We start from the raw sequence: 57,671 nt of genomic DNA on the forward strand, positions 1-57,671 counted from the left end.
TTAGTAAATATGTAATGCTAACTAATGCTAATGTGACGGGGGTTAGCGGTAAAAAAAGTTGAAATAATTTATCCAAAAGTTTAAGTGTGTTTCTTGCTATAAGCATGTCTTTTATCTCGGCAAAAATATTGGACTAGATTAATCACTAGTTAAATATTGAAGCGAGTACTATTTTTTTGGCAGTCTAGACCCCAAACGATATTCTTTTTCTAACAAATAGCGATATATTAGCATTTCTAGGGATATTACTTTTTAGTACTGTTTATTACTCACATCACTATTGAACACATTAGGTAAATACTGTTAACGTTTTACTAAAAAGTAGATAGTAAAACGATTTAAATATGCAAACCATTAGTGAATAATTGTTGTTTATTTATCAATTGATACAACAATTATATGGATATATCATTGATATCAAAGAATCCAAAATATAATTTAAATAGTGAATGCTAAGAATCAGCTTTAGGTTAAACCGTTTTAAATTAATAACTTCTATCAGTAGTTTCATCGACAACTATCTTATTAACTCAATTTAACACCTATAAATGAATTTAATAGACTATTTGTGCAATAAATGTTAATTAAACATGCTATAAATGCCCATTGATGAAGTTGCTTCTTAGTGCATAGTCATGCATCAATTGCCGATATATTAGCTTTTATCCACGTTTGCTGCATAATGCTACTAACCGTAGCAAAACAAAAAGAAGGGATATACCCGAGCTAACTACGCGGATATATCCCTTCTAATTTTTCTGTTTCTACTATATATAAGGTTGTTATTAACGATCTTGGTGATTAAGGCTCTTAGCTAAGAAGTCCCCAACCACTTGGATAATCAGAACAAAGAGTAGTACTAACAGAGTAGCTACTAAAGTAACATCATTGTTAAAACGGTCATAGCCGTAGGAAATAGCGGTGTTACCTAAGCCACCCGCACCGATGGCACCAGCCATAGCAGTCAAACCCACCAAGCTAATCAACGTCACAGTAGAAACCCGGGCCAGTTCTGAACGTGCTTCCTTTAAGTAGACGTTCTTAATAATATCCCAGTTAGTAGCACCAATAGCTTCTGCGGCTTCAACTTTGCCATGGTCTACACTTTCAAGTGCCACTTGGACCTGCCGAGCGTAGAAACCAAAGCATCCAATCGTCAACGGTACTAATGCTGCAGTCGTCCCAATTTGGGTCCCCACGATCAACTGTGTCAGTGGTGCAATGAAAGCCAGCAAGATAATAAATGGAATTGCCCGGAAGATAGATACTACTTTGTCGCATAAGTTAAACCAGAAGCTGTTTTCCAAAATGCCACCTGGTTTAGTGATCACCAATGCCACTCCGAAGATCAAACCCAGGATGCCACCGAAGATGGCTGGCCAAAAGGTCATGTAAATCGTCTGAACAATGGAAGTTCCCCAACCATTGTCACCGCCCCAACCTAATTGGACTACGTTTGGTAAAAGATTACTCATTCCAAATCCTCCTATCATCAATCTTCGTTACAGTAACATTGTTATCATTCAAGAATTTCACAGCGGCTTGACGTTGTTTCTCTTCACCCTTAACAATGACAAAGAGTGTCCCGACTGGCTGTTCGCTCAGCACTTCGACGTTCCCGTAAAGGATACTTGCTTCAACATTCAGTTGCTTATACAACTCAACGATAATCGACTGGGTCACGTTATTGCCGTTGTAAACCAACTGGAATAGCTCTTCGTCATCTTGCAAGTGGTCAAGATCAAAGGCTTTCAATGTATCAACCGCAGCCAATGAGCCACCGACAAATTGACGCGTCAACTCTTGCTTTGGCCGCAGGAAGACTTCCTGAAGGTTACCTTTTTCAATGATGTGACCATGTTCCATAACGGCAATCTTGTTGGCAACCCGCTTAACGGCGTCCATTTCGTGAGTAATCAAGACAACGGTCAGTCCCGTCTCACGGTTGAGCTTCTTCAGTAGATCCAAAATCTGATTAGTGTTTTGCGGGTCCAAAGCAGACGTCGCTTCATCTGAAATCAGAATCTTAGGATCATTGGCCAAAGCCCGTGCAATGGAAACCCGCTGCTGTTCACCACCAGACAGTTGTACTGGATAGAAGTCAGCTTTATCCTTCAGTCCAACTAAATCCAGCAATTCCAAGGCTTTCTTTTCCTGAGCATCTTCATCTAAATCGCTGTGCTTTAAGGCAAAGAGCACGTTTTCGATCACTGAAGTTTCGTTCAGTAGGTTAAAGTGTTGAAAAATCATGCCGATGTTGCGCCGCTTCGTTTGCAAATCTTTTTTGCTGACTTGTTGCTGGTGATCCTTGAAAAATACATCCCCATCAATCGTGACGGTTCCTTCACTCGGCTTTTGCAAAAGATTAATCGTGCGTACAAGGGTGGATTTGCCGGCACCGGAATAACCAACGATCCCGTAGACGTCGCCCTGCTCGATCTGCAAGTTTACGTTTTGCACCGCGTGGACGACTTCTTTCCCTTGCTTAAAGGTAACACTAATATTATTTAAATCGATGATTGGCTGTGCCATGCAAATTCCTCCTATTACTTATTAAAGTTCAAGTTCCAAGCGGTCAGTTCCTTGTTGCCGTAGTACTTCTTTACAAGGTGTTGGGTGTGCTTTGTCTGGAAAGCCTTGACAACGTCTTTGTATGCCTGCTTGTTACGTTCGCTCTTCTTAGCAGCGATGATGTTAACCCATTGCTTGGAGTCGTGGTTGATTGGTTCAACGAAGATCACTGACTTGTCAGTCAGGCCAGCAGCCTGAGCGTAGTTGGTGTTGATTACAGCGGCATCCACGTCCTTCAGCGAACGAGCAGTTTGGTCAGCAGCTAATTCCTTAAACTTCAGGTTCTTGCGGTTGTGGGCAACTGAATTGGCAGTAGCTAACTTGGTACCCTTCTTCAACGTGATCAAACCGGCATTCTTCAAAGCAATCAGAGCACGTGATTCGTTGGTAGCATCATTTGGAATAGCGATTGTTGCGCCATTCGGCAGAGATTTAATGCTGTTGTACTTCCGTGAGTAAACACGAATTGGTGTGATGTAAGTATCCCCGATAGATACGATGTTGGTCTTGTGTGCTTGGTTCCAGTTCTTCAAGAACAGCTTGTGTTGGAAGGCGTTCAGATCAATATCACCGTTTTGCAAAGCCTTGTTTGGCTGGTTGTAATCGGTGAACTCCTTGGTCTTCACAGTAACGTGGTACTTGTCCTTGGCCGTCTTAGCAACGGACTTCCAAATCTGTTCGTTGTGTTTGTCACCTGACATGATTCCGACAGTAACCGTTCGCTGACTTTGCTGGCGTGGACGAATAAAACTAAAGTAACCGACGATGAGGACCAAAATTACAACAATAGCCCAAATAATTGCATTTCTCTTCTTCCGACTCTTCCGCATATCAATAACTCCCTTTCTGAATTATGCATTTAAATAATTGCTAACAATTAACCGAACCAGCCAACAAAAAAAGCACCCGTCCTTTAAGTATTTAAAGGACGAGTGCTCGTGTTACCACCTTTATTCGTCAGGTTGTCGCCAACCTGACCTCAGTAGGTTACTCCAATGAAGTCAGAATTACCTAGCACTAATAACGTGTGCTAACCCGTCACCGGCTAAATATCGCCGGCACCATTCCAAGCCCATTTTCAGCACCTACACTTGCTTCTTTTCACCAGCCAGAAGCTCTCTAAAAAGCTTTGATACTTACTCTGCTTTTCGATATGTTTCCTGTTCGATTAATTGATTATGTGTTTATTATAATAAATCTCTAATCTATGTCAACACTTTTTCTAAAAAAATTCTTAGATTAACATAATTGGTTGCTGCCTATTCTCGCAAATCCCGTCGTAACAAGGATCTCAGTCACCACGGTTGCCAAGCAAAAGCAGCTACACAATAAGCAATTATAAGAATGATGGCAAATATCCATTGCCAAGCTGGTAATGGATCCCTTGCTAGTTCAGTACGATCAGCACCCTCGGTAAAGCCTTGCGAAGTCATTGCAATTGCCAGATCATTCGACCAATTCAGTGCAGTGATAATGAGGCGCAAATAAAAATGCGGTTGCCAAAAATGATAAGCCGAGTCACGAAGCATTGCCGAATACTTAATCTTGCGGTACTGGTCTTTCAAATTTTTCATCATGTTGAATGAAGCTAGCAAACCATACACAAAGGTATTAGAAAGATGCAGGTGGTGGTGCAAGCTGAGTAAAATCTCCTGAACAGAACTCGTCATCGTGAGGATCATCGCTAGTAAAAGGTAGGCGTAAACACGGCTACCATAGATCCAGGCGGTGTGCATCCGATCGCCAACACCGAAGAACATAAAAGAAGCCCAGGAACCAAAGGCCAGCGGCAAGGCAATTAGTAAGGCCAGCAGTGCCGTTCTGGCATTCACACGTGCCCAACACAAATATAGTGCCGTGACGATAATGATCACCACATTTAGTAGAACGGAATGGGAAAAACTGAGTGGTAGGCCGATACCCAGCATAATGATAAAAAGGATGGTCGGATTAAAAATCCGGTGTTTACTTTTTGGCATACTCATCCCTCCCCATCAATTTGATCCGGTGATCCTCTAACCGCAATTCATAATCCATCGCATCAGTAATCCCGTAGCGTTGGTGTGAAATGACTAGGATAGCCGTATGAAGGTCACGTTTAACATTTTGCAACAGTGCCAGAATTTGCTTTACTGAATCAATATCCAGGCCGGCAAAGGGCTCATCCAGCAGTAAAACTGGTTGGGCCATGATTAACATGCTCAGCAATTGCAGCTTTTTCTGTTGACCCCCGGACAAGCGATAACAGACGTGATTAATAACATGGCTCAAATTCAGCTGTTCGACAATCTGATCAACTCGCTGTTTTGTCCAATACTGTGGTTGCCGGCTATGTTTCATGGAAATTGCTAATTCTGTGCTACCTTCCATGCTGATGAATTGATCTTCACTCGTTTGGAAAACCTGGCCAACCTGCAGTGCCCATTTTTTTAGGCGAAATTGTTTGGCCGGGCGCTGATCAAAATCAATTTGGCCAACATAAGAATGCTGCTGGGATAAAACATTAAATAGTGTCGACTTTCCAGCACCATTTTTCCCAGACAAGAGCCCCATCTTACCAGCCGGTAAACTAAAAGAGCTCTCTGTAACCAATTGACGATTCCCATTGCCATAACCGAGTCCTTGCCATGATAAACGTCCAGTTGTCAAATGTTTGGGTGCTGCAACCGGTGTTACTGGTTCCTGACCTGCAGGTAATTCATCTAAATCACTAGCCTGAACCGTCTTTTTTCCTGGGTCAACCCGAAACAGCCGGGTTGCGATGCCCCGGTAGCCGGTTGGGTCATGATCAGCGAGAAGAATGGTTTTGCCATTTTGTTGCATTTTCTTTAGTGCCCGCAGCAAAGCTCGTCGGCCATCGACATCGACGTTGGCAAAGGGCTCGTCAAGCAAAATAATTTCACTATCCATCGCTAATACGCTGGCCAAGGCAACTCGTTGTTGCTCGCCACCAGATAGTGTCATCACAATACGAGAGCCAAAATCTTGAAGGACCATCTCCGACAACACGGTTTGACGTCGATGGGCAATTTCCTCACTTGGTAGTTGGAGATTAGCTAAGGCAAAATCAATCTGTTGGTTGACCGTCCGCATAGCAAACTGCCGGGCCGGATGTTGAAATAACATGGCAACTTTCGTAGCTCGCTGAAAAGGAACGATTTCTGCCGCATCCTGACCGTTCAGCAAGACCTGACCAGATGTCACCTGCCCACCGTATTGGGGATAAAGACCAGCCAATAATTTCAATAAAGATGATTTACCGCTACCGGATGGCCCCGTCAATAAGGTGAATTCGCCCATCGGCACGGTAAAATCAAGCTGCCGAAAAATCACTTGGTCGTCATATTGGAACGACAGCTGCTTAGCTATTAGTGATGTCATCATTTCATCAATCCAGACTTCTGGACCAATTTAGCGATCCAGTAAACTAAAATGCCGGCGAAGAAGCCAATTGAGATAAAGCGAATGATAAAGAGGCCACAGTTCATCCCCAAAGAATACTTGCTGTAGCCACTCTTGAACCAGTCCCAGATAAAAGTAATGACGGTGGTCCACAGCGTTGCCCAGAATAAACCAAGCTTGGACCAATTCTTGTAACCAGTCGTGGCAAAACCGAGGTCACTGCCAACACCCTGAACAAAGCCACTCAATAAGTCAGCAGCGCCCCAGCTGGAGAACAGTAGCATTTCCACCGCCGCCGCCAAAATTTCGCCAATGGTCGAAATGCCTGGTCGTTTCAGTAAAACACCTGCCAGTGGTCCCGCCATAATCCAAACGCCCAGCGTCATGTCATTGGCAAAGGGCTTCAGTGGGGTTGCAGCCAGCAAATAATAAACGTAACTCCAACCTTGATAAATCAAGCCAAAGAAGATGGCAATAATTGCTAGAAAAATGACGTCGCGCAACGAAAAATGATGTTCATTATGATTAACAGTTTGCATAATGAAAAACTCCTCTCAAATTATTAGAGAGACCGGAAAAGAAAAACCAGTGCACCAAAAAAGTACACTGGCTTGATATTTCAAATCCAGTTGGAAGCTCCCTTCGCTGGTATTAACCAGATCAGGTTCCATGGGTAGTATCTCAGCCACAGCTGTGGCGCCCCAGCCCCTCTTTGATTGTCATCATGGTAACAAACGTTTGTCTTACTGTCAAACTGCCAGTTTCTTGAAGAAATCCGCCAGCAATCGCACGGCTTCTTTGCGCTTTGGCAATACCAGGTAAGAGTGATCACAGCCTGGCAACAGGTGTAGCTGGTCGTTGTCATAAATAGCATCATAGCGGCGACTTGCTTCCGGATCAACAACGGTGTCGGCAAGGCCGTGGATCAAACAAACTGGCCCCTGGAAATGAGCAGCCGTCTCATAAATAGGCAGCTGCTGAGCAGTTCTAAAGTAAAAGCCACCGATATCGTACCCTGCTACCCGGACAGTCTCTGGAATATGGTGGGGATCATAACTCGTTCCCTGGCACTGTCCCTTTAAAGCATCATCCTTTAGTGTTGCCGCTGGAGACATCAGCGCTAAGCCATCGACGAGGTCGGGATAAAAACCAGCTAACATGCTTGCAACCACCCCACCCTGGGAATGGCCCAACAAAAAGATATGGCGTACATTTGGCAAGTGGCAAGCATAATTTAGGACTGCTTTGGCATCAGCAATTTCGTTCCAAACCGTCATCTGACTCAAATCACCATCGCTCTTGCCGTGACCGTTGAAGTCAAAACGCAGGGTAGCCAACCCTTCCTGGTTAAGTTTAGCGGCCAATTGATAGAATAGCGAGATGGCCGAGTAACCAAGATCACTGGTGAAGCCATGCATCATGATGACCAAGTCAAAAGGGCGGTCAGTTGGTGAATCCAAAATGGCCGCTAGTTTGATTCCATCACGTTTAATTGTCAGTTCTTGTTCTTTCATGGAATCGATCCTCCTATTATATGTATATAAATTATAGCAAAAGAAAAACCGCACCATCACTGATGCGGTCTAATTATCATTTTACCTGGGTTCAATTGGAATAGATTAGAATTCCTTCTTAGCCTTTGCTAAGATCATGCCTAAACCTGCAAGGCCAAGGAAACCAAAGCTCATTGCTGCAACTGGCTGTGCCTTCTTAGCAGCATCATGGTTGGTTGAGGCCTTAACATTGTCGTTACGACTTACTTGTTGATTTTGTGATTGGTTGAAAGCTGCTGGCTGAACATTTAATTCAACAGCTGATTGAGCAGCAGCCTTGTTGGCAGTAGCTTGTGCCATTGGGGCAACAGCCTTAGTTGCGGAAACATTAGTATTAGTAGCAACGCTGGCCTTTGCACTAGTAGCAGCTGCTGCCTTGTTGGTAGTAGTTTGTGCATCAGCTACTTGGTTGTCATTAGCTGATGTAACAGCCTTACTGTTTACTTGTGAAGCACCATTTTGATTTGCAACTGAGTTAGATTGAGTAGCACCATTACTCTGAACATTGGCTGAAGCAGAAGCAGGACGAACATTTACCTGAGTTTCAGAAACAGGTGAAGCCGGAACATTCTTAACTGGTTCAGTAGTAGTTGGTTCAACGTTGATTTCAGTTTCGGAAACCGGTGAAGCTGGAATGTTACGCACCATTTGTGGCTGTGCTGAAGTAGTATCAGCATTAGCAGTCGTTACCGTAGCAGCTAAAGTAAAGCTTCCCATCAATACAACAGCTGCACCCTTCATAGCTTTCTTAACAGTTTCCATTTTCATTTGATAATTAAATTTAGTCATTTTTAAGTCCCCCAGATAAATAACAATTAATAATTTATATATCTCAATTCACTTATTAGTTTATCACTAATTAGATAAATGTACAGGGGTAAGGCCAAATTTATGGGTGTTTTTTTGGCTGTTTTGTGGGCTTAATTCTCGTGGTTCCCGCTATATCAACGTTTATTAGCTTTTCAAATGATAAAATATTTGCCAAAATAAATGATATTTAGCTGCAAAAAAGCAGGCTTTAAGGCTAAATAATGCCCATTATTCCAATAATGAGATACATTTTGGCATCGTTTGATAATGAAAAAAGCGCCCTCTCCCCAATTACGGAGAGCAGGCGCTCTTATCATTATATAAATAGTTAGAAGAAGTTATCAAAGTATGACTGTTCTTGGTCCAGCTTTCGGATCTCCATCATGTCATCGATATCTAATTCAAAGCCGAATAGATCAATGTCATCAGCAATATGAGATGGATTCTCGCTCCGCGGTAACACAATAATGCCCCGTTGAACTAAGCAACGCAGCATTACCTGTGGTGTCGTTGTGTGGTGCTTCTCTGCTATCTGCTTTAACGTTGGCGTTTCAAAGACGTCATGAATTCCCTCAACCAGTGGTGACCAGGCTTCCAACTTCACCCCGTCATTTTCTAGTTGTTCGTGGAAGTCACGTTGCTGGCGAAAAATATGCGTTTCATTTTGATCAATCACCGGTGTGACATCGCACTTATCCAAGATTTCTTGATATTCTTTCCCATAAAATGAACTCAAGCCAATCGACCGCAGCTTGCCAGCCTTTTGAGCATCTTCCAGTGCCCGGTAATTTTCAACATTAGCCGGACCTGGCCAGTGAATCAGCATCAAATCTACATAATCCCCAATTCGTGATACTGATTCATCAATTTCCTTCATCGCCGTATCATAATCCGGAGCTGGTTGAATCTTACTCGTAATAAAGACTTGGTCACGTGGAACATCGCTCTTGGCCACTGCTTCACCGACTTCTTTTTCATTATGATAATAATCCGCAGTATCAATCATCCGGTATCCGTTATCCAGCGCTGTCATGACGGCTTTTACCGTCTTGCTTGTAGGAATTTGGTACACACCAAAACCAACTAACGGGATCTTAATCCCATTATTTAATGTGGTATATTCCATTTTTATACCCCCTATGGCGCATCAGTCCTTACGCCATTAAACACAGTTTTAGCTAGTCTAATTTATCTACCGATCAAGAAAGCTAAAACGATTTATTTCTATACAATCATTCTAGTATAATAAATGTAGAAATAAAAGGAGGCATTTGCAATGAGCGAATATAAAGTTACTTCTAACATGCGACCTGCAGGCTATCAAGTCATGATCAAGGCAGGACAGCACCAATACATAGCTGACGAGCCGACGCCCGCCGGCACTGATGCTGGCCCTAACCCAGTCCAATACTTAATTGGCGCTCTTAATGGCTGCCTAACCATCTCTGCTAAAGCATTAGCTAAAAAGCACAATATCGATCTTCAAGACGTTAAAGTTACCTCTACCGGCGTTGTTGACAACCTCGGTGGTGGTAGAACAGCTGTTACTTCGATCGACACAACCGTTGATTTCATCGGCAATTTAAGCGTAGACCAAAAGCAAGATTTGTTAGAAAACACCCTGCGTGTTTGCACCGTTCACGAAAGCTTAACCGGTGGCATTAAAATGAGTGTAAAGTTAGCTTAACTCTCATTCAATAAGCAAAAAAAGAGGCTGAAAAATTCCAGCCTCTTTTTCTAATATATGTTCATTTGATCAATAATATGATCACTCTGTATCAATTCTAACGGAACTTCCGCGTATTTTCTGCCAAATGAACCAGCCCACGAAGGAAATCGTGCGTCTTAGCTTCGTAATCGTACTTCTTCCCTGTATCATAAATGTAGCCATTGATGTAATCAACTTCGGTATTCCGGTCCTTAGTCATATCTTGGTACATCGATGGGTAGTGAAGTGGGTTCGTAACCGAGCTGACATAGTGGATAGTATTCCATTCCTCTTCACGAGTGGACAGTAACTTAATCCCAGCACGTTCTGCAACGTCAAAGGCTTCGTTGATCAGCTGTTTGCCAAGTCGTTCGGAACCTTTGTAGTCGATAAACTGGCCCATTTGAATTTCAAACATCGTGCATAAGGTGTTGATAACGGAATTGAAGACCAGCTTGGTCCAAAGAGTACCGAGAAAGTTGTTGTTGTAGTGGGGGTTGATGTTGGCCTTCGTGAATTCTGCCAGAATTTGTTTCGTGACGTCATCCGGTTTTTCCGTCTGGTTAGCCACGTTGATCGAACCAGCTCCTGACTTGCCGATGAAGTCAACATCACCGGCCTTGTTCAAAACAGTACCGATCAGGCAAGTGCCGGCGATCACGTGTTCTGGCTTGAAGTACTTATTGATCTTTTCGATGTGGCCCATCCCGTTCATTCCCGTGAAGACGTATTGGTGTTCTGGATGGAAAAAGTGAGCAGAACGCTTCAACAGATCGTCCAAAGTCATTTGCTTGGCAAAGACGATAAAGACGTCAGGATCACCCTTGTATTCTTCCGGTGAATAAATGTTAACGGGAACCAGGTGCTTATTTTCGTGGTCCCGGGAAACGTAAACACCGCCTTGCTTCTTAATGGTCTCGACTTGCGGATCCCAGTTATCCACAAAGTCAACCTTGGAGCCTACCAATTCCTGCAGCAGAATTCCAAAACGAAGTCCCATGCCACCAGCACCTAAAACCGTGTAAGATAAAGCCATTATATTTTCCTCCTTATAAATCCTTCACCAAAGTTAATTAATCTTTGTCAAACAAGTGCAGCTTGTCAATCCGCTGCACCGCTTCGACCAGCCGTTCTGGCTTGATCAGCAGGCCGATGCGAACATAGCCTTCACCATACTTTCCAAAGCCATTACCAGGGGCTACAGCCACACCGGCCTTGTTCAAGAGAACATCGGCAAACTGTTCACTCGTGTAACCCTTCGGAACCGGCATCCAAGCGTAGAAAGTCCCGCCAGGAACGAAGGCGTGCCAGCCGATCTTTTCAGCCGCGCCGATAAAGGCGTCACGACGCTTTTGGTAACGGTCAACTAATTTTTTGATTTCACCGTCGCGTTCTGGTGCTGTCAAAGCATCGATTCCGGCATACTGAATAGCTGGGAAGACACTGACAAAGAGGTGATCCTGGATTAAATTCAGACCCTCAATGATGTCAGGATTGCCGACAGCAAAGGCGAGACGCCAACCAGCCATGTTGAAGGTCTTGGAGAAGGTGTAGAATTCGATCCCAACATCCTTGGCACCTGGTGTCTGCATGAAGCTCAGGCATTGCTTACCGTCATAGCCAATGGCCCCGTAAGCCAAATCGCTGATGATGCCCACATGGTATTTCTTAGCCCAAGCCACTAACTTCTCGTAGAAGTCGGCAGTTGCTACGGCACCAGTCGGGTTGTTTGGATAGTTAACATAGAAGAACTTCGCGCGCTTAGCGACCTCCTCCGGAATGGCATCCAGGTCAGGAAGAAAGTTATTTTTAGCCAGCAACGGCACAGTTTCTAATTTCACTTCACCCAGTGCAGCACCAGATAAGTAATCCGGATAACCTGGGTCGGTCAAGAGTAACGTGTCACCCGGGTTCATCAGCGCCCACGGTAACTCAACAAGGCCAATCTTTGATCCACCCAGGACACATACTTCCTTCTCGGGGTCGAAGCTGGCACCATACTTGTCCTTGTAGAAGTCAGCTGCAGCCTGTTTGAAAGCATGAAGGCCACGGAACTGAGAGTACTTGTGCATAGCCGGATCAGCCACCCACTTCTGGGCACTCTTAACGATGTAGTCAAATGTTGGTTTGTCCGGGTTCCCTTGTCCCAGGTTAATGACGTCAACGCCCTCATCAACCTTGGCATTGACTTTTGCAACTAAGTTAGCAAAAAACTGTTTTGGTAGACCGTGTAATAACTTCGATTCTTCAAACTTCATCTTCAATTCTTCCCTTCCTAGATTTTTATTTACTTATATAACGATGGCCGACGATCCTTGAATACTGGGATTGGTCCCCGCACCTTCAACGCCTGATCGAGGTCCAGCTTGGCAAAAGTCAGATTTGCCTGCTCACCGGCATTAACCAGGACGTTGCCGAGCGGATCAACAACCAGCGAATGACCGTTAAATTGGTTGCCATCATCGTGACCGACCCGGTTGACGGCAACAACGAACTGCTGGTTTTCAATGGCGCGTGCTCGCACCAGCGCCTCCCATTGAGGAATCCGGACATCAGGCCATTCAGCCGGCAGATAGAGAACCTGGGCTCCATGACGAGAAATGGTGCGCAGCCATTCTGGAAAACGAACGTCGTAGCAGATGGCACTGGCACTTGGTACTCCTGCTAAGTCAAAGGCGTTTTCGTGACTGCCGGCCGTAATGTATTGGCCCTCATCCATCAAACCAAAGAGGTGAACTTTGTCGTATGAACCAACCAGTTGACCTTGGTCGTCAACCACGTAAGTCGTGTTGTAGAACTTGCCGTCACGCGCTGTAGCGACTGAACCACCGACGATGTTGATTCCTTGTTCCTTCGCATCGGTTTGTAGCTGTTTGATCGTCCGCTGGCCATCCTGATCTGCCAGCTGATTCAGCTGTTTCAAAGCGTAGCCGGTATTCCACATTTCCGGAAAAACCACCACGTCAGCTCCAGCTTGGGCTGCCCTGACGGTATAATCGTGAACCGTCGCAAAATTCGTATCCGGATGAGCCAAGTCAATGTCAATTTGACCAACCGCCACCGTTATCGTACTCATCACTGAACCTCCTCTGCTGTCTAGTATTATCTCAGTTATCATTTCATTCATCGTTCTCATCAAGAACAAGAAAAAAGCCCGCCCTTGATTAGAAAAATCTAATTCAAGGACGAGCTTTTACCCGTGGTGCCACCTCAATTCGTCATCCCTTCGCAGGAACAACCTCGGCAAGTCACGGCAAAACTGATGTCTTGCCAGGACTCAGTACGGGTAACGGGGTACCAATTCGGCAGTGGTTTAGCAAACCCTCGCCACTACTGCACTACCAGACCATCTTCATTCAGACGCTGCACTGCCTCACACCGACCGGCAACTCTCTAGAGGAGCGGAGCTGAACTACTCATCTTTTCATCGTGCTCTAACTGTTTTTTAATTGTTGCCATGATGATACAAAACATCATTTGCTTTGTCAACCCTCGTTTTACAATTTCAATCAGCTTTTTATCGTTGCCCATAGTGACCCAAATCTAGGTCATTTGCGCCATTTCACCATATGTAAATGCTTTTAACCGCCTCAAAATGGTACAATTTGCGGTTAATGTCTAAGGCTCACCTATTTAAAGGTCAGCGTGCTATAATTAATTTTGTTACTATCCGAATGAGAGAGGAAGGATTTTTAATGGCAAAAAAATTAAGCGATACTGTGACTTTTTATCATGGTGCTAAAGTTGCTAACCGGATGGTTCAGCCACCGATGCTCACCAATAGTGGTCTGAAGGGCGCTGTCTCTGATGACACGCTGGCCTATTATAAGGAACGTTCCGATTCTGCTGGCATGATCATCACCGAATACACCTACGTCAGTGAAAATGGTGGTCCGGCGATGACCTGGGCGGATGACCGCACCCAGCTGGCTTCTTACGATGACAAATTTTTGCCAGGCCTCAAGAAACTGGCCACAGCTATGAAGTCTCACGGCAACAAGGCCATCCTGCAGATTGCTCACACCGGCAACAACGCCAACTACCGGGCATACAATGGGCAAACTGTTTACGGCCCAACGACCGCTAACTACGATTTCTTGCCGTACGGCGTGCAAGGATTTACGACGGAAGAAGCAGAACAGGTCGTCAAGGATTTCGGTGCTGCTGCAAAACGGGCGGTCGAAGCCGGCTTTGATGGCATCGAAATTCACGGTGCCAACCACTACCTGCTCCAACAATTCTTCGCCAAGACGACGAATAAGCGGAGCGACAAATGGAGTGTTGGTGACTCCTTCCCGATGGCCGTCGTTAAGGAAGTCTTTCGTGTACTGAAAGAATGCGCGCCAAAGGACTTCATCATCGGCTACCGGATCAGTCCCGAAGAAATCAATTCAGACGGCAGTGTCGGCTACACATGGCACGAATCCACTAAGCTAGTCAAAGAGTTGACTGATAATTTTGACTTCGACTACATCCACCTGTCGATGGCCAACTACAACGACAAGCCAAAGGACAGCGACAAGACCTTTGCCGAGCTCTTCCGTCCTGCCCTGGGTGACAAAGCTAAGATGATCATCGTCGGCAACGTCAACAACCGTACTTCTGCCCGCGAAGCCATGAAGTTATCAGACTTCGTCGCTGCGGGCCGGGCCCAAATCATCGATCCCCACTTTGCAAAGAAGATCATCTCTGGCCGGATCACGACCACCAAGATGTCCAAGCGCCAAGAAGATCGTGCCAAGATGACGCCAGGACTTAAAGAAATCTTTGATATGAAGACGAAGCGGCCGGACTGGAGCGAAACGATGAGTAAGATGGATTACTCGAAGGCACCGGAGATTCATTTGCCGTTCTAATCAGACGCTTTAATACAAAAAATCCCTTGCAGTTGTTAGATCAATCTTCTAACAATTACAGGGATTTTTTCGTTAGTGTAATGCCGTTATAAAAGTAGCAAATCCAAAAAATATACCTGGTACATTCGCAAAGAACACAGCCCAGTCGCGATCTCGTTTAAAGAATGCATATACTGCCCACATTGTGCAGTTTACACCTGCGAAAAATGGCTGAATCGGTGTACCGTAATTGCCGTGCAAATTGTTAATTAATTGTGGAATGTATGAAACATACATCAATACACAAACAACTGATGATAAAACACCTAATGCTCGAATCCAATTACGCTCTTTAAACATTAGAGTAACCCTCTATCTCATATCTCTAAGCTACTATTTTTCGTCTGACTTAATATCCTTAGCCAATTTTTCGACAATATCTTTGTGCATCTTTTCATCTAGCTTAACCTTGGCGATGAAGATGATCATTCCGATTAAGATGCAGAAGAATGGAATGTAGAAGCAGAATGTCTTGAAGATCAGAACATCATGTGTCGATATGGAAGCAGCAGTGGCATTGCCCGTCATACCAGCCATTCCGGCAATAATTCCGATCAAGCCTGTGGAAACAGCACCACTAAACTTATCCAGCATTGGTCGAACAGCAGAGGTAGCAGCTTCTGAACGGTGTCCCGTCTTCCATTGACCGTATTCCACACAGTCGGCAATCGTTAGGATAAGTACCATGAAGACTAACGGATTGGCCAAAGTGTAAAGAACTTGAGCAAATAAGGTCATTGCAACACTTTGGGTGAATGAGAAGATCAGGAAAGCAATCAATTCAACACAGAAGGCACCAACCATAATCTTGCGACGACCGAAGTATTTGGCAAGGGTTGGGTAAGAAATAATAGAAATCAATCCAGTAGCAATTCCGACCCAACCGATCAAAGCCCAGCTTGACTGAGCATTCAAAACATAACGGAAGTAGTAAATCAGCAAGTTGTTCATCGTAGTAATGCCAAGGCAGTAAATGATGTATGAAAGTGACATCCATAAGAGCTGGTCGTTGCTAACCAAAGTCTTAAAGACCTGTTTAAAGGTTGTCTTTTCTGCATTCTTTGCGGTAACAACTGATTTCTTTTCCTTTGTACCAAAAGCTGTGAAGCATGCACCAACTAATTCGATTAAACCGACAACCAGAACAAACATAAACCAGCCGTGTTCTGTAAAGTGCTTGGAACCAGAGAAAAATGTTACCAATGCAGCATAAACAACGGTGATGAAGTTAGCACCTAAGGTTGAACCGATCCGGGCACCAGTAGCAGTAAACCCACGATCATCAGAATTCAACGACATTGATGGCAACAGGCCCCAAAAAGAAATGTCCTTAAAGGCGTAAACTAAATAAAGTACCAAGAACATAATCGTAAAGAGGACTAAGAATAAGCCACCATTGCTGGTTGACATTCCGCCCATTGTGGTAAAGAGGAAGGGACTGCAAATACCAATAATCAAACCTGTTCCGAAGATCCATGGACGGTATTTACCCCATTTGGAGTCCGTTTTATCAATCAAAGAACCAATAAAGGGATCCAGAATTAATTCAATAATCCGAATAACCATTAAAATCATCGTTACGGCAGCTACCATTCGCGTCACATAATGATGACTCCCTTGAGCAAACATTATGCTAGTAACAAACATCAACAAATAACTATTAAGAATCCCATAGAAGGCATCATGACCAAAGGCACCTAATCCATATGAAATTGTGTTTTTCCATTTATTCATCATTACCACTCCTAGACTTCCTTAAAGTAATGGACTTCTGATAAGTAATCACCAACATGCTTTGGATCACGGTAAAGGCCAACATTCATTAATTCATCGCCGCCAAATACCTGATCACTTGTCATGTCACTATAATCACGTTGTGGATCTAATGCGACCATCTTTGTATTGACGATTTCCATCCGATTGGTATGTTGCTGACGGAACATAAAGAGCAAAGCTTCGGACTTGTCGGGACTAACGAATTCCCAAGCCACGGTGTTAGACGTAAACGGGCTTTCCAAACGGTAGAAATCGCCATACTGAATCAGATGACGGTGCTGTTTATAAAAAGCAATCTGTTTCTTCACCTGCTGCTTTTCGTCATCTGTTAACTTGGCTAAATCCAATTCATAACCAAACACACCTGCCATGGCAACGTCCCCACGTGTCTTGAAGCTAATGCTACGTCCCGTTTGCTGGTTAGGCGAAACCGAAACGTGAGCACTCATCGATGAAATTGGATAAACTAGTGACGTTCCATCCTGAATCTTCAGACGTTCGGCAGCATCCGTATCGTCAGAAGGCCAGCTCTGTGGCATGTAATAAAGAATGCCGGCATCAAAGCGGCCACCACCACCGGAACAACCTTCAAAAAGGATGTTCGGGTAACGCTTAGTTAAACGATCCATTAAACTATAAACACCAAGAATTTCACGGTGAGCAATCTCACCTTCATGATCTGGACTGACAGCTTGTGAATAAACTTCCGTTAAATTCCGGTTGCAGTCCCACTTGATGTAATCGATCGAAACGGCATCCAGAATCTTGCACATCTGCTGGAAAATATTGTCAACGACTTCCGGTCGGCTGAAGTCCAAGACAAGTTGATTTCGTGAGAGAGTGCTGCCACGCCCCGGTTCGGCTAAAGCCCAGTCAGGGTGTTTACGATACAAGTCTGAATCGACAGAAATCATTTCTGGTTCAAACCAAAGACCAAATTTCATCCCCGCATCGTGGGTCTGCTTAGCAACACGCTTGAGATTCACCTTGTCCTTGTTGACAAACCAATCACCCAGTGATGAATTATCGTCATTACGGTGACCAAACCAGCCGTCATCTAAAACAAACATTTCGATACCCAGTGGCTTAGCTTCCTTCACCACTTCATCAAGTTTTTGATCATTAAAATCAAAGAATGTGGCTTCCCAATTGTTGATAACGATAGGTCGATCCGCGTACTGGAACTTGCCGCGAGCTACCCTTTCACGCAACAAATGGTGAAAAATCTGGGACATCCCGTTCAATCCTTTTGTACTAAATACAGTGATGGCTTCCGGAGTTTGGAAGCTTTCCCCTGGTTCAAGATGCCAAGAAAAGTTAAAGTCATTGATGCCGGCAATCAGTCGTGTCTGATCGATTTGATCACGTTCAATCGAAATCTTGTGATTGCCAGAATAAACTAGCAGGACGCCTAAGGCATTTCCGTGAAATTCATCTGTATCCTTATCTACTAAAGCTGCAAATGGATTCATATGGTGAGAACTTGAATCTCGACGACTGGATATTTCAAAAATGCCTTGGTTAAGTGCAACTCGGCGAGTTTGCCGCTCCAATGCATATTGACCAGGTAAGTAAACAAGATCGTAATCATGTTTTGTCAAATCCAGCTGCATCGACGCAATTTTTTCAATATCAATTGGTTGATTGCTATTATTCTGCAGACGAGCATTGCGGGTAACAACCGCGCGATCCTTATAAATGCTGTAAACAAGTGTCAAAGTTAACTTTAAAGTGGCATCTTTCAAGTTGACTTCCAGAGTCTGAGCCTCGTCATTGTCTTTTACGTAAGAAGATGGCAATCCGGGCAAAGCAGGCTTACCATCGATAATCCTATAGGAATCATAGCGAAAGTCTGTAAATCTTGCCCCATCAGAGCCTTTAACGGTAATTGCTGGTAAACGGTAGTCACCTGTATTATTACCGGAATATTCCTGCAGTAAATCATCTTTGGAATAAGTCCGGTCCTTAGAATGAGGCAGGTTACCAGAGAAGCCACGATCAATCCGTGGGTAGCGACGTTCACCATGATAGTGACGAATTCGTGGTCCGTAATAGAGGTGGCTCAGCAGGCCGCCCTCTTCGATTGAGAATAAATATGAAATTTTAGAATTACTCAGGTTAAAAACCTGCTGTTGGGAATCAAAAGTAATCATAAGCTAACTTCCTCCTGTTGACGGTTTTAGAATAAAATAAAAAAGCACTTTCAGAAAGCGCTTTCTAGTATTGAAGTATGAAACAAATCCTAACAAATGCCGCTGTGGTCGCAAATGAAACGTTTACTACTATTTGGTAAACGTTTAGTGTTATCATAGTAAACAGTAATAATTAGGAGGAAAAAATGGCTAGTATTCGTGACATTGCTAAAGAAGCAGGAGTATCTCCAGCTACTGTTTCCAGAGTCCTTAGCGAAGATAAACGCTTTTCAGTGCGTCCAGCTACACGAGAACGTGTAATGAACATCGTTCAAAAATTGCATTACGATCCCCGAATCAATCGAAAACAAATTCAAGCTATTCCCCACAAAGATAAAGAGATCATTGTACTGACCACACTTTCGAGTCATCAAGAAACACGTGATCTCTATTTTGCTTCAATTGATGAAGGGCTACATCAAGAGGCAACAACGTCAAATATCAAAATAGGGGCCTTTGTCCGCTTTCCTAACAAGCAATTTGAGTACCATGATGTTCAAAAATTCGACGGTGTAGTCATCATTGGAACTTTCTGTGAACACTTTCTCAATAGTGTTTACCAATTTAACCATAATATTGTTATTGTTGATGAATATCGTTACTTTACTAAGTTTGACTTAGTACGCAACAACTATCGTGACGAAACGAGTAGAACTCTTGCCATGTTGTATCATCAAGGCTACCGACGGATTGCCTTTATCGGTAGCGAAGTCAACCAAATGGATCGCAAAGGTTTAACAGAGCACAAAGTTTCAGATATTCGGACAACTGAATATTTAAATTGGATGAGCATTCATCACTTACGGCCTCGTAATTTAATAACTGACTGGAGCGCTAAAGAAGGTCAATTAGCGATGAAGGAACTATTGAACGATGAAAAGCACCCCACTGCAGTCATGCTTGCAAGTGACCAATTAGCGATTGGTGCTTACCGTGCTATTCAATTGCACCACTTAGTAATTCCAGATGACATTGCAGTTGTTAGTTTTAACGATTCACAGGTTGCTTCTTACCTGGTTCCCTCTCTTTCATCTGTACATGCTTCTAGTAATGAAATGGGTAAAGCAGCTATTCGTTTAATGATCGATCGTTTCATCAATCACCGTCAATTGCCTTGTCAACTTATTCTGCCGTCTACCTTGATTGCCCGAGAAAGCACAACTAACACAAAAGAGCGCGACTAAAGCCATCTCTGACTCTAGTCACGCCCTTTTTGGTATAACTTTGATTTAGGATTTTGTTGAGAGGAAATTTATGACTTAGCCTACTGCTTCATTCTTTTTATCTGCTTGGGCCGCGCGCTCTTCTTCCTTCTTCAGCCGATTCTTGATGTAGTTAGCTGAAGTGACCAACTTCTTTTCTTCTTCGTCAGTCAGATCAAGGTGTAACTGTTCCATGACCCCGTCACGACCGACAACCGCCGGGTATGAAAGATAAGTGCCGTACTCCTCCCGGTAGTTAGAAACCGGCATTTCTGTACGGGCGTCACTGAGCAGGGCATTGGTCAGACGAACAGCTGCGGTGGCAACACCGTAGTTCGTGTACTTCTTGCCCTTGTAAACCATGTAGCCACCTTGACGGGCGCGTTCTTCCAAGTCTGCCAAATCCAGGTTACGTTCCTTGGCTAAATCGAGGACCCGCTTGCCCAGGACACGAACCGTGGACCATGCAGTAAATTGAGAATTACCATGTTCACCCAGGTTGAAGCCGACCACTGACCGTGAGTCAACGTGCAGGGCGTCACCGACACAAGCACGCATCCGTGCTGAATCCAGCAGCGTCCCGGTGCCCATCACGTGGTTCTTCGGCAGACCAGTCAGCTTTTGGTACATCGAGGTGATGACGTCACAAGGATTTGTTACGTCGACTAACATTCCGTGGAAACCATTGTCCACCAATTTTTTGGCAACCAACGGAACTTGGGTCCGGGTAAACTTAAATTCAGCGAAGCGATCGTGGTCTGGTGTATCAACCAGCTTTGACTTCCCCAGTGTTGATACGACCACATCACAATCACGCACTTGGGACCAATCATTAACCGTCAGTACCGTATGGAACGGCAGATTGGCCATTGCATCCCGCAAGTCCAGTGCATCCGCATTGACCTTGGCCTCGTTTGTATCAAACAAAGCTAATTCGTCAGTAAAACCACCTGAAACTAAGTAATGAGCAACCGTAGCACCAACGTGACCCATTCCTACAACTGCAACTTTTCTCATAAGCGTAATCCCCTTTCTCAACCTGAGTGAAATTAATTCATCGTATTCTCAATCAATGCCTTATTTGCGAACTTCAACACTGACGTCACCAAAGCCGTGGTCAAACTTAGCTTCCCACTTGCCTTCAGTTAAGTGTGGCGGCAGCAGGAACGTCCCAGAAGAAACTAGCTGTCCGGCCTTAAAGGTCTTGCCCTGATCTTCCAGTTTCCCTACCAGCCACTGCAGTGACTTCAGCGGGTTGCCGAGAACTTCACTCGACTTACCGTTAGATTCTTCCTTGCCATCATGGTAGAGGGTCACGTTCACCGTAGCCGCATCATCAACATTCTGAAAGGCCTCATCAGTTGGCCGTTCATCGCCGTAAACGACGAAGCCACCGACAGCACAGTCGCTCATAACGTTGTACTTGCTTAAATCTGGGAACCAGTCAGCGAAGCGACTATCTGGCAACTCCACGGTGCCACAGACAGTGGTTTTGTGAAGCAGGTCTTCCAAACTGTCACTAGCGTGCAAGTCCTCCTTAGCGCGGAAACCTAATTCCACTTCCAGCAGCGGCGCCATGGTCTTATCTTGCAGGGAGAGCAGTGCCGGGGATGGTAGGAAGTGGGAATCCACTTGTTGGCCGTACAGGGGACTGTCTGAATCAAACATGTCTTGGGTTTGCTTGCTGGTCAATGAAACCTTGTAGCCACCAGTCGGCAGGCCTTTTAGTTCCACGAATTTGTCCTGAACGGCGTAGGCCGTGTCATCATCGGTGACGACCCCGTCCCAGTCACTCATCTTGAGTGGCTTTTTTGTCCGGTAAGCATCGTAGAGTGCTTGGGCAAATTCATTTTGCTTGTCGTTGAGGGTTGCGGTACGGTTTTCAGTTTCAGTTGCAGTTTCGTTGGTCATAATAATTTCCTCCTCTAGGAGGTGATCATCACGATCTCAACTATTCCGCAGCTGGAACGGTGACGATCACCATGTTCTTGTTAGTCTCACTATTCTTTGAATTGCTTAAAATCTTACCTGGCACTTTAATGCCACTAATGTCATCTTCCGACATGATCATCACCACCTTTTTTCCAACCTCGGTAAATAAAAAACAGCGTCCTCCAACCTCCCCATAAAGGGAGATTTAAAAGGACGCTGTTGCGTGGTACCACCTTTCTTCGCGATTCCCGACACGAGAGGCCGGAAACCACCTTCACTAACGGCCACTTCACGTGACGATTAGCTGGCACTGTAATGGGTGCTACCAGGGCAATCTACTAATTAAAAAAACGTTCGATGCTCAACTCACGAGCGATCAGTTCATCATGACTCACACCGGTTTTCACCAACCACCGGTTCTCTAAATTCATCATCAATCACCGTTCTCGATCAATGTTGTTATTTGCTTTGGTTGATTTGTTATTTAGTATTCTACACGGACAAATGAGAAATGCAAGGGATATTTTAATCTTTTTCTCAGAAACAGTTAATCCTGCCCCAATCAAATCCTCCCGATACCCATAATGGCGCTGCTTGACGTCATTTTTTTGATTTCAAAATTTTCTTCGGTATTTGTGAAAATCGCCTGATCACATAATTGGACTCCTGAAATCTTTTTATTGACGAGTCGCAACCGAAGCCTCCGGTTGCGGCTTTTTTGTACGTAAAAGGCTCCAGCATTCAGCCTGACTGAACGCTAGAGCCTATTTCGTTAAATTTTAATTCGTTGTTTCTTGATCTTCTGCAGGCGCAACCGCATCCCCGTCATTGTTTGTCCTAACGGGGGTAGAGCTCAGCAGTGATCCGTAATAACCGTCATGTCGGCTATCGAAGGTATAGCGGACGTGATTAATCACCTGCGTGCCAGTCGCCATCTGACCATTAGCGTCAAAGTAGTAACGATGGTTACCAATCGTTTGCCATCCAGTCAGAGCCCAGGCATTATTCTGGTCAAAGTAATACCAGTGCCCATTGAACGTCTGCCACCCTGTTAGAGCCCAGGCATTGCTGGGATCAAAGTAGTAACGATGGCCGTTGATCGTTTGCCAGCCGGAAAGCGCCTGTCCTTGGTCATTGAAGTAGTACCAACGCCCATTGATGAATTGCCAACCTATATCAGCCCAAGCATTGGCCGGGTCAAAGTAATACCAATGATTGGATAACTTTTGCCAGCCGGTAAGGGCCCAGGCATTATCCTGATCAAAGTAATAGCGAAGACCATTGATCGTCTGCAGACCCGTGTCGGCCTGCCCTTGATCATTGAAGTAGTACCAGCGACCGTTAATGAACCGCCAACCCGTGTCAGCCCAGGCATTAGCTGAATCAAAGTAGTACCAGTGGTTGGACAACTTCTGCCAGCCGGTCAGGGCCCAGGCGTTCGACTGGTCGAAGTAATAGTGGCGACCATTAATCATCTGTAAGCCAGTATCAGCGCGTCCTTGATCATTGAAATAGTACCAGCGACCGTTGATCAATCGCCAACCAGTCCAAGCCGCACCAGAGTTATCGAAGCCATACCAGTGGCCGTTGATGATTTGCCACCCCGTCCTCATGGCACCATACGAACCATTGTGTTGATCATTGAGGTAGTAGTAACGTCCGTTGAAATTATGCAAACCAGCCGCCATTACCGCCGTGGTCGGATCGAAGTAGAACCATTGATTGCCGATCAATTGCCAGCCAGTGTTAGCAGCACCGGAACCAGAGAAGTAATACCAGTTACCATTGATTGCCTGCCAACCGTAGAGCATTGCCCCACTGTTATTAAAACCATAGACACGACCGTTGATCTTATGAACACCAGTGTACATCTGGTGCGAACTAGGATCTAGATAGTACCAGCTACCCCTCAGCAGTTGCCAACCGCTTTCGGCCGCACCTGACGGAGCCAAGTAGTACCAATGTCCGTTGGTATACTGCCAGCCAGTCAACATCTGACCGCCACTGCTCATGTCATAGAGTTGACCATTAACAGTCGTCAGCCCTGTAGCCATGATCCCAGAAGTGAGGTCCATGTAGTACCAGGAGCCCTTAATTAACTGCCAACCGGTCATGATGTCGCCATACTGGTTGTAGTAGTACCAATTACCATTACGCCAATCCCAGCCGACATGCACCCCAATCGTTTGGGCGTCAACAATCGTGTTGTATTCAGCCGATGTCACTTCTTTGCCGAGGTATTGACTCAGCCGCCCACTAGTAATCATCGCGTTGATCTTGTCACGCAAGTAAGCACTATTCAGCGTGATGCCACGTGTCTTATACCAAGCCTGAGCTTCGCTAGATAAACTAGCACTGACGTAAGGTGAGAAGGATTGACTGTCGAAAGTGACGTAGTAAGTCATCGGGTGCTGGGCTGAACGCTGGAATCCTATTCCAGTCAAGAGATCTGCGAATCTCAAGGCATTAATAGCATGCCCTAACTGTGTCGTGGTCGTCACACCGGGATCATTGAGCTCACCATAAAGCATTGCCTGCATCCGGTTGTATAGGTCAATAGCGTACTGTAACAAAGTGGTTCCACTAACAATGTAGAGATTTTCGTTATTGTCAGGGTACAGATAGATGTCATCTTTACTACGGATAGCGCCATCTGCCACCAAGTTATTGAGAATAGCCTGCTGCAGAGCATCAGAATGAGTAGTATTTTGAACAATCCGCCAAATATCAGGATTAGTTAAATCATGCTGGACCGCATCCATCTTGTCATTAGCACGCATCCGTGCTTCCTGATCCCCGATGCTGGCTGCCACATCGGTATTCAGCAAAGTGAACGGCCGGATATTATCCATCCCCGATGCAGACGTGTAACCGCCCAGACGATTGTAGTACTGATAAATTTCCGGATAGTGATCATAAACGTAGCTACGGTACTGATTAAGCCAGTTGACGCCCAGTTCACGTAAGAAATTCATCTGCACTTCGGTCAAGCCCTGCTGACTATCAATCCGGGGCGAAGTATCGTTATCAGGATCATAAATCAGTTGGCCCGGTACAAAAGTCAGTGGCAACTGATTTAAATTGGACACAGTCGCCCTGCGAATAGTGGGATCATTCGGATTGCCCCAGGTCTTCGCGGTCTGAGTACCAAATTCCCCATACTGGGAATTGGCAATTTCCGTGTACTTAGTGTTGGGCTTCGTGATGCCACCACTATTGGCAGTTTTCTTGAGGCCCTCAGGCTCACCCTGGTCACCGACTGCTGGCGTCACCTTGACCCGTGTGTCAGTACTGCTAGCAGATGGCTGGGTTGCCTGTGCACTGCTGGGTGTCGTTACTTGTTGGCTGCTTTGTGCCGTATTTTGCACACTGGTACTGTTTACGGTGTTGGTAGCAGTATCGTCAGCCAGTGCATTCTGGCCGTATGCAAAGGTACTTAAAAGAAGGCCGGCAGCAGCCGTTGCCGTCCACCTCCACAGTCGATAGCGTTGATGATGTGTTAAGAACTGCACTTGATCCCTGCTTCTTTCTATCAGATTAAAAAGAGTTACTTACTCTTATTATATCTTAGCTGGGACATTAACTCCAAGTTCTTGACCAATCTGCGAAATTTCTTCATAAGTTTTATCATCAATATTCACACCTTGCTTCTGATTATTGGCAAGGTTCTTGTATTCCCGGTCACCTGGAACCCAGATAGTCTTGCCCGGCACGTGCTTCAGGTTGCGAATTCGGTTGAGCATTGCAGTGGCATCTGCCTTCAATTTGTCAGGATCCCCGAAGAAGGATGGATCAAAGGCAAAGACAAACTGACTGAAGTCGTGCTTGCCACGAACTGTGTCGGCAGAAATGGAACCCTGAGCAAGAATCCCCGTCAGCAATTCTACGACGATCGAATTGCCCATTCCCTTGTAGTTGCTGTTTTCTACGTCCGTACCACCAAGCGTCAGCAGACCCCCACCAATTTGGGTGTCACTGAAAGCGGCCCGTGCCAAAATATCTTCGGCTTCCCGTGGATCATTAACCAATTGACGGTCTTTATTAACAACCCACTGACCTGGCAGCTTTTCACCCTTCTTGTCAGCTAATTGAATCTTGCCACTAGCAACAGTTGAAGTAGCCCCGTCAAACATGAACGGGTGCGGACTAGCCGGGAAACCAAAGGCAAAGGCATTAGATCCTAAGAAGGCTTGGGTTGCGTTAGTCGGCAAAACCAGCGGACGGGTGTTAGTCAGCGCAATACCAACTAAGCCAGCGCGTAAAGCCTTGCGAGCATAGTAGCCAGCAATACCAAAGTGGTTGGAGTTCTTGACCACTCCAATACCAACGCCGACCTTCTTAGCCTTTTCAATTACTTTGTCCATAGCCAGGTTAGCGGCAATCTGTCCCATGTTTTGGTTAGCATCGACCAGCACCGTTCCTGGCAGTTCACGAACCACCTTTGGTTCACGGGTTGGAACAATGGTCCCATCTTTAATCATCCGTCGGTACCAATCCAAACGCTGAATCCCGTGTGATGAAATTCCCCGCAAATCTGCATCAACTAAGGTATCAGCTAACAACTGACCATTTTCCTTCGTGAACCCTAATTTATCAAAAACATTTTCCAAGTATTGACGTTCATCTTCTGATTTAACTCGTGACATTGATAAAAACCTCCCAAACTAAAAAACGTCCCTGTGCAATCAACACAAGGACGACGACCGTGGTACCACCTATATTCACTGCTAGATAGCAGCCTCTTTAATGGATAACGGTCATCGCCCGGAAATGTAGCTTGCACCCATTCCAATTCTGATAAGTTCATTCAGAGACTCTCTTAATACGCCCTTTCACCAACCGACGCTCGCTGTGGATTAAGATTATCTCTTACTATTCTCATCTTGTTTTAATATTTAAATTGATTTTAGCTGATAACTTTCAAATGTCAACTAATTTAGGGAAAATTGTTCACATATCTATTAATTTGTCTGAATAATGCTATGATATTAAAAGTGTAAAAAATTTCTAAAATTTAATGGGGGAAAACTGAAGATGAAGAAACATTTCAAGATGTACAAAGCTGGCAAACTGTGGCTTACTGCAGCAATTGTCGCTTTTGGCATGTTGGGTGGCAAGGCATATGCCGATGATGTTCAGAATGCTAGTGCTAATACCAATGTTCAAAATGTGCAAGTTGTCCAACCTGCACCAGCTACTTCCAATACTGGTAGTCAGGCACAGGGAAACTCAACGCAAAATAACACCAACCAGAGTAATTCAAATGCTAATCAAAACCAGCAGGTAACCTCGATTAATGGTTACCAAATGCAAACAAATAGCGATGGTAGTTCGATCTGGCGCAACAGCCAGGGACAACTGGCCAATGGTTGGCAAAACAACCAGAATGACTGGTATTACTTCAACAACGGTCGGACGATGACCAACTGGCAGTGGGTCAACAATAATTGGTTCTACATGAACCCACAAACCAACATCATGGAAACTGGTTTGCAACGGATTAACAACAGTGTCTACTACCTCAACCCAAACCATGACGGTAACTATGGTGCCATGCGAACTGGTTGGCAAGTTGTTAACAATAACTGGTACTACTTTAATAACTCTGGGGCTGCCGCTACTGGCTGGGCACGTCTCAATAACCAGTGGTTCTACTTCAATCCTGAATCTGCTCAAATGCAAGCGGGATTGCAACGGATCAATGGCAGTACCTACTACCTGGACCAGCGTCATGATGGCAACTACGGTGCGATGCTGACCGGCTGGCAAGTCATCAACGGGCGCTGGTATGGTTTTGCTGGTTCTGGTGCCGCTTTAACCAACTGGCAATACATCAACGGACGTTGGTACTACTTCAACCGTGATGGGCAGGCACAGATTAGCTGGCAGACCATCAACGGCCACCGTTATTACTTCGACACCACTAATGCCTGGGCCCTTACCGGCTGGCAACATCTCAGCAATAACTGGTACTACTTTGACCCAAGCAACGCCTGGGCCGAAACTGGCTGGCAAACACTGGGTGGTCAACGCTACTACCTCGACCCAACGACTGGCCGGATGGCAGCTGGCCTTACCGAACTTAATGGTCAGACCTACTACTTCAGTCTCCAGAATGGCGGCCCTTACGGATCAATGAAGACTGGCTGGCAGTTGGTTAACAACCACTGGTACTACTTCAATAACAACGGAACTGCCGTTTCTGGCTGGCTCAGCAATGGTGGCCATCGTTACTACCTGAACCCGGCAAATCACGTAATGGCTACGGGTGCGACCGAGATTAATGGTCAATATTACTTCTTCGCTACTAGTGGTGCCCAGGAAACCGGTTTGATCTACAACCCGGCTAGCCACTCACTTCAGTACTACAATACCCAAAATGGTACCCGGCAAGCTACCGCAACCATCGATGGTCGGACCTATCACTTTGACCCAACGACCGGTGACATCATCACCACTTCATTCTCCAATGGTTTGAACCAAATTGGCAACCGCTACTATTACTTCAACACTGCTAACCACAGTTTTGCCGTCAACCAATGGGAACGGATTAATGGTTCATGGTACTACTTCGGTGCTAATGCTGATGCCACAACAGGCTGGTATCGTTCCAACGCCGGTAATTGGTACTACTTCAACAACAACGGTACGGCTCGTACCGGCTGGCAATTAATTAACGGCCGCTGGTACTACTTCGATCCCACTAATGCTTGGGCACAAACGGGCTGGATTCACCAAGGATCTGATTGGTACTATGGCGACCCGACTAACGCCTGGGCTGATACCGGATGGGCTTTCATTGGACACTACTGGTACTACTTCGACCCAAGCAGCTGCAAGATGTACACCGGTACCCACTGGATCAATGGTCACCAAGTCACCTTCCAAAGTTCTGGTGCCTTTATTGGTTTCAACCAACGGGTAATTGACTGGTTCCTGTCACGGCGTGGTCGTCTGACTTACTCGATGTATGGTTCACGGAATGGCAGTGATGGGACGGCTGATTGTTCTGGTTCCATGACCCAAGCCGTTTGGTCTGCCGGTGGTTCAACACCAGCTCACCTCTACTCCACTCTAGACATCGGTAACTACTTACGCCAAAACGGCTACTACATCGCTGGCCAGGGCCGTGGTGTTCAAAATGTCCAGTATGGTGATATCGTCGTTTGGGGTAACCCTGGTGCTTCTGGTGGTGCTAATGGTCACGTTGTTGTCATCGACACTGATGGCACTAGTCCACACTGTATCTCAACTTGCGGCTACTACTGGAGCAGCGATCCAAACTCCAACTATGGAGCAAGGGGCCAAGCTGTCCAAGAATTCGATTACCAGTGGTACTGGAACGATGATGATCGTCCGTACCAAGTAGTCTACCGTCCAAACTTCTATTGGGCATAGAGTAAGCTGATAAAAAACAAGCGTCACTGCACCCGCAGTGGCATTTTTCTTATCTATTCAATTCAACGTTCCATGTTATAATTAGATTCTGGTTAGTTAATCTCACTATTTTATCAGAAAGAAGGAATTGCTATGTCTCGTAAAATTGCAGTTATTGGAATGGGCCACGTAGGTTCCACCGCTGCCCACTACATCGTTGCCAACGGTTTTGCCGACGAGTTAGTCCTGATCGATAAGAACGAGGATAAGGTGAAGTCCGACGCCCTCGACTTTGAAGATGCCATGGCCAATCTTCCCGTCCACACAGACATCAAAGTCAACGACTACAGCGAACTGAAAGATACCGACGTCATCATCTCAGCCCTCGGTAACATCAAGCTGCAGGATAACCCAGACGCTGACCGATTTGCTGAACTGCCATTTACCCGCAAAGCAGTCAGTCAGGTCGCTAAGGACATCAAAAATAGTGGTTTCCATGGTCTGATGGTGGTCATCACTAACCCCGTTGACGTCATCACTTCAATGTACCAACAAATCACCGGCCTGCCGAAGAACCACGTCATCGGTACTGGTACCCTCCTTGATTCTGCCCGGATGAAACGTGCTGTGGCCCACCAGCTCCACGTCGACCCACGCTCCGTTGACGGTTACAACCTCGGTGAACACGGCAATTCCCAATTCACCGCCTGGTCCACCGTCCGGGTCCTCGACACGCCAATCACGGAATTGGCTAAAACTGAAGGGCTCGACCTCGACAAGTTGGATGAAGAAGCCCGGATGGGTGGCTGGACCGTCTTCAAAGGCAAGAAGTATACCAGCTATGGTGTTGCCACGGCAGCGGTTCACCTGACTAACACCATTCTTTCCAACGCCCTGACTGAAATGCCGGTTTCCAACTACCGCAAAGAATACGGCATCTACCTCTCCTACCCCGCCATCGTTGGTCGCGACGGAATCGTCAAGCAGGCTCAACTGAAGCTGACGGATGACGAGTTAAAGAAACTCCAACGTTCCGCTGACTTCATCCAAGAGAAGTACAAGGAAAGCATGGAAGCAATCAACAATAATTGATCTACCAGCTAAATAATTCGATACAGGCTCCACAGCATTTTTGCTGGGAGCTTTTTTAGTATCTGGATGTCCTGAAGTGACGAACCAAGCAGCTTTTGACTTGTCAGGACGTAACGGCCGTCATGTAGAAAGGCTTGGTAAGCCGCTACTTTGCTGGGGGCGAGACGCAATTCGACATCGGAAGGGAGCAGCGATTTCAAGAGAGACGCCGTGGCCGCATGACTATAGGCAATGGCTCGTGGTGCTGAACGCTTAGCCACAACCATCGTGTCCAACTTAGTAATGAAACTATCAACTAGGTCCAGGTGAGTCAGATACTTGTAATGAAGATCACCCCAAGATGAACCCGATTGACTGCGAAAGGCAGCTGGTACTAGCAGATAGTCTCCAGCAAAGGCGGCTATTTGATCATAAATTTCTTCAAAGCTTGGATGGAGGACGATCTTGCCATCAATCCGCTTTTGGTCTAGGTAATGGCGCGTAGCGGCGTAACTGTCCGTTTGCTTACCGCCAAGTGTGTGGATGATCATGGTCGGTCCTCCCTTCTTACGATCTCTACTTGGTCTGCTTGCCGTCCTCGACACTTGACTGACCATCTATGCCCAATAATTTTTTAGTCGCCGGCAGGTCTCCTAACTTTGTCAAATTTTCACGGTCCATCACGACGAGGTTGCTGTCCCCATCAGCCAACTGACCAAAAGCCCGCAAAGACTGGTTCTTGAAGTAGTTATCATCAGCACTGGCGAGGGCTGCCTGAACCTTTTGAATTCGGTAGGCTTCGGCATCCGCCGCCGTCTTCTTAGCAGTGGCTTTGGCTTTAGCCGTGTTGATTAGCGCCTGGTTTTGGGCATTATTAGTCAACTCGATGTTCTTGGCTTCCCCTTCCGCCTGGGCAATCTGTGCCCGCTTCTTCCGGTCCGCCGTTAGTTGCTGATCCATCGCTTCCTGAATTTCTTTTGACGGATCCAACTCGTCGATATTGACACGAATGATCTTGATGCCAAACATCCCCGTCAGGCTGTCCACCGCGTCGAAAAGCTCCCGGTTGATCTGTGCCGTCTGCCCGAGCGCCTGGTCCAGTGACATCCGACCGATAATGTCACGCAGGTGACCCCGTACCAGCTGGCTCATGCTTTCCTCAGAATTCGTGTTGTTGTAGAAATATTTTTGGGCGTCATCCACCTGGTAGTTGAGCGTCACACTGACCTGCACATCAGCATTATCCTTGGTAATAACCGAATAACGTTGCAATGCCAGTGGCTGCAAGGCCAGCGAAACTTTCTGTACTCGCTGAACCAACGGAATCTTGATATTCAATCCGGCCGACACAGAGCGAGTGTACTTACCGAAAGTTTCCACCAATCCCTGATAATTCTGCGGAATGATCGTGATCGTCCCTGCTAACAGCAGTAGCACAATCACGATAATAACGATCATCACAATCAAACTCACCATAATCCAATTCCTCCATACTCATTTGCCATTAATTATAGGCGACTGCGCGACTGGCAAACAAGACCCGCATTTTTTTAATATAATTAAACGCAAAACAGGCCCCACCCCCGTATTTAAGAGGTAGAGCCTGCTTTTTATTCAGATGTTACATCTATGATTTGCAGCGATGATTACCGCTCATCATTCTTTTTCTTCTTCATGCCTGCCAAACCAAGCAATGTTGCTAATCCGGCCAAGGCAAAGCCAAAGACTGAAGTCCTGCTCCTAGTGTTACCAGTCTGTGGTAACTTCCGAGAAGCTGTCGATTGACTACCGTTGTCATGGCTGCCGCTATTAGCAGACAATCCATTGGTACCGCTAGTTAAGCCATTAGTCGAACCATTACTACCTGGCAATTGTGGTGCATTATTAGCGCCACTACCATGGTTCATCGATGGGTTGCCACTGTTGTCGGCTGGGTTCCCACCATTGTTGATATCTGAACCATTATTTTCACCAGGATTGTCGGGATTCAATGGACGAGTTGGCTGACTTGGGGTCGTTGGGCCTGTCGGTTGACTCGGTGTCGTCGGACTCGTCGGCTGACTTGGGGTCGTTGGACGCGTTGGTCGGCTTGGCGTCGTCGGACTGGTTGGCTGACTCGGTGTCGTCGGACTCGTCGGTTGACTCGGCGTCGTCGGACTCGTCGGCTGACTCGGTGTCGTCGGACTCGTCGGTTGACTCGGCGTCGTCGGACTTGTTGGTCGGCTTGGAGTCGTTGGACTTGTTGGCCGACTCGGTGTCGTCGGACTCGTCGGTTGACTTGGGGTCGTTGGGCCTGTTGGCTGACTTGGAGTCGTTGGACCTGTCGGCTGACTTGGAGTCGTCGGACCTGTCGGCTGACTTGGAGTCGTTGGACTCGTCGGCTGACTTGGAGTCGTTGGACTTGTTGGCTGACTCGGCGTCGTTGGACTGGTTGGTCGGCTTGGAGTTGTCGGACTGGTTGGTCGGCTTGGAGTCGTTGGACTTGTTGGCTGACTCGGCGTCGTCGGACTCGTCGGCTGACTTGGCGTCGTTGGACCTGTTGGCTGACTCGGCGTCGTTGGGCTCGTCGGTTGACTCGGTGTCGTCGGGCTCGTCGGTTGACTTGGCGTCGTTGGACCTGTTGGGTTCGTTGGCGTCGTCGGACTCGTCGGTTGACTTGGAGTCGTTGGACTTGTCGGCTGACTTGGAGTCGTTGGCGTCGTCGGATTCGTTGGGTTGACCGGTTGACGAGTATACGTGATCGTAATGTTTGGATCAACGTAGTCACTGCCAACACTGGCAACTGCTGGAATCGTGGCTTGACTTGGTGTGTAACCGGCTACCGTTGGTGCCGTTACCGCATCAAAGTGGCCAGTGGTCCAAGCACCATAGCTGACAACTTTCCTGGTTACCAAGTCATAGATGGCCTGCCGCGTTAACGTTGCGGTTTGACTCAAGTTTTGCGTCTTGCCACCAGGCAATTCAGCCGTGATCGTCCGCTTGACATCCTTCTGGAAGTCATCCTTCGTCAAATCTTGGCCATCAGGAGTTTGACCCCCATCTGGAATGTCATGGCTATCGATCGTTGCCGTCCGGTGTCCCAAATGAATCTTAACTACTTGGTTCGTACCGTCAGTAAAGGTGTAAGTCGTTGGTTGACCAGCAACAAGAACGTAGTTAATAGGAACTTCTATGTTCAGATCAACTGTGTCTCCGCTCTTACCATTAATCGTTTGAGTAGAACCAACTTGAGCACCATTATTGTCATCATCGACATAGATAACTTGGGCAGATTGAGCATCGGCTGCCTTGACATAACTGATATTTACTTCAGTATTCTCAGTGTTGCCATCAACTGTGACAGCTGCCACACTATCTTGACTAGGCTTATAGCCAGCAATTGCAGTTGGCGTGAATTCAGCCCAAGTATTATTGCCGTCAACCGTCCAACCACTGTAAGTGATATCGCCAGTTACCTCATCAATCGTAGCGGTCTGGGTAAAGTGTACCTTCTGTACAGTTGTCGTTCTAGTTCCATTTGGAGCAGTTACAACAATTGTCCGCGTTACATCCTTAGCCAAATCATTATCTTTGATTGTCGGGTAATTCTTGGTGTGATCACCCGGAAGCGGACCAGTTGGCTTAGTGTCATCTGGACCCACCGTAATGGTCTTATGTTCGATTTGGACAATCACTGTTGGTACACCAGTTGCTGTAGCAGTAACTGTCTTCGGAATGCTTTGTCCTGGGACAATTTGCCAACCAGCTGGTGCCACCGGAGTAACACTGACAGTTTGATCGGTCTTACCAGTCAAATCAGTTGTACTGATTTCTTTACCAGTCTGATCAACGTAAGAAATCTTACCAGTTTGAGCATTAGCCGTGTAGGTGACCGTCTTACTGATATTCTTATCGCCAAAGTTTACTGTAACTAATGCAATTGACTTTTGATCAGCAGTATAGCCTGGGATATCTGGGCTAGCAACCTCATTGAAGCTGCCAGTGGCAGGAGTCCAGTTAACAGCACCAGTTACTAAGTCCTTAACACCATTTTCAGTAATAGTGATCGTTTGGACATTATCACTTGGCGTCTTAGCACCAGCACCTTGATAGTGAATTGTTTCAGTGATCGTTTGTGTACGAGTTGCACTCTGCATCTTGTGCTTCAAATGAACTGTGATTGTTTGATTGTCACTATCAGTAAACTTGTAGGTCTTTGGTGCATTCTGATCAAGTTCATAATTATCTGGAACTTGGTAATTGATGTCAACAGTTTGATCAACCTTACCACCGATATCTTGTGTGCCGACTTGCTTATTGTCATCGTTACTATCTACGTAAATGATCTTAGCAGTTTGACCATTAGCAATGTAGTTAACAGTTACACTGGTATCCTTTGTCTTATTGACATCAACAGTCACAGCAGCAATCGAGCTGGTGTCAGGAACATAACCGGCAACCGCCTTAGGCGTATATTCTGCCCAAGTATTCTGGCCGTCCTTGGCAGTCCAATTACCGTAAGTGACCTTGCCAGTTACCTTGTCAAAGGTGGACGTCCGATCAAATTCAACAGTTTGTGTCTCAGTAATTGGCTTGCTATTCGGAACGTTGACGGTAATGGTCCGAGTGATCTTCTTAGTCAAATCACTGTCAGTTACCTTGTCATAGCTCTTATTATGATCGCCTGGAACTGGACCTGTTGGGATCTGTGGACTCTTCGGATCAGTTGGATCAACAGTAATCGTGCCATGTTTGATTGTAATCGTAACGGTCGGAATACCATTTGCACCTGCAGTTACAGTAGTTGGAACCTTTTGGCCAGCAACTTCGTCCCAACCTGCTGGGATTTGTGGTGTTACTGTGACGTTTTCACCAGTCTTACCAGTTAAAGCTGTAGTGTCGATTTCCTTACCGTTTTCATCAACGTAGGAGATCTTACCGGTTTGTGTATTAGCAGTGTAAGTGATTGTTACAGCTGCATCCTGCGTATCAGCAGTCGTTGTTACGCCCTTTACACTGTCTTGGCTTGGAGTGTAACCAGCAATTGCGCTAGGGGTGTAGGCTGCCCAATCTCTATTGCCAACAGCAACCCACTCACTATAAGTTACTTCACCTGTGACGGTATCAAACGTTGCCGTCCGAGTGAACTTAGTTGTTTGAGTGATTGTGTTCTTAGTGCCATCAGGACTTACAACCGTAATGGTCCGCGTTGGGCTCTTAGTCAGGGCATCCATTGATTGGTAATTCTTAGTTGAATCACCTGGAACCTTGCCTGTTGGAGCCGTGCCACCAGGGTTAACGGTGATTGTACCGTGCTTTACCTTAACGGTGACCGTGGCAATACCGTTAGTGCCAGCAGTTACCGTACTTGGAATAGTTTGACCTGGCACAATTACCCAACCCGCTGGAATTTGTGGAGTGACTGTTATATCTTGATCAGTCTTACCAGTTAAGTTGGTCTTACCAACTTCCTTACCGCTGTCATCAACGTAGGAAATCTTACCAGTTTGATCATTGGCGGTGTAAGTTACGGCAATGGTGGTGCTTTGTGTACCGCCATTAACATTTACCGCATCAATAGAAATAATTGCTGAAGCACTACCATCAACCGTGATCTTAGGAGTGTAACCAGCAAATGCTGGTACATCTGCATTTGCCCAGTTCTGAGCTGGAGAATCTTTGGCAACTTGCCACTTAGTGTAAGTTATATCACCAGTTACTTCATCAAAGGTAGCCGTTCTAGCGAAGTCAACCTTTTGAGTAATAGTTTGACTAGTACCATCTGGCTTAGTAATGGTGATCGTCCGAGTTGGTTCCGCAGCTAAGTTCTGCATCGTTGGATAAGTCTTGGATGAATCGCCAGGAACCTTGCCTGTTGGAACTTGATCCTTAGGCGTATCAGTAGTAACCGTGATCTTGCTGTGAACCAAGTGAATCGTTACAGGATCATTGCCACTAGCCTTAAAGGTGTAGGTGGTCGGCAGAGTCTGATCAGCAGCCAACTTGTAGCCGGCCGGAACAGTCAATTTAGTATTAACAGTTTGATCAGTCTTGCCTTTGACTACTACAGTTTTGGCTTTTGCCCCCTTGTTGTCATCATCAACAAATTGATAAGTAATACTCTGATCGTTAGCAGTGTAAGTAATGACAATCTTTGGATCACTGTAGTTGCTGGTGACATTATTATCAGCATCTACACTTGCTTGACTTGGTGTGTAACCTGCAACCGTCGGAGCAGCAACTTTAGCAAATGAACCGTTTGACCAGGTTCCCCACTTAGCAACCTTCTTAGTTACCAAGTCGTAGGTCGCATTCCGCGTCAACGTTGTCTTTTGACTCAAGTCTTGCGTCTTACCATCTGGCAGCTTAGCCGTAATCGTCCGAGTGATGTCTTTACTAAAGTCACCTTGACCTAACTTAGTACCATCTGGTGTTTCACCACCGTCTGGAATGGACTTACCATCAATGGTTTCAGTCTGATGTTCAATGACTAAGTTGAGAGGTTGGTTAGCCAGCCCAATAGTTGTTGAAGTTGGAGCTGGGTTAGATAGTTTCCAATTAGTAGGGATGTTCAAAGCAACTTGGCCTTTACCAGTACCGAAATTGATTGTTGTACCCTTGCTATCACCAACATTACCAGTAACAGTTTGGCTGCCGATAATGTTGTTATCCTTGTCCACAAAGTTAATAACTTGACTGACCTGAGCTGGAACAACCGTCACCTTAACCAGGTTAGTCGAAGCAGTCCAGTTGTAGTTGGTAGTTAAGTTCTTCTCCAAAGCGTCAAGGCCAGTTTGGTTCAACTTGATGTAGTAGGTACCAGCATCAGTTGGTGCATCAACCTTGTTGCCACTAGCATCGCACCAGTCAAAGTAAGTATCCTTCAAGTCACTGGTACTAATCTGATCATTACCAATCAAACCAGTAGCGCTGATATCGCCATGTAAATCAGAAATTGGTTTATCAATTTGGCTACCATTGTAGGTCCGCTGGATGGTCCCATCACTCATACTAATTTGGGCGTTGACCTTATTAATAGTGAAGGTGGCCGAGCCAGACAAATCTTTATCGTCAATTGTGACGTTAGTAATTGTATTATTGCCAACCTTGACAGTCCATTGTGGATCACTAGCAATCTTATCCCGCAGGTGCTTCAAGACCTTGGCATTGTTCAGCTTGATCGTGTAAGTACCGGCATCAGTCGGAGTAGTAATTTGCTTACCATCCTGGTCATACCAGTCGTAGTCGCCATCTTGCAGAGTGTAGTAGATCGTCTTGTTAGCACCGATCGTAACGGCAATCGTACTGGTACCACCGTTAACTTCACCGGTCGTTACTTTTTGACCATCGTAGTTCTTGTTAGCCTTACCACTCAAAATTGCCTTGGCTTCAGCTTGCGTAACCGTGAATTCATAACTGTAGCCATTAACCGTGGTTGGAATCGTGAAGTTCGGGTTGGCTGCTTGCAAGGCTGCAATCCCTTTGCTATTCAACTTAAAGGTGTAAGTACCAACGTTGATTGGGAAGTCAGTGTAGGTATTGCCATCAGCATCCTTGATATCAAAGTCAGCTAAGGTCAAGCCATTAGAACTCAAATTCTGGGTACTGCCAGCAGCATCAGTAGCTTCAAGGCTACCAGCCAAGGTTGACAAGTCAATTTGAGCTTGTTGACCATTGTAAGGCTCGCTACCTTGACTTGGATCAGCAACCAATTTAGTAATACTTAAGGCCTTAATTTCATAAGTGGCATTACCACTGATGTTATCAGCTAAGAGCTTAATTGCGCCTTTGTAGTCAGGGTGGTGCTTAATCCAGGCGTTAACGTCCTTGATAAATTGATCTTTATTCAGACTAATGCCATAAGTACCCTTATCGGTTGGTGCACCCTTCAGAGTTTGACCATTAGCACTCCTAAAGTCGTTAGCAGTCAGTGGCAACGTGATCGTTTGGCCATTGACAGTGAAGCTGGCATTGATTAGTTGTGCCTTATCCCTGTCACTATTCTCATAAACGGTTTGGTCGAAGGAAACAGGATTGCCATCGTAAGTCTTCCAGTTACCACCACCGAAGGTAACCTTTGGCGTGACCTGGTTGATGTTCAAAGTACCAATCGTGTTAGCCGGGTTCTTCAGACCAGTCATCGTGCCGTCACCGTATTGGTAAACAACATTATCAGTGGACTGTGTTGCCAGCTTCTTCCAGCCAGACTCAGTCAACCGGACATGGTAGGTACCAACCATAAATGGTGTTGTGGTAGTTGTACCGTTTGCCCGCTCAAAGGAAGTAATGACGTTACCATCATCATCGACGAATTCGTAGTCGCCCGCTGTCAAGTTGACGCCGGCTGGGATCGTCAATACCTGGCCGTCGTCACGAACTGGAGCAGTAATTAACTGATCGCCCTTCTCACCACCATAAACGGTGAAGGTCGGTGCAAAAGTATTTGGATCTACAGCAACTGCCTGGTTGTTCCAGTCAACATTCTGTGACCCTTGGTTGATTCCGATGTGAACCACTTCTGGGTAGATGTAGTAAACGAAGGCATCCATCTTAATGTTGTAGTTCGGGTTAGCATCATCAAGAGCTTGCTGGCCATTGGCATTCAGCCGCAAGCAGTAAGTCCCAGCATCCTTAATCGGGTTCTTTGGATTATCTTGCGTACCGTAAGCCAGTTTATCTTTATCAAAGTACCAATCAAGGCCGTCGACTGTTAAGTTGCCAACATTCATACCCGCCTTTTTAATAGCATTCTTGTAGATATCAAATTGGTCTGTAGTTAAACCAGTGGTTTGCGCATCAAAGTTCTTGCCACCAGCGACGCCTGGGTTAATTTCTTTATTGGCCTTGTTAATGATTAACGTGCCGTAACTAGTAACTCCAGTAGCTACTGGGTAAACAAAGTTTGGACTCAGTTTTGCCAACTTGTCATAGCCACTTTGCTTGAGGTAAACCCGGTAGTTGCCAGCATTAGTTGGACTATCAACAGTCTTCGAAGAATCGCTAAAGTCGGTAAAGGTAAAGTCAGCAGCAGTCAGAGCATTAGGCCCTGTTGTTGGAATTGTTGGAATCGTAATGTTCTTATCGCCGACAGATAGCGAAATCGTTGGTAATGTCAACTGAGCTTGACTGCCATCAGTATTCGCACCGAATTCATTGCCATTGTAAGTCGTTGCCTGCTGACCACCGACAGCAACCATTACCCGGACTGGGTTGATGGTGTAAGTTCCGACGACATCAGGGTTAGCAGTAGTTCCATAAGTCCAGTTGACGTTTTGACTGGTGATGTTGCCATTAGTATCCGCAACATTGCCAAAGTGCTGGTTGATGTAGTCCTTGCCCTGCTGGGTCAGTTTAATGTTGTAAGTTCCAGCATTGGTTGGAGCAGCGACAACTTTACCATTCTGATCAGTAAATTCGTAATCGCCATTTTGTAATGTGTAAGTCTTAGGAGAATTAGTAGGGCCAGGATAGTTCAAGTTAATTTGAATATCGTTCAAATCACCAATCGCATTACCGTTGTAGTCACGGTTATTGGTGTAGTTAGCAGTAGCTGTTCCTTGAGCAGCAACGATCTTGTATGGTGCGTAAACGTATTTCCAATCGAAGTTCTTACCGCTATTTCCAGTAATTCCTTCAAGAATATCGATAAATTTCTGTGTTAAACCAACATAATAAGTTCCGACATTCGTTGGTTTACCTTCTACAGCAGTGTAAGTATAAGTTCCATTTGCTTGCTTTTGTCTCTCATAGAAGGTCAGGTTAGCAACATCGTCCGCGCTCAGATAAGAAGCACTCGTTGCTAAATCAGTCTTAACGATTACTTCGTACTTACTGTGATCAAATACCGCTGGTTGACCAGTGTATGTTTCGGTTTGACCGCCTACAAGCGTAATAGTCCCGTTTCCTTGAGCAATCTCGTGGTTAGCATTGTTAACAGTCGTGTAGGTATAATTTTGTGTACCATAAATCTTTTGAATATTGGCTAAAGCTTCGTTGCTTAATTGAACCTTAAAGGTGCCAACTTGGTGTGGAGTACCGTCAACATAAATGACATCTCCGTTTTGCAACTTGTAAGCGAAGTTGACGTTATTGCCCTGGGCATCCTTGACCGCCTGGCCATCAGCCGTAGTAATTGCCAACGTGTATCCGGAAGGATCCAGCGTATAGTCGCCAATCGTAGTACTGCTTGGATTCTTGCTGTCCTTATCAGTCAAAGTAACCGTCAAAGCCAATGGATCAATCACATAGCTGCCAGTAACTGAACTCGAAGTAAAGTCAGTATTAACGACACTAGCAAAGTCATAGTTGCCATGCAAAGTATTGTTAGCAAAGTTTTGCAGATCTTTCAAACCTTGCGCACTCAAGCGAACTTGATAAGTACCAGCATTAGTTGGATCGCTCTGAACAAATTCAAGATCTTTAGCCGTCAACTTAAATCCATCAAAGGTCGTTTGGTCACGGCTGATTACGCCACTGTTTTCATCACCTTTAACTGAAGTGAACTTAATAGTGTAATCACCATCAGCGATGGACGCACTTTCGCCGTTGTAAATCTTGTGTGGTGTCTTGTCGATTTCAAAGCCAACTGCCCGGTGACGAACAACGTACCAAGCGTTGGTGTTAGCTTCGTGACCACTATCACCAGTACTAGTCTTATCTGCAGCTTGAGAACTTAATCTAAGTTGATAGTTAGGGTGATCTTTATTCCATTGTTCAATGAAGCTGTCTGAAACCTTAACGACATACTGTCCGGAGTTCAGTGGCAGGCCATTCTTATCCGTTGCGGCTCCATCAGGAACTACAACTTGTAAATCACTAGCCGCAATTGGAACATTGACGTCTTTATTATTTTCATCCTTAAAGGTTAATTTGAATCCACCGGCCTTAATGTTAAGGGCAGGCATTGGATCAGAACCGTAGTCAACATATTGCTTACCTACCAAATTCAATTTCGATTGCAGTGCCTGAATCGTGTAACGAGCGTAGGTTTGTTGAGTAAAGGTGTAGTTTTTACTCTGCTTGTTTAAGCTAGCCAAGGCCTCTGGCGTCAAGACGATGTTGTAAATAGCACCTGTTTGTGAGTTAGCGTCGGTTGGAACAGTAGTCCCATCAGAAGCTTCCACAACCTTGAAGTCAACCGCTGTAGGAGTAAATGTAATACCGCTTGGTGCAGTAGTAGTCGAACGATCACCCCATCCCAGGTTAATACCACTAACGTCGGTAATCTGGGCAGGTTTATCATTATAGTCCTGTTGCGCAGTCCCGTTGATAATGATCACAATTGCTTCAGGATTAATCGTGTAGCTAGCATTAGTAGCAAAAGTCAGCTTGTAGTTATTGCCATATTTTTGAAGCAAAGTATTCCGATATTCAGGATCCAGTGCCACCTTGTAAGTGCCTGCATCATTTGGTGCAACAGTAACCTTACCGACACCATCGACAAATGCTAAATGACTTGCATCAACAGTGGTTGTATCACTTTGTCCCGGCAATTGAATCGTGTAAGCACCATTAGCCAAGCTGGTGGTCTGTCCATATGTTGAACTGCCAGTACCAGTCAAAGCAATCGTGGCACCAGCCTTATCAATCGTGAACTTAGCTGTATTAGCATTTGTATTCAGACTGTAAGTGTAGTGAGTACTATCATCACTATTATTGATGTTATCAATTCCAGACTGACTCAGCGTTACTAGATAATCTCCGGCATCAGTTGGCGCAGAAACTGGTATTAGCTTAGGCTTTCCATCCTTATCCGTACCTTGTTGAACAAACTCCAAGTCGCCGCGCTTCAACGTGTAGGTCTTACCATTATCCATAGTGACAGTGATACCAGTGATGTTGCCATTGCTGTCCACTGGAATAACCGCAGCTTGACCAGTATAAGTAGTGGAAGATGAGCCATTCAGAGAAATTTTGGCAGCAGCCTTGGTAATACTGTACGCACCGCTGGCGTCGTTGACCCAGTTGTAATTAGTAGTGTCTGACTCCACCTTAGCTAAGCCGCTCGGTGTCAGCCCAATCGTGTAATCACCGATTTCAGTCGGCACAGCAATCGGCTTACCATTCTGGTAGAACTGGAAGTCTTTAGCAGTCAGTGAACCAGATGGGACGGTCAAAGTCTGGCCATTATTAGTGGTGATGGATACAGTAAAGTTATTTGGATCAAGAACAGTTGCCTTACCAGTCCATGGCGTTTGTTGCGAGCCAGAATTATTAGCAAAGTTCACCGTAGCAGTAGCCTTGCCAATCGTCCAGTTCCAGCCGTTTTGAGTAAAGCTGAAGTCATAGTTAGGATTTAGCTTGTGCAATTCGGTAAGGGCGTTATCGCTCTTCAGCCGCAATGTATATGATCCGGCATCAGTTGGGACAGTCGTCATGACGTTGCCCTTAGCATCAACCCATTCAAAGAGGTCTGAAGCTGCATCTTGATAGTTAAGGGTTTGCCCTTCAACAACACCACTAGTAGCAAAGTGCGATTTGAAGTTGTCATCAGTGTAGGCAATCTGAATTGGGCTACCATCATAAGTCTTCGTACCTGTACCATAGAAGGAAACCGTAACTTGACTTGGATTGATGACATAGTCAGTAAATTTCGTACCCTCAGTGCCACTCGTGCCTTCAACATACTTCAAGGTCAGATTTGGAAAGGCCTTAGTCAGCTGATCCTGAGCACTTTGCGACAGACGGACGCGGTAAGTACCAGCATTCACTGGTACATCAGTCGTCCAAGTCTTACCGTCTGCAGAGAATTCCAAGTCGCCATTTTGCAGCTGACCTTGGTCGTCCTTGTTAGTAACACCAGCACCGGAAATAGATAGAGTATAGCCAGAAATTGGATGGGCTACGCCAGAGTAGGTAGCACTATCATTACCCTGCAAAGTGATAGTCCCTTGAGCCGGAGTAATGGTGTAAGTAAAGTGCTTCGTGTAATCAATCGTGATAGCGTAGTTGGTATTGTCACGAGCTAAAGTATCAACCCCACTATTAGTAGAGGTTTGCGGCAAAATACCAATGTAGTAAGTACCAACATTAGTTGGGCTGGAGATTGACTTGTAAGTACCGTCTTTTTCAAGTTCATACCATGTGTAGTCAGCAGCATCGAAGGTGTCAGTATTCAGGGTTTCACCTGTTACCAAACCATCGGTATGCAGGTGACTAGCTAAATCAGTTGGAATCGTAGCAGCGCTAGCATCATAAACTTTGCCGCCATTGCCGTCTAAGTGAACCGTCAAAGTCTTTTGCTTAATTGTGTAAGTAGCTGAGCCACTGACCTGGGCTTTATCGTTATCGACATTGCCTTGCAGGTACTTGAAGTTCGGATCATTCTGCAACATGTTGTTCAAGATGCCCTGAACACCACTAGTCTTCAGGGTAATGGTGTAGGTTCCGGCATTCTTAGGAGCATTCTCCAAAGCCTTGCCCTGGTCGCTCCAAGTATAGTCGCTCGTGTAATCCTCATTTGGATTGTAATTGTACTGGTAAGTGATGGTCTCATTGCCGCTACCATCGGCTTTCGGAACGGTCAGCTTAATCGTGATGGTGTTATTAGTATCTTGCTTGGTAACGTCGGCGGAAGTGACAGCTTTGCCATCATAAGTCTTTTGACCGCTACCTTCGATCGTTACAACTGGCGCGTACTTGTTAATGGTGTAGGTACCAGTCCCGACACTAGTGATCGTCACATTAGACAGGTCAAAGTTCGGGTTAGCATCCTTAATTCTTTGCAGACCTTGGGCAGTTAACTGAATCTTGTAAGTGCCTGCATTGATTGGTCCAGTAACGGCACCAGTCGTGGCGTTAATCTGTGCCAATGTCGTAGTGCCATCAGCAGCAACAAATTCAAAGTCACCACTTTGGAAGTTAACGTTGGCTCCGCCGGTTTGAGTGCCATAACTAATCGTCGGCGCACCAGTGAAGGTGGCCTTGTTAAGCACGTTGGACCCATCATAAGTCTTAGAACCAATAGCACTGAACGTAATCGTTGGGGCTGCCTTATTGATCTTGAAGACAACATATGAAGTCTTAGGATCATAGTTCCAAGTGAAGTTAGGATCTAATGCCTGGAACTTCTTTAAACCAGCATCGCTTAAGACAATGTGGTAAGTGCCCACGTTAGTTGGTTTAGTTGACATGGTATTGCCGTTGTCATCGACAAATTCGAAGTCACCATTATCTAATGCGACCTTGTCAGACCCAGCTGGCAAAGTTAAATGACTATCAACTGCGCCTACTGCATTACTAATTTGTTTGGCCAGATCTGGTGTGATGGTGAAGCCAGAACCAGTGTAAGTCTCGTCAATTTCTGGACCTGAAATAGTAACGTCAGCGGCATTCTTGATATAAGTAACATTGACAGTAGCATCAGGAGTGTCAGCAGTTAAATCATTCTTTGCTGCTACTTCAGTGCCGACAACACCATCAATTAAGGCAGTATAGCCAGTCTTAGCAACTGAGTAAGCATCCCAAGAACCTTTACCACCAGTTACATTGGCAGCATTGTTCCAAAGGTCATTACCTGCTTGGAAGTTATAGAAATTGCCATCTTTATTAACACCAAAGACAATTCCGCTGTCATCGTTATTAAGACGTGCCGTTCTATTAAAGGTATAACTCTGAGTAACATTTTGTTTTCTGCCAGTTTGCGGATCAGTATAACTAATAGTTCTAGTAACTGTCTTATTCAACAAATCATTTGGAACATAGTATGTGGTGGTACTTGGCGCATAAACAAAACCATGGTTATAGTCTAGAAATGCAGTATTAGCAGAATCGCCTTTTAAATTACCTTTAAAATTCGTACTACCAATGCTGCTAGCATGAATATCCTGAGAAACAGCTGTATAGCCTGAAATTACTGGCAAAATATTAGTAATATTAGCATCAGCTTTGCCAAGGCTATCCCAACTACCGGAAATTACATGTACGCCGGGTGTACCTGCATCACCGTGGTCGGTATCGTATTGCCAAGACCAAGTAATTGCATTCGTCTTAGCATCACGACTACCGGTTCCTTTGAAGAACACTTCGATTTGTTCATCGGCATGGGCAACACCATCATCTCCAGCAACAGGCTGAGCCTTTTCGTCAAGATAACGGTAATGCTGAGTAATTGTTCTGCCTTCATAGGTCTGAGGAACATAGTAAATGTCGTGGACTGCTTTAGCTTCATAAACTAAGCCTGATGCGTCAGTATATGCAACTGAATTATTATCAGCATTCGTAGCATTTTTACCATTAAAGGTTGGATTTACATATTCATTTGCTGGAACGTGATTCTTATTAGTTCCATCACCATTAAGGTCTGGTGCATTAAAGCCAGTGATCGATGGTGCATCAACGAAAACATTATCGCCCCACTGAGTAGGTAGAGTCCAGGTACCAGAAATAACGCGGAAGCCGTGCGTACCACGGCTCGTATCCCAGAGCCAGTTACCATGAGAAACGATTTGACCAGTTGCCAAATCTTTAGTTGCAGTTCTCTTGTAGTAAACCTCTAGAACGGCAGAATCCTGTACTTTATCACCATTGTGGTAATGATGACCATTTAAGACAACATCCCCACCTTTATATGTGGTGCCATCAATTGTGAAGTTGCCACTAGCATCAGCGGTATAAGTTTGGCCATCAATTGTCACTTGATTATTATTAATACGGTAATCTCTGCCGTTAATAAAGATCATGCTGTTGTCGGAACTGATTACGTAATTAGTAGTAACTGTCCGTGTTTCTTGCGTGTCAGCAGGATCAGTGTCAGTGACAATCTTGTGCTTCAAGTAGATCGTGACGGTCTGGTTAGTTCCATCAGTCATCGTATAACTAGATGGGTTCTTGCCGGCATCAGTATCAAGTACGTAGTTAGTTGGGATCTTCAGAGTGACACTGTTAGCGCCAGTGCCGTTAAAGTTCATCGTATCGCCAATTAAGTAGCCACTAACGGTTTGATCACTGTTAGGAATTGCAGCGTTATTTTCATCAGCATCAACGTACTTAATAGTAACGTCACGCTTTAACTCAATGTGATAAGTGAATGTCTTGTCATTCAAATCTGCATAGTTAACTTTTGACTCATCAATACTATAGTTTGGAAATCCTAAACCATTAGCATCAGCACCAACTTTTAAGATCTCACCATAATTACCCTTAATCGTTAAATATGATGGTAAAGTTGGCATTTGTGATACTACATAGTCGCCTAAGTAGGTATCTGGGCCTACTGGCCATTTAGTAGATAATTGAAGATAACCACTAAGGCCGTCATGTCCATAATTGGGAGTGACATAGCCAATTACACCGATCGGCTGACCATTGCTGCCTTTTTCGTCATCATAAACAGCAATCTTGTAAACAACATCGTAAGTTACAGTAACTTTTGAGTTAGGATCGCTTTCCTTAGGAGCGAAAGCTGGAATTTGCGTTTCATGGGATTGGATTACACCGTTATCAACCCAGTTAACCATGGCGGTTGTACCGTTGATTTGCTTTGGCGTTAAAGCATCATATGAACTAGTACCGTTAACTTGCCAATCAGCAGATATACTATTAGCAATTAATTTTCCAGTTACCAGGTCAATTTGAGCAGTCTTATAGAATTCAACCGTTCTAGTTTGATCAGTTGGCAATTGTGCTTTTTGGGCATCAGTTAAAGCACTGCTATCTCTATATTGGCCAGTAACGTAATGGATAGTTTGGGTAACATCGTGCAGCAGACCATTTTGTTCTAACCAAGTCTTATCCTTGCCATAAAGCTCGGTTGAATCACTTGGATTGATCGTCACAACCTTGTGAACTAAGTGAATTGCAACTTCATTATTATTGTCATCAGCTTTGAATATGTAAGTTGTTGGCAAAGTTTGACCACTTGCCAGCTCATAATTATCTGGAATAGCCAAACCAGTATTGACAGTTTGACCAGTTACACCATTTTCAGTAGTAGTCTTGCCTACCTGAGCACCGCCATTGTCATCATCAACAAATTCAAAATGAACCTGTTGGACAATAGTAACGTCACTGTTAATTGTGTAATAAGAACCATCCTTGTCTGTCTTAGCACCTAATGTGCCCTTTGGAACAGATACGCGAATCGTAGCAGTTTGAGCTCCAGAAACTAGTGAGCCATCATCATTGGCTTTAAGTCCACTAACAATATAACTTGGTGTGTATGTTTGTGTACCTTGAGTATAAGTACTTTGCGTACCTTGTTCACCACTAGCTGAATAGCCATCGTAGCTAACAGCTTGATCACCATTGTTGATCAAGAAACTGCCATTGCCGTTATTTGCCAACGTATCAGTAACTGAACTATCTGTACTCTTGCCATCAGTTGTAAATGTTAAGTCACTCTTAGCCGTTTGCTCTGGAATGACATTGACATACACCTTAATCGTTTGGTCTAGTCCTGAATCATTGTAGTGAATATTGATTGCACCAACATTTGTACTATTAGAGTTAATGTCAGTGGTCCAGCTGGCAGTGTGGCCAGCCCATCCAGAAGGTAAATTCAACACGTTATCAATTGAAGGGACAGTACTACCCTGCATGATATTGACAATTCTTGCACCATTAATGGCAACATGTGGATTAGCAACCAGCGTAGTTACATTCTGAGTAATAACTTTGCCGGTACTATCAGTGCCTTTTGCTGGATAAGTTGCTTGAATTTGCACACTGTCGTAACTGCCAGCCTTATACCAGTCAGGCTCAGTATTATTAACGAAGTTATAGGTAGTTCCATCTGGGAATACATCTTTATTAGCAACTAAATCAGCAGCCGTTAATTTAGTCCCATAATCAACAGTCTTGTTGAGCGGTTTAACATTAGCCCGGCTAATAATCGTAAAATTAGGCACAGTACAGCTAATCGTACCTAAGGTAACTTTGACGCTACCTGTGTAGATTTGACCAGCCTTGTCAATTTTGAGGCCTGTGGAGCCATCAGAATTGATCCATTCAAAGGTTGTCCCAGCAGGCCAGGTCTTGTTGCCATTCAGAATGGGGTTGGCATTGGGAATATTAGCAGTTGCAGTTGGGTTTTTAACCATTTGTGACAATTGGTCACTGCTGATTGTTACCGGACCATTGGTGACATCAACCGTATAAGTATCAACGGCTTTTTCGGCTGGCGCTAACACCGTAATCTTAGTCGCAACATTGTCCCATTGGGCATCAGTACCGTTGGACCAACCAGAACCTTCAGCATCAACTCTATCATCATCGGCATTATTAGTCTTTTGATCCCAGGCTAAAACGCGATTGATAAAGTTAATGTTGGATTGACCGGCCTTCCATTGGTCGCCCCAAACGATTGGCGTGCCATCTTTTTCAGTTGCGCCAAAAATAACTTTGACCGGTGCCACGAATTGGCCAGAACCAACACCGGCGCTAGAATTATTAATCGGTCCAATTGTATCTGAACTAAAGCTGGATTCACCACTCCCTGCAGTAGGAGTAATCTGGCTTGGACTAGCCTTACTGCCGTCAGCTAAAGTCACGTCCACACCGTCTAAGATGTTGGCACTGTTGCTGTTCATCATATTAGCTATAGCAGTCCGGTTATTGGCGTAATTAGTTGAATAAGAATCTCCAGAAGCGGTGGTTGATGAACCGGCAGGCGCATTAAAACTATAAATTTTGTTTGCTGTTGGGTCACTGACGTAATTTACTGTGAAGGTTTGCGTCGGTGCATTTGATAGATCGCCAAATTTAACCGTAAAGGTCTTTTGGTTAGGGTTGCTTGTATCCGCTAATTTAGAAACAGTCACATGGTCAGCCATCCCTAAGGCATAGGCAGCATCGTAATCTTGGTAGAAATCATCCAACCAGTAAATATCATGAGCATTAGTCGCGGATGGATCAATGACACCGCTTGAGCTGGTAGTTTTCTGGACATTCAGCAACGGATTGCCGGCACTGTCCGTTGGCTTGCCACTCTTTAGGGCTAGTGTTTGAACAACGTATGGCAGCTTGATCGTAATTGTATTATCGCCATCAGCACTCAGGATTGGTCCTTCTACACCCCAAGTACCGCTCATATAGTTACTTACAGTAGCTGACACCGTCATCCATTTTAGGCCGACTGAAGAAGTATCAAGAGGCGTCAATAATTTAACATTGCTGATATCACCAGTATCACCACTATTAGTTTGGCCCATTACCAGCAGAGAATTATCATTGCCATCTTGATAAATGACGTGGCCATTCGCATCAGGCGTCGTTAGTGGGTTAACGTTGTTCCCCACACTTTTAACATAGTAAAAACTCTTAGCTTTTTGCTGCAATGGATTTTGAATTACATAAGCACTAGTGCTAGCGGTCTGGGTAGTGCCGTCCTTATAGGTCACGACAATGTCAGCACTGAAATAGCCATCGTCCATGGTTGGATTTAAGTTATCGCCATCGGCCCATTTAATTGTGGCACCTGCTTTGAGCAAAGCTTGCCCGTTCTTCAAGAAGTTAGCAGCTTTGTTAGTCAGATCGGCTCCTGCAACAGTGTAGGCGCCATCAATAGCGTCCATGGCATCGTAACCTTCGGGCGCCTGATCCTCCTCACTAGTTACCTCCTCAGCAGCCAAATTAGCCGTTGAAAGTTGGCCCTGGATCAAACTATTAGTATTCACCTTTTGTACGCTAGCAGATTCATCTGAGCTGGAACTAGATGTGCTGCTTGGGCTGGCAGATTTAGCAGCATTGCTATTTGCTACACTCATAGCGGATGAAGCTGCACTACTCCCCTCACTTTGGGTAGCAGAGCTAGATTGCGAAGCAGAATTAGCCTGATCTGCTGAGTGAGCTGCAGAACTAGCCACATGTGTAGCAGCGCTCATCACTGACTGGCTTCCATCATTCGAGCTGCTTTCACTTGTACCGGTTGCCCCAGTAGTTTGGATTTCAGCGGTCGGTGCAGTGGCATTGCCATTATTGCTATCCGCCTGCGCATTCACTTGCGTAGCGGCAGTGGCACCGAGGGCCATCAACACTGTCGCACATGCCGTGATCCATTGTTTTTTCGCCTTGTATAACCGATAATTGCGGTTTTCTGGCGTATATTTTCTGAGCGGATTGTTCTTACTCATTAATAAGATCCCCCATTTTGATTTCATACATGCATCCTGTTGTACCTGATTCTTATTTATCCAGGAAATATTATTTGCATGTTAACTAAACATCATTCCATTGGCTTGTTCAAACTCGTTTTTTATTTATTATGACAATTAATCGTCTCTACGAGCAGTGTATTTATAGTTCCCACATATTATAAACCTAATAGTCAGCTGATATATAAAAAAGAGCTCAAAAGTTGTTCCTTTTGGGCTCTTAATTATTCTATTTCTCCCCATTAGCCTTATTAATCGCATCCATCACCGCAAAACGGAAACCTGCTTTCTCCAGAGCTTCAACGCCTTTGATCGTCGTCCCACCCGGCGAAGTCACCTGGTCACGCAGCAGTGCCGGTGCGAGCTTGCTGGCGCAAGCCAACGTTCCGCTGCCCTTCACCATGCTGGCGATAACCTGGTAGGCGGTCTGGCGCTTCATCCCGTGTTTGACAGCCGCATCACTCATCGCATCCATCATCACATCGACGAAGGCTGGGCCGCATCCCCCGACGACGCCGATGATATCGAGTTGACTCTCAGGGACAGTGATCACGTCGCCCAGACTCTGCAGAACGGTCATGATAGTTTGCCGCGCATCACCTGGTGTTCCCTCAGCTAGAGCTAAGCCAATCGTCCCGGCATTGACGGCTACTGGCGTGTTAGGAATAATGTTGGCGATAATGTTATGTGGCAGAGCAGCACTCAATTGTTCGTGACTGATTCCGGCAGCCGCCGACACAATGATGGTTTGGCGGTCGAGATTAGTTAGTTGCTTAGCAACCGCAACGGTTACTGGCGCCGGCGTCGTTAAAATCACCAAGTCCGGCTTCAAACCAGCAACATCCTCGGCCTTATTAACCAACCGGAATCCTAATTGGTCAGCTTGCTTGCTAACACGAGGATTGACTGGATTCATGGCACTGACCTTAAATTGTTGTGCCTTGATGAGTCCCTTCACAATTGCGCCACCCATACTACCGACGCCGATTACTGTAACGTTAATCATCTAAATCTTCCTTTCTTATTGGCGAACCTGGCCGTTGCCGGTGATTTCATATTTAATCGTGGTCAATTGATGCAGTCCCATCGGACCACGCGCATGCAGCTTTTGGGTACTGATGCCGATTTCAGCGCCAAAACCAAACTCGCCGCCATCCGTAAACCGTGTCGAAGCGTTGATGTACACACAGGCCGAATTGATGGCTTGCTGGAAATAACGTCCCCGCTGCAGATTGCTGGTAATGATGCTTTCGGAGTGATGAGTACTGTGGCGGTTAATGTGCTTGATGGCGTCATCAAGGGAATCCACAACTTTGACGGCCATGATTAGGTCGTTGTATTCGGTATCCCAATCTGCTTCATCGGCCGGATGCATTTGTGGAACTAGTTGGCAAGCCCGTTCGTCGCCACGCAACTCCACACCGTGGTCCATTAGTGCCTTGGCTAGCGCTGGCAAGTAATCGGCCGCCACATCTTTATGAATCAGCAGTTTTTCGGCAGCGTTGCATACCGACGGCCGCTGCACTTTGGCGTTAACGACGATTTGCTTAGCCATCTCCAGATCAGCATCCTTATCCACGTAAACGTGGCAGTTGCCGGCACCGGTCTCAATCACTGGTACAGTCGCGTTCTTGACAACGCGTTGGATCAGCCCGCGGCCACCCCGTGGAATCAACACATCCAGGTAGTCATTCAGCCGCATCATCTCGCCGGCCACTTCATGGCTCGTGTCAGTGACAAGCTGGACGGCATCAGTAGGCAATCCCTGTTTTCTCAGTGCATCACGCAAAATTGTGGTCAGCGCTTGATTAGTCCGGAGCGCTTCTTTACCGCCACGGAGGATGACGGCATTGCCACTCTTGAACGTCAAACCGGTGGCGTCCACCGTCACGTTCGGCCGGGCTTCAAAGATGATTCCGATCACGCCCAGGGGCACCCGCCGTTGGATAATCTGCAAGCCATCCTTGTTGATCCATCCCCGATCGATCTGTGCTGTCGGGTCCGCCAGGTCAGCGATGGATCGGAGCCCACTGGCCATATCCTTGATCCGGCTTTCGTTGACCAAGAGACGATCCGTGAATTTCTTTGGCATAGCAGTAGCGTTAGCAAGGTCTTCTTTATTAGCCTTCAGAATGTCGTCCTGGTGGGCTAACAAAGCGTCGGCCATGGCCCGCAGCCCAGAATTCTTTTGATCCGTCCCCAGCAAGGCCAATTGCGACTCTGCTTCTTGGGCCCGCTGACCCATGTCGATTAGTTTTTCATCCATCGTTCATCCCTCCTATTTACCAAAAGTCGTTCCAACGGCTTTACCGGCAAATGCATCAAACAAAATCTTCGGGTCGCGCCCATTGCAGAGAACCATCTGCTTGCCGGCTTTCATAATCCGGGCAGCTGCCCGGAGCTTCGTTACCATTCCGCCCGTCCCGAAGCGGGTGCTGGACCCACTAGCGGCCGCCTCAATCTCCGGCGTCATCGTCGTAACCTTCTTGATGGCTTTAGCATCATCATACTTATGGGGATCCTTGTCATACAGAGCATCGATGTCGGATAAAATCACCAGCTGATCCGCGTCGATTGCTGTCGCCACCAGGGATGACAATTCGTCGTTATCACTGAAACTCGTGTGGTGGTCCAATTCGTCGACGGATACCGGGTCATTCTCGTTGACGATGGGAATGATATTGTCGTTAAACAGCGTCGTAATCGTGTTCAGAATGTGCTGGCGGCTCACTGAATAATCCAGTACATCGCGGGTCAGCAAGAGCTGAGCAACGTGGGTCTGGTAGTCGAGGAAGCGCTGGGAATAGATCCGCATCAGGGCCGTCTGACCAATCGAAGCCATGGCTTGCTGCTGAGCAATTTTAGCAGGACGGTCTTTAAGTCCCAGGCTAGCCAAGCCGACCCCGATCGCTCCGGACGACACAAGGATGATCTGGTAACCCTGGTTATTGAGCGTTGCCAAGACAAATGACAACTGATCGATAGTGTGTAAATTGATTCGACCATTGGGCAAGACTAGGCTGCTAGTTCCAATTTTTACTACTACCCGCTTTGTTCGATCTGTCATAGGCAAGCCCCTTTCTAAACAAAAAACGCCTTTGATCGGGGCACCAATTATGGCGGTACCATCCCCGTTCAAAGACGAACTTTACACTTTTATTGTTATTATTCATTCTGAGTTTGTAGCAGGATTTCTGCACTCGCGGAGGCTTGCAGTCGATGACCTCCGTTCCTAAACCGGCATACTTATATCTACACCTTGAATTTTGTCAGTTTGGCGTGAGAATGTCAAGAGTAAAATGAGAAAGATCTCATTGTTCTATTAAATATGCGCCCTTAGCTTATCACTGATAATGTGGATTTTAGGTGAAGCACCAATTTTTTTAACTAGTCCTTGATCTACTAATTCTTCAATGACTTGATTCAATTTATATCTTGTCGTCTTCAAGTACTTCACTATTTCCTTATCACTTACAGTATCATATTGAGTCCCAAAAATAGCCTGCTGACATAAAACGTTAGCCACTTGCAAAGCCAAACTCGATAAATGATATTTCTGAAGGACGTCTTGTGCCTTCTTCAACATCGCCACATCTTCTGTCATTGCATCTATCAAGTCAACCTGACCGTTGCGCAGAATTTTTAGCATTGCCATGATAAATCTTGTTGCTTCAGCTCTATTGTGCTCGTTGCTCATTTCCATAAAGGCTTTGTAGTAGCTATTTTTTTTCTTAGCAATAGTGGACGAAAAAGTAATGGCCGTCAGTGGATCCAAAATTTGTGATAAAAAAGAACAGAGAATATAACGTCCTGTCCTCCCGTTACCATCGTAAAAAGGATGAACGTATTCAAAGAAATAATGAGCCATTAAATACCGTGGCAATTTGGGGATTTGAACATTATTCAATTCTCTAATAAGCGCCATCAAATCTTGATTAATCTGTCCTTCAGAATGATCACCTTCATGAATATTTCTTTGGCCGTCGGTAATGAAGACTGGCTCAGTCCGAAATAATTTACCATCTGGAACAGCGTCTACTTCTGATTTAGACAACAAGTTATTCCAAATGTCACGAAAGTCTGCTAATTTAACTAGTGTCACTGGTTTATCATTCATCAAATTTAAATACTGTTTAACTAAACCTTCAAAGCGTTGGTTTCGATAATCATGGCTATTAATTCTCTTGATGACCTCATTAATCTCCTTGCGAGTGCTTCTAACACCTTCTATTTCATTGGTACTTTGTAATTCATTGGCCAAATTTGTCGTAAATAATTGCACTTCAGCAATACCAGGTAATCTCAAACGAATCCGTTCAATTTTTTGCGTGTTTTGAAAGACAGTTTCCATCAGAATTGATAATTCAGCGTTAGGAATATAGAACATTTCATAGCTCTGTACCAGCCTTTTTTGCCTTTTTTTATCATAAGGGAAAACATATAAACCTGTTCTCACTGCTTCCGGGCTATCAAATCTACTATGATAAACCCGCTCAAAATTTCCTGGATTTTGATAATAGAGAGATTTTAAAGATTCGTACTTCATTATGCTCACCGATTTTTAAAAATGCGCTATTTTTTGCAAATTCAACATGTTGTTAAATTCGAGTTTACAAAAATCAGCTGTTTTTTGCAAATTCATTGATAATATTGATGAGCATTTTGTGAACTACTCGGTCATGAATGACCGAGCTTCTGGGAACACGAAGTAGTATTTGGGGTATTATGCATGTATTCATGCTACCCAACTTACAGAACTTCGTTCTTTTACCACGGCTAGTCCCTAGCCAACGGCTTTTAATCCTCTACGCAAGATATTAACTGCCGCATTAATATCTCGATCGTGATGGGCACTACATTGTGGGCACGTCCATTCACGAATTTTTAAGGGCTTGGGCCCGCTGTTAAAGCCACATTTTGAACAGATACGGCTAGTGTCCTTGGCACTGATGGTAATTAGTTTTTTACCATACCAAGCACATTTATATTCCAGCATAATCCGAAATTGGCGCCAACTAGCGTTGGCAATGGATTTAGCTAAGTGATGGTTCTTGAATAGATTTTTGGCTTTCAAATCTTCAATCACAATTACATCATATTTCCTCACTAAATCGGTTGTCAGCTTTTGCAAATAGTCTTGGCGTTTATTGGCCACTGCCTTTTGGTAACGGGCTTTGATCATTCTGGCTTTTTGCCAGTTTTGGTAATCATTCAAGTCTTCTTTGATAGTTTTATGGCTATGGTTCCATTGGTTGACCGCCGTTTCAGCTATATTTTTACGACGGTTAAATTTAGATTGCCATTTAATAACCTGTTTTTCATGCCAATGAGCATTGAACGTTGGATATTTGATCCCATTAGAAGCAATGGCTAGGTCAGCAATACCGACGTCAATGCCCACGGATTGACCTGTTTTAGGCAACTGCTCAACCTCAGTTTCTACTTGCAGTGACAGGTAATAACGACCCGTCGGGTTGTAACTAAGCGTATAGCGTTTAATTTTGCTGTGGGTTAATTGGCCAGTCTTGCTGGTGCGAATACTACCTAGTTTGGGTAATTTCATGCGCCGCTTGGCTTCTACCCGACAAACTGAACGACCAGTATAGGCTTGCCGTAGCTGATGCCGTGATTTAAAGCGTGGATAACCACCACGGTGTTTAAAAAGAGCTTTAAAAGCCAAGGCCAAATTATGATTAACTACTAAGAAACTCGTGGAATCACTTAATTTTAAATAAGGATATTCCTGCTTTAGGCGTTTCAAAAGATAGTTCATGCCATATTCATTCACAAACTGGCTCTTGGGATTATTGTGATAACGTTGTTGAGCCATATCTAACATGAGATTCCAGACTTTGCGATCATTGCCAAACATCTGCCAAATCAAATTGGTCTGAGCTTGGTTTGGGTACAAACGAAGTTTGATCCCCTTAATCACTTTAGTCACTACATTCACCTCACTTCTATTGCTCCTTTTTACGCTGATCATCAATGTATTTAGCTACCGCTTGTTCTTGGACTGCACCAATGCTTTCAACATAGTAGCTTGGTGACCATAAGTGGCGTCCCTGCTGTTTCCAGTAACTAGTTTGCAATTCGGGACATTTGCGAAATAACTGATAAGCAGTAATGCCTTTTAACCAACGGACAATATTAGTCACCGATAATTTTGGCGGTGCACTTACTAACAGGTGAACATGATCATCTTTGCCGATTTCCAAATGAGCAATGTCAAAGCCATATTGTTTCGCAATATCTTGTACTAAGGCCTTAAATACCTCCTCTACATGGCCGGTAAGCACCTTATTGCGATACTTGGTACCCCAAATGATGTGGTAATTCAGATTATGACAGATGTTCTCCCATATGTAAGCCTATTAGTATCTTTTATATCAATAATTATATCATATTTAAGTTAATCCATGTGTCCAAAGGACACAAAAAAGAGGGCAATTCATCACGTCCTTAAAAGAACGTGATGAATTGCCCGTTTTCAAAAAGCATACCCCTTGCAGTGGACTATAAGGCAAGCCCTTAATTGAAAAATTATTGTGAATTGGCTTGGTTGGGATGCAAATGTTGTGACCATGTCACCTGCATGATCAGGTTGCCTAACAGAATCAGACCACCACCGATGACCAGGTTGATGGAGAGTTGGTCGTAGCCGCAGATAATGGAAGTGACCGTGGCAAAGAAGGATTCGGTCATCAAAATTAGGCTGGCCGACGTGGCATCGGTATACTTTTGGGCATAAATCTGCAGACCCCGAGCGGCATAGGTGATGACGATGGCGATGATTGCCAAGGGAATGAGCGCCTGAACCCAATGCACAGCAGCGAAAGTTTGGCGCTCGGTAAGCAGGGCTAACGGCGTTCCACAGATGACCTGGACCACACCGATCAGACAGATGATGACCCAGGGACTGGAAGCCCGGCTGGCGTATTTAGCAAAGATGATGATCTGCAGTGCCCAGAAAAAGGCGGACAAGAAGGTGATCAGGTCGCCCTGTTGCAGAGTCCAGTGAGTACTGGTGATACCGGTGAGTACGGCCATTCCGGCTAGTGAGAGGGGGATGGCGAGGATGATCTTTTTCTGCGGACGTTCGTGCCAGAACAG

34 protein-coding genes, 1 pseudogene, 1 riboswitch and 1 other annotated feature (1 of these 37 running past the window's edge) are annotated in these 57,671 nt (G+C 45.3%); of the genes and pseudogenes, 5 read left to right on the plus strand and 30 right to left on the minus strand.

Features of this window, described 5'->3' with window-relative positions; genetic code table 11:
- Positions 1-785: 785 nt before the first annotated feature.
- From AB3114_RS00005 to AB3114_RS00045, 9 genes are all read right to left on the minus strand, one after another.
- Positions 786-1,475, minus strand: a complete 690-nt coding sequence (locus tag AB3114_RS00005) for a methionine ABC transporter permease (protein ID WP_367341214.1) — start codon at positions 1,473-1,475, stop codon at positions 786-788.
- Positions 1,468-2,532: a methionine ABC transporter ATP-binding protein gene (locus AB3114_RS00010; RefSeq protein ID WP_367341215.1), complete on the minus strand. Its 1,065-nt coding sequence runs from the start codon at positions 2,530-2,532 to the stop codon at positions 1,468-1,470. Before AB3114_RS00010 ends, AB3114_RS00005 begins: the two co-directional genes overlap by 8 nt.
- 14 nt (positions 2,533-2,546) lie before the next feature.
- Positions 2,547-3,401 (minus strand): MetQ/NlpA family ABC transporter substrate-binding protein, encoded by an 855-nt coding sequence (locus AB3114_RS00015; RefSeq protein WP_367341216.1) that lies wholly within the window; start codon positions 3,399-3,401, stop codon positions 2,547-2,549.
- Positions 3,402-3,492: 91 nt separating this feature from the next.
- Positions 3,493-3,732 (minus strand) — a binding site (T-box leader).
- A gap of 134 nt (positions 3,733-3,866) precedes the next feature.
- Positions 3,867-4,550, minus strand: a complete 684-nt coding sequence (locus AB3114_RS00020) for an energy-coupling factor transporter transmembrane protein EcfT (RefSeq protein WP_367341217.1) — start codon at positions 4,548-4,550, stop codon at positions 3,867-3,869.
- On the minus strand, positions 4,537-5,952 hold the full coding sequence (locus tag AB3114_RS00025) for an ATP-binding cassette domain-containing protein (RefSeq protein ID WP_367341218.1): 1,416 nt from the start codon (positions 5,950-5,952) through the stop codon (positions 4,537-4,539). Before AB3114_RS00025 ends, AB3114_RS00020 begins: the two co-directional genes overlap by 14 nt.
- Positions 5,952-6,512 (minus strand): ECF transporter S component, encoded by a 561-nt coding sequence (locus AB3114_RS00030; protein WP_367341219.1) that lies wholly within the window; start codon positions 6,510-6,512, stop codon positions 5,952-5,954. Before AB3114_RS00030 ends, AB3114_RS00025 begins: the two co-directional genes overlap by 1 nt.
- Positions 6,513-6,593: 81 nt before the next feature.
- Positions 6,594-6,687: riboswitch (TPP riboswitch) on the minus strand.
- Between the two features lie 35 nt (positions 6,688-6,722).
- Positions 6,723-7,487, minus strand: coding sequence for an alpha/beta hydrolase (locus AB3114_RS00035; protein WP_367341220.1), 765 nt, complete (start codon positions 7,485-7,487; stop codon positions 6,723-6,725).
- A gap of 105 nt (positions 7,488-7,592) precedes the next feature.
- Positions 7,593-8,315, minus strand: a complete 723-nt coding sequence (locus AB3114_RS00040) for a hypothetical protein (RefSeq protein WP_367341221.1) — start codon at positions 8,313-8,315, stop codon at positions 7,593-7,595.
- Between the two features lie 349 nt (positions 8,316-8,664).
- Positions 8,665-9,462, minus strand: a complete 798-nt coding sequence (locus AB3114_RS00045; RefSeq protein ID WP_367341222.1) for an aldo/keto reductase — start codon at positions 9,460-9,462, stop codon at positions 8,665-8,667.
- Positions 9,463-9,612: 150 nt separating this feature from the next.
- On the opposite strand from AB3114_RS00045, the gene AB3114_RS00050 reads away from it, so the two are divergent.
- Entirely contained in the window at positions 9,613-10,023 is a 411-nt protein-coding gene (locus AB3114_RS00050) for an OsmC family protein (protein ID WP_367341223.1), read from the plus strand.
- A gap of 97 nt (positions 10,024-10,120) precedes the next feature.
- Here AB3114_RS00050 and AB3114_RS00055 read toward each other — a convergent pair whose 3' ends face one another.
- The 4 genes from AB3114_RS00055 to AB3114_RS00070 all read right to left on the minus strand — a co-directional run bounded on the left by AB3114_RS00055 (position 10,121) and on the right by AB3114_RS00070 (position 13,575).
- On the minus strand, positions 10,121-11,080 hold the full coding sequence (locus AB3114_RS00055; protein ID WP_367341224.1) for a ketopantoate reductase family protein: 960 nt from the start codon (positions 11,078-11,080) through the stop codon (positions 10,121-10,123).
- 37 nt (positions 11,081-11,117) lie between these two features.
- Positions 11,118-12,302, minus strand: coding sequence for a pyridoxal phosphate-dependent aminotransferase (locus AB3114_RS00060; protein ID WP_367341225.1), 1,185 nt, complete (start codon positions 12,300-12,302; stop codon positions 11,118-11,120).
- 29 nt (positions 12,303-12,331) lie between these two features.
- Entirely contained in the window at positions 12,332-13,120 is a 789-nt protein-coding gene (locus AB3114_RS00065) for a carbon-nitrogen family hydrolase (RefSeq protein WP_367341226.1), read from the minus strand.
- A 317-nt stretch (positions 13,121-13,437) separates the two neighbouring features.
- Entirely contained in the window at positions 13,438-13,575 is a 138-nt protein-coding gene (locus AB3114_RS00070; RefSeq protein ID WP_367341227.1) for a hypothetical protein, read from the minus strand.
- A gap of 164 nt (positions 13,576-13,739) precedes the next feature.
- On the opposite strand from AB3114_RS00070, the gene AB3114_RS00075 reads away from it, so the two are divergent.
- Entirely contained in the window at positions 13,740-14,900 is a 1,161-nt protein-coding gene (locus AB3114_RS00075) for an NADH-dependent flavin oxidoreductase (protein ID WP_367341228.1), read from the plus strand.
- Between the two features lie 72 nt (positions 14,901-14,972).
- Here the strand turns inward: AB3114_RS00075 and AB3114_RS00080 are convergent, their stop codons facing one another.
- Genes AB3114_RS00080 through AB3114_RS00090 form a run of 3 tightly spaced genes read right to left on the minus strand, consistent with a single transcriptional unit; the run spans position 14,973 to position 18,868 of the window.
- Positions 14,973-15,239: a SemiSWEET family transporter gene (locus AB3114_RS00080; protein WP_367341229.1), complete on the minus strand. Its 267-nt coding sequence runs from the start codon at positions 15,237-15,239 to the stop codon at positions 14,973-14,975.
- 33 nt (positions 15,240-15,272) lie between these two features.
- Complete coding sequence (locus AB3114_RS00085; protein WP_367341230.1) at positions 15,273-16,673, minus strand: glycoside-pentoside-hexuronide (GPH):cation symporter; 1,401 nt, start codon at positions 16,671-16,673, stop codon at positions 15,273-15,275.
- Between the two features lie 11 nt (positions 16,674-16,684).
- A complete protein-coding gene (locus tag AB3114_RS00090; RefSeq protein WP_367341231.1) occupies positions 16,685-18,868 on the minus strand; it encodes an alpha-galactosidase in 2,184 nt (727 codons plus the stop codon).
- A 185-nt stretch (positions 18,869-19,053) separates the two neighbouring features.
- On the opposite strand from AB3114_RS00090, the gene AB3114_RS00095 reads away from it, so the two are divergent.
- Positions 19,054-20,091: a LacI family DNA-binding transcriptional regulator gene (locus AB3114_RS00095; protein WP_367341232.1), complete on the plus strand. Its 1,038-nt coding sequence runs from the start codon at positions 19,054-19,056 to the stop codon at positions 20,089-20,091.
- A gap of 75 nt (positions 20,092-20,166) precedes the next feature.
- On the opposite strand, the gene AB3114_RS00100 is transcribed toward AB3114_RS00095, so the two are convergent.
- The 4 genes from AB3114_RS00100 to AB3114_RS00115 all read right to left on the minus strand — a co-directional run bounded on the left by AB3114_RS00100 (position 20,167) and on the right by AB3114_RS00115 (position 26,687).
- Positions 20,167-21,126 carry an L-lactate dehydrogenase gene (locus tag AB3114_RS00100; RefSeq protein WP_367341233.1) on the minus strand — a complete coding sequence of 320 codons (960 nt, stop codon included), beginning with the start codon at positions 21,124-21,126 and terminating at the stop codon, positions 20,167-20,169.
- A gap of 60 nt (positions 21,127-21,186) precedes the next feature.
- Positions 21,187-22,020: a 2-keto-4-pentenoate hydratase gene (locus tag AB3114_RS00105; RefSeq protein WP_367341234.1), complete on the minus strand. Its 834-nt coding sequence runs from the start codon at positions 22,018-22,020 to the stop codon at positions 21,187-21,189.
- A gap of 800 nt (positions 22,021-22,820) precedes the next feature.
- Complete coding sequence (locus AB3114_RS00110) at positions 22,821-25,553, minus strand: hypothetical protein (RefSeq protein ID WP_367341235.1); 2,733 nt, start codon at positions 25,551-25,553, stop codon at positions 22,821-22,823.
- Positions 25,554-25,601: 48 nt separating this feature from the next.
- A complete protein-coding gene (locus AB3114_RS00115) occupies positions 25,602-26,687 on the minus strand; it encodes an Ldh family oxidoreductase (protein ID WP_367341236.1) in 1,086 nt (361 codons plus the stop codon).
- A 388-nt stretch (positions 26,688-27,075) separates the two neighbouring features.
- On the opposite strand from AB3114_RS00115, the gene AB3114_RS00120 reads away from it, so the two are divergent.
- Both AB3114_RS00120 and AB3114_RS00125 read left to right on the plus strand, forming a co-directional pair.
- A complete protein-coding gene (locus tag AB3114_RS00120; protein WP_367341237.1) occupies positions 27,076-29,439 on the plus strand; it encodes a peptidoglycan amidohydrolase family protein in 2,364 nt (787 codons plus the stop codon).
- A gap of 132 nt (positions 29,440-29,571) precedes the next feature.
- On the plus strand, positions 29,572-30,510 hold the full coding sequence (locus AB3114_RS00125) for an L-lactate dehydrogenase (protein WP_367341238.1): 939 nt from the start codon (positions 29,572-29,574) through the stop codon (positions 30,508-30,510).
- A gap of 8 nt (positions 30,511-30,518) precedes the next feature.
- Here the strand turns inward: AB3114_RS00125 and AB3114_RS00130 are convergent, their stop codons facing one another.
- The 10 genes and pseudogenes from AB3114_RS00130 to AB3114_RS00175 form a co-directional block, all read right to left on the minus strand.
- A complete protein-coding gene (locus AB3114_RS00130; RefSeq protein WP_367341239.1) occupies positions 30,519-31,040 on the minus strand; it encodes a hypothetical protein in 522 nt (173 codons plus the stop codon).
- Between the two features lie 25 nt (positions 31,041-31,065).
- Entirely contained in the window at positions 31,066-31,965 is a 900-nt protein-coding gene (locus AB3114_RS00135; RefSeq protein WP_367341240.1) for an SPFH domain-containing protein, read from the minus strand.
- Positions 31,966-32,135: 170 nt separating this feature from the next.
- Positions 32,136-50,537, minus strand: coding sequence for an MBG domain-containing protein (locus AB3114_RS00140; RefSeq protein WP_367341241.1), 18,402 nt, complete (start codon positions 50,535-50,537; stop codon positions 32,136-32,138).
- A gap of 250 nt (positions 50,538-50,787) precedes the next feature.
- Positions 50,788-51,561, minus strand: a complete 774-nt coding sequence (proC, locus tag AB3114_RS00145; protein ID WP_367341584.1) for a pyrroline-5-carboxylate reductase — start codon at positions 51,559-51,561, stop codon at positions 50,788-50,790.
- Between the two features lie 18 nt (positions 51,562-51,579).
- Positions 51,580-52,824 carry a glutamate-5-semialdehyde dehydrogenase gene (locus AB3114_RS00150; RefSeq protein ID WP_367341242.1) on the minus strand — a complete coding sequence of 415 codons (1,245 nt, stop codon included), beginning with the start codon at positions 52,822-52,824 and terminating at the stop codon, positions 51,580-51,582.
- A gap of 12 nt (positions 52,825-52,836) precedes the next feature.
- Complete coding sequence (gene proB / locus AB3114_RS00155; protein ID WP_367341243.1) at positions 52,837-53,625, minus strand: glutamate 5-kinase; 789 nt, start codon at positions 53,623-53,625, stop codon at positions 52,837-52,839.
- Between the two features lie 255 nt (positions 53,626-53,880).
- Positions 53,881-55,104, minus strand: a complete 1,224-nt coding sequence (locus AB3114_RS00160) for a Fic family protein (RefSeq protein ID WP_367341244.1) — start codon at positions 55,102-55,104, stop codon at positions 53,881-53,883.
- A 237-nt stretch (positions 55,105-55,341) separates the two neighbouring features.
- Positions 55,342-56,502 carry an RNA-guided endonuclease TnpB family protein gene (locus AB3114_RS00165; RefSeq protein WP_367341245.1) on the minus strand — a complete coding sequence of 387 codons (1,161 nt, stop codon included), beginning with the start codon at positions 56,500-56,502 and terminating at the stop codon, positions 55,342-55,344.
- A 16-nt stretch (positions 56,503-56,518) separates the two neighbouring features.
- Positions 56,519-56,946 (minus strand): annotated as a pseudogene (gene tnpA / locus AB3114_RS00170) (IS200/IS605 family transposase).
- Positions 56,947-57,101: 155 nt separating this feature from the next.
- Positions 57,102-57,671 carry the 3' portion of a DMT family transporter gene (locus AB3114_RS00175; RefSeq protein ID WP_367341246.1) on the minus strand. It continues 336 nt past the right edge of the window, so only the last 570 of its 906 coding nucleotides appear in the window; its start codon lies off the right edge, out of view; its stop codon occupies positions 57,102-57,104.

Source organism: Limosilactobacillus sp. (assembly GCF_040772465.1).
In the GTDB taxonomy this organism is placed as follows: domain Bacteria; phylum Bacillota; class Bacilli; order Lactobacillales; family Lactobacillaceae; genus Limosilactobacillus.

Excerpts from the sequence above, each read along its gene's own strand:
- AB3114_RS00005 (WP_367341214.1), bottom strand. The coding sequence starts at position 1,475 with ATGAGTAATCTTTTACCAAACGTAGTCCAATTAGGTTGGGGCGGTGAC.
- AB3114_RS00010 (WP_367341215.1), bottom strand. The coding sequence starts at position 2,532 with ATGGCACAGCCAATCATCGATTTAAATAATATTAGTGTTACCTTTAAG.
- AB3114_RS00015 (WP_367341216.1), bottom strand. The coding sequence starts at position 3,401 with ATGCGGAAGAGTCGGAAGAAGAGAAATGCAATTATTTGGGCTATTGTT.
- AB3114_RS00020 (WP_367341217.1), bottom strand. The coding sequence starts at position 4,550 with ATGCCAAAAAGTAAACACCGGATTTTTAATCCGACCATCCTTTTTATC.
- AB3114_RS00025 (WP_367341218.1), bottom strand. The coding sequence starts at position 5,952 with ATGACATCACTAATAGCTAAGCAGCTGTCGTTCCAATATGACGACCAA.
- AB3114_RS00030 (WP_367341219.1), bottom strand. The coding sequence starts at position 6,512 with ATGCAAACTGTTAATCATAATGAACATCATTTTTCGTTGCGCGACGTC.
- AB3114_RS00035 (WP_367341220.1), bottom strand. The coding sequence starts at position 7,487 with ATGAAAGAACAAGAACTGACAATTAAACGTGATGGAATCAAACTAGCG.
- AB3114_RS00040 (WP_367341221.1), bottom strand. The coding sequence starts at position 8,315 with ATGACTAAATTTAATTATCAAATGAAAATGGAAACTGTTAAGAAAGCT.
- AB3114_RS00045 (WP_367341222.1), bottom strand. The coding sequence starts at position 9,462 with ATGGAATATACCACATTAAATAATGGGATTAAGATCCCGTTAGTTGGT.
- AB3114_RS00050 (WP_367341223.1), top strand. The coding sequence starts at position 9,613 with ATGAGCGAATATAAAGTTACTTCTAACATGCGACCTGCAGGCTATCAA.
- AB3114_RS00055 (WP_367341224.1), bottom strand. The coding sequence starts at position 11,080 with ATGGCTTTATCTTACACGGTTTTAGGTGCTGGTGGCATGGGACTTCGT.
- AB3114_RS00060 (WP_367341225.1), bottom strand. The coding sequence starts at position 12,302 with ATGAAGTTTGAAGAATCGAAGTTATTACACGGTCTACCAAAACAGTTT.
- AB3114_RS00065 (WP_367341226.1), bottom strand. The coding sequence starts at position 13,120 with ATGAGTACGATAACGGTGGCGGTTGGTCAAATTGACATTGACTTGGCT.
- AB3114_RS00070 (WP_367341227.1), bottom strand. The coding sequence starts at position 13,575 with ATGGGCAACGATAAAAAGCTGATTGAAATTGTAAAACGAGGGTTGACA.
- AB3114_RS00075 (WP_367341228.1), top strand. The coding sequence starts at position 13,740 with ATGGCAAAAAAATTAAGCGATACTGTGACTTTTTATCATGGTGCTAAA.
- AB3114_RS00080 (WP_367341229.1), bottom strand. The coding sequence starts at position 15,239 with ATGTTTAAAGAGCGTAATTGGATTCGAGCATTAGGTGTTTTATCATCA.
- AB3114_RS00085 (WP_367341230.1), bottom strand. The coding sequence starts at position 16,673 with ATGAATAAATGGAAAAACACAATTTCATATGGATTAGGTGCCTTTGGT.
- AB3114_RS00090 (WP_367341231.1), bottom strand. The coding sequence starts at position 18,868 with ATGATTACTTTTGATTCCCAACAGCAGGTTTTTAACCTGAGTAATTCT.
- AB3114_RS00095 (WP_367341232.1), top strand. The coding sequence starts at position 19,054 with ATGGCTAGTATTCGTGACATTGCTAAAGAAGCAGGAGTATCTCCAGCT.
- AB3114_RS00100 (WP_367341233.1), bottom strand. The coding sequence starts at position 21,126 with ATGAGAAAAGTTGCAGTTGTAGGAATGGGTCACGTTGGTGCTACGGTT.
- AB3114_RS00105 (WP_367341234.1), bottom strand. The coding sequence starts at position 22,020 with ATGACCAACGAAACTGCAACTGAAACTGAAAACCGTACCGCAACCCTC.
- AB3114_RS00115 (WP_367341236.1), bottom strand. The coding sequence starts at position 26,687 with ATGTCACGAGTTAAATCAGAAGATGAACGTCAATACTTGGAAAATGTT.
- AB3114_RS00120 (WP_367341237.1), top strand. The coding sequence starts at position 27,076 with ATGAAGAAACATTTCAAGATGTACAAAGCTGGCAAACTGTGGCTTACT.
- AB3114_RS00125 (WP_367341238.1), top strand. The coding sequence starts at position 29,572 with ATGTCTCGTAAAATTGCAGTTATTGGAATGGGCCACGTAGGTTCCACC.
- AB3114_RS00130 (WP_367341239.1), bottom strand. The coding sequence starts at position 31,040 with ATGATCATCCACACACTTGGCGGTAAGCAAACGGACAGTTACGCCGCT.
- AB3114_RS00135 (WP_367341240.1), bottom strand. The coding sequence starts at position 31,965 with ATGGTGAGTTTGATTGTGATGATCGTTATTATCGTGATTGTGCTACTG.
- AB3114_RS00140 (WP_367341241.1), bottom strand. The coding sequence starts at position 50,537 with ATGAGTAAGAACAATCCGCTCAGAAAATATACGCCAGAAAACCGCAAT.
- AB3114_RS00150 (WP_367341242.1), bottom strand. The coding sequence starts at position 52,824 with ATGGATGAAAAACTAATCGACATGGGTCAGCGGGCCCAAGAAGCAGAG.
- proB (WP_367341243.1), bottom strand. The coding sequence starts at position 53,625 with ATGACAGATCGAACAAAGCGGGTAGTAGTAAAAATTGGAACTAGCAGC.
- AB3114_RS00160 (WP_367341244.1), bottom strand. The coding sequence starts at position 55,104 with ATGAAGTACGAATCTTTAAAATCTCTCTATTATCAAAATCCAGGAAAT.